We start from the raw sequence: 45544 nt of genomic DNA on the forward strand, positions 1-45544 counted from the left end.
GCATGATGAATTCGCTTCGCGAACCGGCTGCTCACCCCCGCAGGCGGGGAGAGGAAAGCGACTTCTGTACCGCTTGCGCACTGCCGCGATGTCACGGAATGGATCCCGGACATTCCTTTCTTGCTTCGCTCGAAAGAGAATTCCGGGATGACGAAGTGGGAAGGTTGAGCTCCCGCTTCAGGAGACGACGCGTAGGGATGCGCTCGCTTGCCCGAGCTTACGAAGCGGACATGCTTTGCTTTGGCCATTTAGGAAACCAGATCGGGCTAAACAGCCCCGCATCCATAGGGCGAGACTTACACGCCGCGTCATCCCGGAAGCGAGATGAACGAAGTGAGGCGATGCTGTCCGGGATTCATTCCGTGACAGTGCGGCAATGCTCGAGCGAAGCAGAAGACAGCGAAAGCGGGCATGCGTGATCCAGCGGCCATGAAAAACCCTTCGCAGCGGCAAGGGTGATGTTGTAAGCCGGGCGGGACGAAAAGACAGGCCGAACGACAATGAACATGCAACCCGAACCGATCGCCGACACGGAAGGCGGATATCATCCGCTGTTCAGGGATGCGCCGTCTTCGGTGGAGTTCAACAAGCTGCGCAAGCGCGTGTTGCGGCTGACCCGGCAGGCCATCGAGGATTTCGCAATGGTCAAGCCCGGCGAGCGCTGGCTGGTGGCGCTGTCTGGCGGCAAGGATTCCTACGGCCTGCTCGCCATCCTGCTCGACCTCAAATGGCGCGGGCTCTTGCCGGTCGATCTTTTGGCCTGCAATCTCGACCAGGGCCAGCCGAATTTTCCGAAGCACATATTGCCGGATTATCTCAACGCCAACGGCATCGCCCACCGCATCGAGTACCAGGACACCTATTCGATCGTGACCGACAAGCTGGCCGAAAACAGCACCTACTGCTCGCTGTGTTCAAGGCTGCGGCGCGGTCATCTCTATCGGATTGCCCGCGAGGAAGGGTGCTCGGCGCTGGTGCTGGGGCATCACCGCGAGGACATCCTCGAAACCTTCTTCATGAACCTGTTCCATGGCGGCCGCCTTGCCGCCATGCCGCCGAAACTGTTGAACGACGACGGAGACGTGATGGTGCTGCGGCCATTGTCCTACTGCGCCGAAAACGATCTGGAACGGTTTGCCTCGGGCATGCAGTTCCCGATCATCCCGTGCGACCTGTGCGGCAGCCAGGACGGGCTTCAGCGCAACATCATGAAGGCAATGCTCGACGACATCGAAAAGAAGATGCCGGGGCGCAAGGATACGATGATCCGGGCGCTGACCAATGTGCGCCCGTCGCATCTGCTCGACCGCAAGCTGTTCGACTTTGCCGGACTGGCGCTAAGCGCGGGTTCTGCCGGTTCGGAGTGAACCGGCAGGCCATTGCGGATCAGACGGGTTTATTGTGCGGCTGGAACAGCTTGCCGCGTTCCGCGATCAGAACGAACACCAGGCCGGCCAAGGCGACGCCGAAGAAACCGGCTCCGAGCGGTGTCGTCGTTCCATCGAAAGCCTGGCCAAGCAGCGCGCCGATCAACCCGCCGCCAGCTGTGCCCATGAAGCCAAGCACGGCGGAGGCGGTGCCGGCGACATGGCCGAGCGGTTCCATGGCCAGCGCGTTGAAGTTCGAGCCGATCAGGCCGAACTGGAACATGGCCAGCGCGAACAGCAGCAGGAACAGCGGGAACGGAATGGTTCCAAACAGCGACAGGACGAACCAGACAGCGCTTACCAGCATGAAGCCGATCAGGGCGCCATGCGAAAGCCTGCGCATGCCGAAGCGCCCCACCAGCCGGGAGTTGAGGTAGGACGCAAGCGACATGAAGGCTGCGACCGCGGCGAACGCGACGGGGAACAATGCGCCGAGCTCATAGATGCCGACATAGATCTGCTGGGCCGAGTTGATGAAGCCGAACAGCGCGCCGAAGATGAAGGTCGAGGCCAGCGTATAGCAGAGCGCCACGCGGTTGGTGAGCACGATGGCAAAGGCTTCGCCAATCGAACGGACGGTGAAGGGGCGCCGGTCGGCGGGGTTCAGCGTTTCCGGCAGGCGCAGCTTCATCCATAGCGACACGACGATTGCCGCCGCGGCCATGAAGACGAAGATCAGGTGCCATTCGCCGAACAGCATGATGACCTGTCCGGTGCCGGGCGCGATGATCGGCACGATCATGAACACCATCATGACCAGCGACATGACTTCGGCCATCTGCCGTCCGCCGAAGACGTCGCGGATGATGGAAACGGTGATGACGCGCGTGGCGGCCGAACCTATGCCGTGGACGAAGCGGAACAGAAGCAGGGCCTCGAAGGTTGGCGCAAAGGCACCGAGGGTGGCCGCGACTATATAGATGCCGAGGCCGGCCAGCATGGGAGCCTTGCGCCCGAAGCGGTCGGCGAGCGGGCCATAGGCGAGCTGGGCCACCGCAAAGCCCATCAGATAGGCCGAGATGACATATTGGCGATGGTTTTCGCTCTCGACGCCGAGGCTGGCGCCGATTTCCTGCAGGCCGGGCAGCATGATGTCGATGGCAAGCGCGTTGAGCGCCATAAGCATCGCCATCATGGCGATGAATTCCACCTTGCTCATGCCAAGCAAGCGGGGCGGTGCCGTATTCGCGGTAGCGTCCATTTCATTCACCCGTAAGAGAGCAACAAAGGCGCCGGGGTGGCCAGCGCCTTCAGAAGCAGTCCCGACAGGTGCCGGAACCGGAGAGGAAATTGGTGTCTAGGTCAGGCGGCGCCTTTGACCTTGATGCCCTTCTCGTCGAAGAAGGTCTGCAGTTCACCTGCCTGGAACATCTCGCGCACGATGTCGCATCCGCCGACGAACTCGCCCTTGACGTAAAGCTGGGGGATGGTCGGCCAGTTGGAATATTCCTTGATGCCCTGGCGCAGCTCACTGGAATCGAGAACGTTGATGCCCTTGTAGTCCACGCCCACATAGTCGAGGATCTGCACGACCTGGCCGGAGAAACCGCACTGCGGGAAGCCGGGGGTGCCCTTCATGAACAGCACGACGTCGGTGTTCTTGACTTCGCTGTCGATGTAATCGTTGATGCCGCTCATGGCCAATCCTTTCAGGCCTGTGGGAGCCAGGCCGCAAAACTTTGCTTCCAGATAACCCCGTGTGCGCCCGGAAACAAGACGTTTGGCGTCCCGATACCCAAATGGCGCATCAATTGGCCCGGTTTTGGGCCAAAGCCTTGATCAGTCGGGCGCGCTGGTTTGCAGCGCCAAGGCGTGCAGCACGCCGCCCATGTTGCCGCTGAGCGCATTGTAGACCATCTGGTGCTGCTGCACCCGGCTCTTGCCGCGAAAGCTCTCGGCCACGACTTCGGCGGCGTAATGGTCGCCGTCGCCGGCAAGGTCGCGGATCGTCACCTTGGCGTCTGGAATGCCTTCCTTGATCAGCCGTTCGATGTCGCGCGCGTCCATTGCCATGTCGTATTCCCCGTTCAGGTTCCCATGAAGTCCGGGAACCACGATTCGTGAGCGGTGGTCAGTTCATCAATGGATATGGCACGCGCCTCGCCAAGTTTCAATTCGCGCCCGCCCGTGGTGCCGATCCACGGTGCGAAGATGCCGAGCTTCTTCTGTTGTGCGCTGAGTTGTTCCCATTCCGCGCCCTGTGGGTCGATGGAAAGGGTAAGCAGGTAGCGGCCCTGATCCTCGCCGAAGAATACGGCAGCGGGGTCGGCTTCGGTGAGGCCGGGGATGGTGGCGCCGATGCCGGACGCCATCGCCATTTCGGCCAAGGCTACGGCGAGGCCGCCATCGGAGAGATCGTGGCAGGCGGTGACGATGCCCGACGCGATCAGCGAACGCACATGGTCGCCGACGCGCTTTTCATGCGCGAGATCGACCGGCGGCGCGCCGCCTTCAGCGCGGCCGTGGATGTTGCGCAGGAAGATCGACTGGCCGAGATGCGTGCCCCAGCTTGGCGGCGCGCCGACCAGCACGATCATCTGGTTTTTGGCGGCAAAGCCGATGCGGGCCATCTTCGACCAGTCGGCAAGCAGACCGACGCCGCCGATGGTGGGGGTAGGCAGGATGCCCTGGCCGTTGGTCTCGTTGTAGAGCGAGACGTTCCCGGACACGATCGGGAAGCCGAGCGCGCGGCAGGCCTCGCCGATGCCTTCGATGGCCTTGACGAACTGGCCCATGATTTCGGGGCGCTCGGGATTGCCGAAATTGAGGTTGTCGGTAGCGGCGAGGGGAAGCGCGCCGGTGGCGGTGAGGTTGCGCCAGCATTCGGCGACCGCCTGCTTGCCGCCCTCATAGGGATCGGCCTCGCAGTAGCGCGGCGTGACGTCGGAGGAGAAGGCGAGCGCCTTGCTGGCGTGACCTTCGACGCGCACGACGCCGGCGTCGCCGCCCGGCCGTTGCAGCGAGTTGCCCTGGATCATGGTGTCGTACTGTTCCCAGACCCAGCGCCGCGACGAAAGGTCCGGCCCGCCAAGCAGCTTGAGGAGCGCATCGGCAACATCGACCTTCGGCAGCGCGGCGGCGTCGAGCGGCGCAGGCTTCTTCGGCTCGACCCACGGGCGATCATATTCGGGCGCTTCGTCGCCGAGTTCCTTGATCGGCAGGTTGGCTACTTCTTCGCCCTGGTGCAGGACGCGGAAGCGCAAATCGTCGGTGGTTTTGCCGACGATGGCGAAGTCGAGGCCCCACTTGGTGAAGATCGCTTCGGCTTCCGCTTCCTTTTCGGGGCGAAGCACCATGAGCATGCGCTCCTGGCTCTCCGATAGCATCATCTCGTAGGCGGACATGCGCTCCTCGCGCACCGGCACCTTGTCGAGGTCGAGCTCGATGCCGAGATCGCCCTTCGCGCCCATCTCGACGGCGGAGCAGGTGAGGCCGGCTGCACCCATGTCCTGAATGGCGATGACAGCGCCTGACGCCATCAGTTCGAGGCAGGCTTCGAGCAGGCACTTTTCGGTAAAGGGATCGCCGACCTGCACGGTCGGGCGCTTCTCGTCGATCTTGTCGTCGAATTCGGCCGACGCCATGGTCGCGCCGCCGACGCCGTCGCGGCCTGTCTTGGCGCCGAGGTAGACGACGGGCAGGCCGACGCCCTTGGCCTGCGACAGGAAGATGCCATCGGTCCTGGCAAGGCCGGCGGCGAAGGCGTTGACGAGGATGTTGCCGTTGTAGCGGGCGTCGAAATTGACCTCGCCGCCGACGGTCGGAACGCCGAAGGAATTACCGTAGCCGCCGACGCCGGAGACGACGCCGGCCACCAGATGCTTGGTCTTGGCATGATCGGGGGCGCCGAAGCGCAGCGCGTTCATGGCGGCGACGGGCCGCGCGCCCATGGTGAAGACGTCGCGCAGGATGCCGCCGACGCCGGTTGCAGCACCCTGGTACGGTTCGATGTAGGAGGGGTGGTTGTGGCTCTCCATCTTGAAGACGACGCAGTCGCCGTCGCCGATATCGACCACGCCGGCATTCTCGCCCGGACCCTGGATGACCACGTCGCCCTTGGTGGGCAGGGTGCGCAACCACTTCTTCGAGGACTTGTACGAGCAGTGCTCGTTCCACATCGCCGAGAAGATGCCGAGCTCGGTGAAGGTAGGCTCGCGCCCGACGAGTTCGAGGATGCGCTGGTATTCATCCGGCTTCAGGCCATGCGAGGCAATGAGCTCTGGAGTGATCTGGCGGGTGTTGGAAATGGTCATCGATCTTTCCGTTTGATCCTAGCCCGTCCTAAAGCGGGAAACGCCACGGTCCGCAAGGACGGCGAGGAAGCACAGCACAAGAAAACGCACGGTCGCCGTTTCTGCACAGATCGTCAGGCTTTATCTGCAGCGCGCGGCCCATCTAGGCGCTTGCGCCGCAGTCGCTGCTGCCGCCCTGCCAGCGGGCAATGTCGGAGCTGATGCGGGCACCGAGCGGCTCGCTCATCAGCGGGCCGAAGACATCGACGCGGCTGGAACTGCCGGTTGCCTGCACGACCAGAAGCGGCTTGCCGCCATAGTGCTTGGCCGGAACCAGCAGGAAGCGGGGCGTGCCGCCGAAATTGTTCAGTTCATTGGCCATCTGGTAGGACTTGAAGGCCGGGTCCTTACTGGCGATCCAGCATTTGTGGGCGGCAATCGCGACCTGTTCCATGGCGCGCAGGGATGCGCTCTTGCCCGACGACGGCGCGCTGCTGCTTTTCGATCCCGACTGGCAGGATGCGAGCGCAAGCGCTGCAACCGCCAGAACTGCGGAACGGGTAATGAATGATACCTTGGTCATGCGCCCGTCCATCTCGTTTTGGGAGGAAGTTTTCGGACACGCGCCACGCCGTGCAGGGCGTGGCGGGTTGATCTGGTTTTACGCGGCAATCCCCAGCGCGCTTTCGAACAAGGCGCGGCCATCGCTGCCGCCGTGCGCGGCCTCGATGAGGTTTTCAGGATGCGGCATCAGGCCAAGGACATTGCCCTTGTCGCTGACGATGCCGGCAATATCGTTGATCGAGCCGTTCGGGTTGGTGCCCTCGGCATAGCGGAACACGACCTGGCCATTGCCTTCGATGCGGGCAAGCGTCTCTGCATCGGCGAAATAGTTGCCGTCATGGTGCGCGACGGGGCAGCGGATGATCTGCCCGGGCTGGTAGTTGCGGGTAAACGCGGTGTTGGCGTTGGCGACCTGAAGCTTGACCTCGCGGCAGACGAACTTCAGCGAGGTGTTGCGCATCAGCGCGCCGGGCAAAAGGCCGGATTCGACCAGGATCTGGAAACCGTTGCACACGCCGATGACCATGACGCCCTTGGCAGCCTTTTCCGCCACGGCCCTGAGCGCCGGCATGCGGGCAGCGATTGCGCCGCAACGCAGGTAGTCGCCGTAGGAGAAGCCGCCGGGAATGACGACGAGATCGACATCGGGGATTTCCGTGTCGGTTTCCCAGACGGTGACCGGTGCGTTGCCGGAAATCTTGGTCAGCGCCGCGATCATGTCGCGGTCACGGTTGAGGCCGGGGAGGAGGACGACGGCTGATTTCAAGTCAGGCAATCTCCACCGCGTAGTTCTCGATGACCGTGTTGGCGAGGAGCTTGTCGCACATCGCCTTCAGATCGGCTTCGGCCTTGGTCTTGTCGGTCGCGTTGAGTTCCAGGTCAAACACCTTGCCCTGACGCACGGAGCCGACGCCGCCAAAGCCGAGACCACCGAGCGCATGTTCGATGGCCTTGCCTTGCGGGTCGAGGACGCCGTTCTTGAGGGTTACGGTGACGCGGGCCTTGATCACGCTGGGCTCTCTCCGGTTGTCTATAGATCAGTGCGGCTTCGAGCCCTTGGGCGGCTCAGCGGAAGCGACGAGAACCGGTCCGGTGGGACGCGGCGGCTCGTTCTCGTTCATGATGCCGAGACGGCGCGCGACTTCCTGATAGGCTTCGACCAGCCCGCCCATGTCACGGCGGAAACGGTCCTTGTCGAGCTTGTCCTGCGTGGCGACGTCCCACAGGCGGCAGCTATCGGGCGAGATTTCGTCGGCGACGACGATGCGCATCATGTCGCCTTCATAGAGGCGGCCGCATTCCATCTTGAAATCGACGAGCTGGATGCCGACGCCGAGGAAGAGGCCGGACAGGAAGTCGTTGACGCGGATGGCGAGCGCCATGATGTCGTCGATTTCCTGCGGGCTCGCCCAACCGAAAGCGGTGATGTGCTCTTCCGAGACCATCGGGTCGTCGAGTGCATCGGCCTTGTAGTAGAATTCGATGATCGAGCGCGGCAGCACGGTGCCTTCTTCAAGCCCGAGGCGCTTGGCCAGCGAGCCTGCGGCGACGTTGCGCACGACAACTTCAAGCGGGATGATCTCGACTTCCTTGATCAACTGCTCGCGCATGTTCAGGCGGCGGATGAAATGGGTCGGGATACCCATGCGGTTCAGGTGGTTGAAGATGTGCTCGGAAATGCGGTTGTTGAGCACGCCCTTGCCATCGACGATCTCGTGCTTTTTCTTGTTGAAGGCGGTCGCATCGTCCTTGAAGAACTGAATCAAGGTGCCCGGCTCAGGTCCTTCATAGAGGATCTTGGCCTTGCCTTCGTAAATGCGGCGACGTGGCTTCATTTTCTTGTGTTTCTCTGGCTCGAGGGGCGGGCGGCTGCTACCAGTCCCTTTTTCGCCGCAAAAGCGGCAACCGTGGGGGCTTTATCGCGGTCTCTAGCGCAAACGGGTCTTTTCCTCAATGAGCAAATCCCGGCTTTCAAGAGTTTCAACGCCCACTTTGACGTTCGAAATGCCGCAGAGGCAGGCAATCTAGCATATTGACCGGGCGGCGGCCTTTTGGTTTGTGCTTTGGCACCACATATTCACCTTCACCGAATCGAAGATCGACCTTGGAGGCACTGGCATGACGAGCATGAAGGACCGGGAGGAAGGGTTCGAACGCAAGTTCGCTCTTGATGAAGAACAGAAGTTCCGTGCCGTTGCCCGGCGCAACAAGCTGCTCGGACTTTGGGCAGCCGAAAAGCTCGGCAAAAGCGGCGCGGATGCCGAGGCCTATGCCAAGGAAGTTATCGTTTCCGATATCGAGGAAGCTGGCGACCACGACGTGTTCCGCAAGATCCGCAAGGATTTCGACGCCGCCGGCATCGACCAGTCCGACCACCAGATTCGCCGCACCATGGACGAATTGATGGCGACGGCAGCCGAGCAGGTGAAGAACAGCTAGGGGCCGCACAGGCTTTTGCGCTGGACCAATAGACCGCCCGCTGAACACGGGCGGTTTTTCTTTGCCTTTCCATGCGTTTCCGGCTGAAACTGGATTCTGTCAATGAGGAAATCGCCATGACCCTGAAGGAACGCCTTGCGGCCGAAGAAACGCTGATTACCGCGTGGTCGGGCGTACCCGATGCGTTGACGGTGGAGATCTTGGCGCGGCAGGGGTTCGACGCTGTCACGCTCGACATGCAGCATGGTGGCCACCACGAAGACAGCGTGCTGCGCTGCATCGCGCCGATACAGGCGGCAGGCAAGCCGGTGATCGTGCGGGTGCCGGTCGGCCGTTTCGACATGGCGAGCCGTGCGCTGGATTTCGGCGCCGAAGCGGTAATCGCGCCAATGGTCAATTCGGCGGCCGATGCCAGGGCATTTGCCGCGGCGATGAAGTATCCGCCGGTAGGACAGCGCTCCTGGGGGCCGACCTTCGGCTTTCCGCGCTACGGCAAGGGTGACAATCAGGACTGGCTGCGCGAGAGCAACGGCCGCACGCTTTCCTTTGCCATGATCGAGACGCGCGCGGCGCTGGACGCGCTGGACGGCATATTGGAGACACCCGGCATCGATGCCATTTTCCTCGGACCCGGTGACTTTTCCATCGCCTGGACGAACGGCGCGACCGTCAATTCCACGCTTGAGGACATGATGGAAACGGTGGCTTCTGTGGCCAAGCGTGCGCGGGAAGCCGGCAAATATGCCGCGATCTATGTCACCGATACGAAGATCGCCGGGCGCTTCGTGGACATGGGCTATCGCCTGCTGGCGACCGGGCAGGAACAGCAACTGATCTCGATGGGCGCGTCCAGCCTGCTGGCCGACCTCAAGAAGTCCATCAGGTAAGAATCAAAGCCGCGTCATGAAGTGGGCGAAGGTCATCGACCCTTCCGGCCAAGGACCGTGGCCGGATTCGGCATTGATATGGCCGGATTCACCTGCGTCGATGAATAGCGAGCCCCACGCGCCTGCAATGTCTTCCGCGACATCGAAGGCGCAGTAAGGGTCGTTGCGGCTGGCAACCGTGATCGATGGAAACGGCAGCGGATCGCGCGGGTAGGGACCGAAGGTCATCAGGTGCTTCGGCCTGATCTTCGGATTGGCGACATCTGGTGCGGCAACGAAGAAGGCGCCGGCGACCGGCTTGGCGAATTTGGGGATCGCCTGGATGACGGTGGGCACGCCGAGCGAATGCGCCACGAGGATGACCGGGCGCTCTGCTTCGTTCACCGCCTTGGCAACGGCGTCGGTCCAGTTTTCGCGCACGGGCTTGGACCATTCCGCCTGCTCGACACGTCGCGCCGTGGAGAGCTTGGTTTCCCAGCGGCTTTGCCAGTGATCCGGCCCGGAATTGGTGTATCCTGGGACAATCAGAATATCTGCATCTTTAGCTTTCATGGCCCGCATGTAGCGATAGCATGAGTTGGCTGCAATGGTCTCAGTTTGGGCTTGAGAGTCGAAATAGTGAACACGATGTTCGATTTTTGCCGTCTTGTGTGAACGATTGACCTGTTCGATATAGAACCCGAGACAGAAACAGCCGTGCCGGGAGTTTGGTTTTGACGCTGACACGACGCACATTGATCGGCGCCGCAGGTGCCTTGCCGTTGGCAAGCTGGGCAAATGCCGGTCGAACGGAGACACCGATGAGTGAATTGCCATTTTCCGCGACGACGCCGGTGAGCATCGGCCGCGTCGGCTTGCGCGCCCGCGATGCGGAGGGCCTTGCCTCTTATTATCGTGACGTTGTCGGGCTGCAGGAATTGTCCCGCGATGGCGAGACGATCACTTTGGGCGCTGCCGGCAGGCCGCTTCTGGTGCTGGAATCCGACACGGCTGCGGAGCCTGACGATCCGCGTAGCGCCGGACTGTTCCACACCGCATTTCTTCTGCCGGAGAGGGCCGATCTCGGCCGCTGGATCAACCATGCGATTGCGCAGAAGATCAGGGTTGAGGGCGCTTCCGACCACATCGTCAGCGAGGCGCTTTATCTGACCGATCCGGAAGGCAACGGCATCGAAATTTACGCCGACCGGCCCAAGGATAGCTGGAAGTGGAACGGTTCGCAGGTTGCGATGGCGACCGACCGCATGGACGTGCAGGGCGTGGTTGGTTCGGTGCCGGAAGGTGATGCGGGCTGGCAGGGCGCGCCGGAAAACACGGTGGTTGGCCACGTGCACCTGCGCGTTGGCGACCCGAGCGAGGCAGAAGCCTGGTGGAACAGCGAATTCGGCTTCGATACCGTTGCGAAGTACGGCGCGCAGGCGGTGTTCCTGTCGTCGGGTGGCTACCATCACCACATCGGCGCCAACACCTGGCAGAGCGCGGGAGCCGGCAAGCGCGAAAAGGAGCGGACCGGCCTGGCCTGGGTCGAGATGCGGTCCTCGGAAGCAGCCGCATCGAGCAAGCAGGACCCCTGGGGCACGGAAATCCGCACCATTGCGGGCAAGCCGGCCTGATCCCAAAGGCAATCTGATGCAAAAAAGGGCCCGCACGGGCCCTTTTTCATGTCCAGCGATGTGGTGGATCAGGCTTCGCCGAACACGCGCCTGAAGATCGTGTCGACGTGCTTGGTGTGGTAGCCGAGGTCGAATTTCTCGCGGATCTCGGCTTCGGAAAGCGCTGCCGTCACTTCCTTGTCGCCGAGCAGTTCCTCGAGGAAATCCGCGCCCTGTTCCCACACCTTCATGGCGTTGCGCTGCACCAGCCGGTAGGAATCCTCGCGGCTGAGGCCGGCCTGGGTGAGAGCGAGCAACACGCGCTGCGAGTGCACGAGGCCGCGGAACTTGTTCATGTTCTTCAACATGTTGTCCGGATAGACCAGCAGCTTGTCGATGACGCCGGTGAGGCGGGCGAGCGCGAAGTCGAGCGTGACCGTCGCGTCGGGGCCGATCATGCGTTCGACCGAGGAGTGCGAGATGTCGCGCTCATGCCAGAGCGCCACGTTCTCCATCGCCGGCATGGCGTAGGAACGGACCATGCGGGCAAGGCCGGTGAGGTTTTCGGTCAGCACCGGGTTGCGCTTGTGCGGCATGGCCGAAGAACCCTTCTGGCCGGGCGAGAAGTACTCTTCCGCTTCCAGCACTTCGGTCCGCTGGAGGTGGCGGATTTCGATGGAAAGCCGCTCGATGGACGAGGCGATGACGCCAAGCGTGGCGAAGAACATGGCGTGGCGGTCGCGCGGAATGACCTGCGTCGAGACGGGCTCGGGCTTCAGGCCGAGCTTGGCCGCGACGTGTTCTTCGACGTAGGGCTCGATATTGGCGAAGGTGCCGATCGCGCCGGAGATGGCGCAAGTCGCGATGTCCTCGCGGGCATGGACGAGGCGCTCGCGGGCGCGGGTGAACTCGGCATAGGCCTCGGCCAGCTTGACGCCGAAGGTGGTCGGCTCGGCATGGATGCCGTGGCTGCGGCCGATAGTGACGGTGTCCTTGTGCTCGAAGGCGCGGCGCTTGAGAGCGGCCAGAAGCGCATCGATGCCGGCAAGCAGGATGTCGGAGGCGCGGGTGAGCTGGACGGCGAAGCAGGTGTCGAGCACGTCCGACGAGGTCATGCCCTGATGGATGAAGCGCGCGTCGGGGCCGACGAATTCGGCAAGATGGGTGAGGAAGGCGATGACGTCGTGCTTGGTGACGCGCTCGATCTCGTCGATGCGGGCGACGTCGAATTCCGCCGTGCCGCCCTTTTCCCATATGGTTTTCGCGGCTTCCTTTGGAATGACGCCGAGTTCGGCCAGCGCGTCGCACGCATGTGCCTCGATCTCGAACCAGATGCGGAAACGCGTCTCGGGCGACCAGATGGCGACCATTTCCGGCCGGGAGTAGCGAGGGATCATGCGCTTTTGTTCCAACGATTGGGAAGGTTGGCCGCGTCCTAACAGAGCGCGGCCAAATGCTCAACGCGTTACCCGCGCAAACCAGAGGCTGGTCAACAAGAGCGCGGCAAAACCGATGGGGAAATAAAGCCGGATGCCGATGACGGCAAACTGGTAGAGCGCGGCTGCGACGGTGAAGAACAGTTCGCGGAACCAGAAATAGGTGAACGCGGCGGAGTGGCGTTCGCCGAGCAGCCAGTAGAGCAGCGCGTGCAGGCCACTGGTGAAGGCGATGGTCGTGGTGAGCAGGCAGACGAACAGGGACGCGAAGGCGACTTCGCGGCCACGCCCAAGTGACAAGAGCCGCGCCAGGTAAAGCGCGACCGGAAATGCCAGCGCGCCGCCGGCGAGGAAGAGCAGCGAGATTTCGCGCACCTGGACCGGCGTTGCCCATTCAGCCAGCAAAAGGTTGATGAGCGCCGATGCGCCGGTGACCAGCCCCCACATCAATGCGCCGCCAAGCGCTACACTGAGCGACGGCAAAGCCCGCCGCGCGCGATGCGGGGTTGCGTGTTGGGCAATGCCGGAGTGACGCGAGGGCGAAGCAGCCGGCGGTGTCGGCCGGCCGCTCACGGTTTTCCGGTCACGGCGATCCAGCGGTAGTCCGGTCCCTCGAAGCCGACGCGGCGCACCGCGATCAAAACGGCATAGCGGGAAAGGCCGTCGGTGGAGAAGGTCTGCACCGCGCCGATGCTGTAGCCGTTCGGGCAGCCGCGGCTTTGCGGAACCGACTTGTCTTCATGGAGGAGTTGGGTCTTTCCGTCCGGCGCGCTGTCGACGCGCACAAGGCGGAAGCCGCTGATCTCGCCTTGGTCCTCGCAGCCGGGTGTTTCACCCATCGGCAGGATTTCCAGCCGGAATTCGAGCTGCGGGTCGATGGCGGGGAAGACAGGGCGCGGATTGACGACGATGCGCAAAGGGTCAGCGGAGAGTTCCGTGACCGGGTTGGAGCCGGCGGTGAAGCCGCGATTGGCGGCAAGCTCCGCCTGCTTGACGATTGGCTCGCCCTTCTGGCGGGCCTGATCCCTCGCCGTTTCAAGCGAGGCGGACTCGTCGTCGATGCGGACCCTTACCGGCGTACCCTTGATGAAGCTGTCGGTTGCGGTGTCGATGTAATAGCGGTTGGCGTAGGGAAAGCCGGAGCCATCCTGGACGCCATATTCCTCGAACGCAAAGACACTGCCGTCCTGGCTGAAGCCGAGGATTTCCAACTGCGCCACGTCGCCGGCATGTGCGTAGCCGAGAGGGACGAGCTGAAGGAGCGCGGCGGAGGCCAAAACAGAAAGTCGTCGCATCGTTTCTCCAATTCAGGTTCGCGGCAAAGAGCCGATTATCAATTGCGAGAGTCAGCGCGACGACCATACCGGAAAAAGATCGCCCTTAGCAGGTGTCGCGGCATGGATGCCCCGGGCGATGGCACGCGCCATGGTCGCGCCAGCGGCTGCGCCAAGGTCGATTGTCTGCTCTGGCGACAGTGAGATGCCGCTGCGCCCAGTCGCCAACGCGAACACAAGATCGCCGTCGAAAGGGGTGTGGCTTGGCCAGATGGCGCGGGTAAAGCCGTCATGCGCGGCGACGGCGAGGCGTTTGGCGGCGGCCTTGGTCAGCACCGCATCGGTGGCAATGACGGCAATGGTGGTGCTGGCGCCTTGCGGCTTTTCGTGGAATTTCAAGGCAATCTTGCGCGCGTCCTCCGGCATGGGGTGGGGATAGCCCAAGCCGCCGAACTCCTCGCCGATTTCGAAAGGCGACGCCCAGAAGTGGCGCGAGCGGCCGACCGTGACTGAGCCGAGAGCATTGACTGCAACTAGCGCGCCAACTGTGACGCCATTTTCCAGCAGAACCGAAGCGGAGCCGAGACCGCCCTTCATTCCCGTCACCAGCGCGCCTGTGCCTGCGCCATGCGAACCAAGGGCAAAGTCGGTCGCCGCGTTTTGGGCGGCTTCGTAGCCCAGTTCGCGATAGGGTGGGTAGCGGTCCCAATCCTTGTTGCCGCCGTTGGCGAGATCGAAAAGGATGGCTGCGGGGACGATGGGAACCACCTGACCCTGCACGACGAAACCGACACCTTTTTCGCGCAACGCGGCCTGAACGCCGGACGCGGCATCGAGGCCGAAGGCCGAGCCGCCCGATAAAACCACCGCGTTGACCGCCTCGACTGTGTTGTGCGGCTCAAGCAGGTCGGTTTCGCGCGTACCGGGCGCACCGCCCAGAACCTGCACGCTTGCCACGGTGGGTTCGTCGCAGACGATGGCGGTGACACCCGATTTCAACCCGGCATCGGCGGCATTGCCGACCTTCAGGCCGGCCACGTCGGTGATGAGGTTCTTGCGGCCGGTGCGAAACATCATTGATCCTCGACCGGTGCGAAACGCTGCCCGTCGAAACGCCAGGCTCGATAGGGGTTTTCGGTCAGGTCGCCTTTTTCATCGAAGCGGATCGTGCCGATTGCGGTGGCGAAGTCCTGCCCGGTCAGTGCGTCCGATAGCGGCTTGCCGGCAACAGAGGCTGCCTGCGCAACCTGCACGGCGGCGTAGGCGGGGAGCGCATAACCCTCCGGGATGATGCCGGCGGCGGTGAAAGCCTCCAGCACTTTTCTGTCCGCGACATCGGACCATTCCGGCAAGGCTATCATCAAGGTGCCGGTGGCGAACGGCACGGTGTCTTGCGCCACCCGCAAGGCTTCGCCGCCCGCGAAGACGATATCGGCGTCTAGTTGGCTCGCATCACGCGCCATGATGGCGATGTCTGCGCCATCGCCACCGGCAAAGGCGTGAGTTGCCCCGGCTTTCTTGAGCCGTCCGACAAGGGCGATCTGGTTGTCCATTTCGGGGCGGAAGGTGTCTACGAATACCGGCTTGAGCGCGGCTTGCTCGGCTGCGGCGCGGACCGTCTCGGCCATTTCGCGCCCGTAGATGGTGCCGTCATCGACGATGGCGAACAACTCGTCTTTCCACAGGCGGGTGAGGATAGAAGCCGCAGCATTGCGCTCGTCATCGCCGCGCGGTCCAAGCCGGAAAACCGGCCAGCCAGTCTTGGCGCGGCGGTCGGTCAGGCTTTCGGTGCGGACGCCGACGGTGATGACGGGGGTGCCTGCGTCTTTCAGGACAGGCAGTGCCGCTTCGATGGCCTCGGTGCAGAGAAAGCCAACGACCACCTGAACTTTGGCTTCTACGAATGTGCGAGCGGCGGCAGCGCCGCCTTCAGCCGTGCAGGCATCGTCAGCGACGGTGATTTGTGCGCCGTTGGCGCTGGCAGCGAGCGTGACGCCCGCTTCGATTTGCTTTCCAAGCAGTGCTGACGGGCCGGACAGCGGTGCGGCGACGCCGATGGACAGCGTCTCGGCATGGGCAATTCCGGCAAGCAAGACGCTGCCGGCAATCACCAATAAGCCTGCCGCTTTCCGCATTGGGTCCAAGAATCCTCCACTGCCGGCCAGGTGCCGGAACGCGCCAAGACCTAAAGGCTGGCGCTCTGGCGCGCAACACGGCAAGTTCATTCTTGTCTGTCAAGCACTTCGCTTGTGGCGCGATGTCATGGGCCATATATAGCGGTAGGTTTCAGGTGGTCGCGACTTTGGAAAATTGCCGGTGCTGAAGAAAAATGACATTGGGCCGCAGGCCTATCGCGATGCGATGGCGAAGTTTGCCGGCCACGTTCACGTGCTGACTACGGACGGGCCGGGTGGACTGCGCGGCGCGACCGTGACGGCGGCGTGTTCGGTATCCGATGCCCCGCCAATCGTGCTGGTGTGTCTCAACCGCGAGAATCCGAAGAACGAAGCCTTCATCGTCAACGGCAATTTCGCTCTGAACACGCTTGGCGCAAAGCACGAGGCGCTGGCGACCGCCATTTCCGGCCTGACGCGGCTTCCGCTGGAGGAGCGCTTCGCCTTCGGAACATGGGACAAGATTTCGACCGGGGCTCCGACGCTGGTTGACGCCGTTGCGGTGTTCGATTGCGAGTTGGTGGACACCAAGGACCTTGCCACGCACAGGGTGCTGTTTGGCAAGGTGACAGGTCTGCGCATAGGGGATAACCTCAAGCCGCTGATCTATCATGATCGCGGCTATACGCTTCTTTAGGCGCGCATGGCGCGCACGGAGACGAAATGAACGACCTTGCCCCGCGCGCCGCGCCGCGGACGATCGATGAAACGCTCGATCTTCTCAACAGCGCGGACTACGTCGCCGACCGTTCTCTGGCGACTGTTCTTTTCCTAAGCCTGCGCATGAAGCGTCCGCTGTTCCTCGAAGGCGAGGCCGGCGTCGGCAAGACAGAGATTGCCAAGGTGTTGGCGCAGGCGCTGGGGCGAAAGCTGATCCGGCTGCAGTGCTATGAGGGGCTGGATGTTTCGTCCGCCGTCTACGAATGGAACTATGCGGCGCAGATGATCGAGATCCGTATGGAGGAGGCGTCCGGCAAGGTCGAGCGCTCCGACATGGAGCGCAACGTCTTTTCGGAGAAATACCTGATCCGCAGGCCGGTTCTGGAAGCCTTGACCGGCAAGGCAGGCGCAGCGCCCGTGTTCCTGATCGACGAACTGGACCGGACGGACGAGGCGTTCGAGGCATTCCTGCTCGAAATCCTGTCCGATTTCCAGGTGACGGTGCCGGAGCTTGGCACGATCAGGGCGGAAGAGCCGCCGCTGGTCATCATCACCACAAACCGCACCCGCGAAATCCATGACGCGCTGAAGCGGCGCTGCCTCTATCACTGGGTCGATTACCCGAATGCCGAGCGCGAGCTTGAAATCGTGCGGCGCAAGGTGCCTGAAGCCAACAGCCGGCTTTCCGCCGAAGTCGTGTCGTTCGTGCAGAAATTGCGCGAGATCGAGCTGTTCAAGGCGCCGGGCGTGGCCGAGACGATCGATTGGGCGGGCGCGCTGACGGAACTCGACAAGGTTGCGCTCGATCCGGAGACGGTTTCCGACACGATCGGCGTGCTGTTGAAATACCAGGACGACATTGCCCGCATCGGACAGGGCGAGGGCCGGCGCATCCTCAACGAGGTGAAGGCCGAGCTTTCGGCGGCGGAGTAAGCGTCATGCCGATGCTTCAAAACGATATGAACGAGGCAGCGCCAGACGGGCGCATGGCGGACAACATCGTCTATTTCGCCCGTGCGCTGCGCAAGGCCGGTTTGCGGGTAGGGCCGGCTTCGGTCAAGGACGCCATTGAGGCGGTGCTGGCGGCAGGCATTGGCAGCCGCGACGACTTCTACTGGACGCTGCACGCGGTCCTGGTGACGCGGCGCGAGGATCACGAGACCTTTGACGAGGCTTTCCGCCTGTTCTGGAAATCGCGCGAGCTGATCGAGAAGATGCTGGCGATGTTTTCGCCGGTTGCACCGGACAAGCGCGAGAAGGCCAAGCCGCGGGCCGCTGAAAGCCGCGTGGCCGATGCGCTGTTCGAAGGCCACCGCAAGCACCAGCCGGTGCAGGATATGCCCGAGATCGAGGTCGATGCGCGCTTTACCGTATCCGGCAACGAGCTTTTGCGCGGCAAGGATTTCGCCCAGATGAACGCGTCGGAAATGGCCGATGCCAAGCGCGCCATTTCCGAACTGAGGCTGCCGTTCGACCTGGTGCGCACGCGCCGTTTCAAGCCGGATTCGTGCGGCGGCCGTATCGATCCGCGCGCCATGATGCGCATGGCGGCGCGCACCGGCGGGGAATTGGTGCTGCCGAAATTCCGGTCGCCGCGAGAGGTGCATCCGCCGCTGGTGGTGCTGGCGGATATTTCAGGCTCGATGAGCCAGTACACGCGCATTTTCCTGCATTTCCTGCATGCGTTGACCGAGAAACGCAGGCGCGTCCACGCTTTCGTATTCGGCACGCGGTTGACCAATTTGACGCGGCAGATGCGGCATCGCGATGCCGATGTCGCGCTGGCCGACTGCTCGGCGGCGGTGAAGGACTGGTCCGGCGGCACGCGCATTGGCGATGCGCTTGGCGATTTCAACCGGCTGTGGTCTCGGCGCGTGCTGGGGCAGGGCGCGGTGGTGTTGCTCATCACCGACGGGTTGGAGCGCGACGATGTCGCCGGCCTTTCGGCCGAGATGGAACGGCTGCACAAATCCTGTCGGCGGCTGATATGGTTGAACCCGTTGCTGCGCTTCGACGGTTTCGAGGCCAGGGCGCGCGGTGTGAGGGCGATGCTGCCGCATGTCGATGAGTTCCGCGCCGTGCACAATCTCGACGCGCTTGCCGATCTGTGCGCGTCGCTGGACCTGCGCTCGGCCGCTTCGGTCGACCCGCGCCGGTGGATGCGGAGCGAGGGCAAGCGCGCCGCGTAACGATCTGGGAGAAGGACGATGGAAGCCAGCGCCTATATCGATGAAGCCCGCGATCCGCTGATAATCGCGGAAGGCTGGGTTAAGGACGGGCGCGAGGTCGCGCTTGCCACCGTGGTGGAAACGTGGGGTTCTGCGCCGCGCCCGGTGGGCAGTCATCTGGTGATCGACGGCGAAGGCAATTTCCAGGGCTCGGTCTCCGGCGGCTGCGTCGAAGGCGCGGTGGTGACGGAGGCCATCGACGTGATCGGCACAGGCAAGGCAAGGATGCTGGAGTTCGGGGTTGCCGACGAGACGGCATGGCGGGTCGGCCTCTCGTGCGGGGGCAGGATCAGGGTTTATGTCGAGCGGCTGGGCTAGCCAAAATGCTTGGGGGCGGGCTGCAAATCGCGTGTCCTGAAGCGTTTTGAGGGGGTGCATTAGTGGACACCAAGATACTGGAGAAATTGAACGCTGAACGGCGCGCACGTCGCGCGGCCATCGTCGTGACCGATATGGGTGATGGCGGCGCGCGGCTGATCCGGCAGGGAGAAGCGGTGGAAGGCGATCTGGGCGAGGCGGTTGCGAAAGCGTTGCGCACCGGCAAGTCGGGGCTGGTGGAGATCGATGGGCGCACTCTGTTTCTCAATGCACATCTGCCCAATCCACGCCTTGTGGTGATAGGCGCTGTCCATATCAGCCAGGCGCTGGCGCCGATGGCGAAGATCGCCGGCTATCCGGTCGAGATCATTGATCCGCGCAGCGCGTTTGCGACGCCCGAACGCTTCCCCGAAATCGTTCTGCACGCCGAGTGGCCTGAGGACGTGCTGAAGCGCCAGCCGCTGGATGCCTATACGGCGCTGGCGGCGGTGACGCATGATCCCAAGGTGGACGACATGCCGTTGAAGGCGGCGCTCGATGCGGGCTGCTTCTATGTCGGCGCACTCGGCAGCAGGAAGACGCATGCCAAGCGGGTGGAGCGGCTGTTGGCGATGGGCGCGACAGCCGAGAAGATCGAGAGCATCCATTCGCCGATCGGCATCGATATCGGTGCGGCTAGCCCGGCCGAGATCGCGGTCGCGGTGCTGGCCGAAGTGGTTCGGGCCTACCGCTCGCGCGGTCTCGAGGCAAAAGGGGCGGCGGCATGAAGTTCGGGCCAGTTCCGCTCGATGAGGCCGAAGGCGCAATCCTCGCGCATTCGGGCATGGTTGGGGAAAAGCGCTTCAGGAAGGCGCGCGTGCTGACGGCAGAGGACGTTGCAGACATGCGCGCGGCCGGCATGAGCGAGGTGATCGTTGCCGTGCTGGACGACAGCGACATCGAGGAAAACGATGCCGCGACCCGGATTACCGAGGCGCTGCGTTTTACCGGTGCGGAGGCGAAGCCGGCAGCAACCGGGCGCGTCAATATTTTTGCCGAGAAGGACGGCTTGTTCGTGGTCGACAAGGCGTTGATCGACGCCGCCAATCGCATTGATCCGGATGTCACGATTGCAACGCTTGCCGAATATGCGCCTGTGATCGCCGGCCAGATGGTGGCGACGGTGAAGATCATTCCCTTCGCGGTTTCCGCTGCGATTATCGATGAGATCGTGCGGCTGGCGCAGGACCGAACAGCCTTTGCTGTTCATGCCTTCAAGCCGCAGACTGTCGGGATTGTTCAGACAACGCTGGCGACGCTCAAGGACAGCGTACTGGACAAGACGCTGAAGGTGACCGAGGCGCGGCTGGCGCGTTCCGGAAGCACCATTTCCGAGGAAAAGCGCACGCCCCACAATGCCGGCGCGGTGGCAAGGGCCATCGGCCAGTTGGCCGACATAAGCGATCTGGTGCTGGTGTTCGGAGCTTCCGCCATGAGCGATCCGGACGACGATGTCATCCCGGCCGCGATCCGCGCTTCCGGCGGCAAGGTGTTCCGTTCCGGCATGCCGGTCGATCCGGGCAATCTGTTTGTGCTGGGCGAGCGCAACGGCAAACCTGTTCTGGGTGCGCCGGGATGTGCGCGCAGCCCAAAGCCGAACGGTTTCGACTGGGTGCTGGACCGCATATTCTCCGGCATCGGCGTGACCAACAACGATATCGCCGGCATGGGCGTGGGTGGGCTTTTGATGGAAATTCCTTCACGGCCCGAGCCGCGCGAACCGGTTCCGATGCCACTGCATCCGCAGGTGCATGTGGTGCTTCTGGCGGCGGGCCGCTCCAGCCGCATGGGTGGTCCGAACAAGCTTATGGCGCTGTTCGACGACAAGCCGCTGGTTCGCCGAACGGCCGAGCGCGTCGTGGCGTCGAAGGCCTCCGGCGTGGTCGTGGTTACCGGCCACCAGAGCGAGCGCGTTCACGAAGCGCTGGCGGGGCTTGGGCTCGATACGGTGGACAACACGGATTTTGCCGAAGGCCTGTCGTCTTCGCTGAAGGCCGGAATTGCCAAGGTACCCGGAACGGCGGCTGGAGCTATGATCGTGCTCGGCGACATGCCGGGCGTTTCGTCCGCCGATATCGACCAGTTGATCGAAGCCTTCCGCAAGACACGTGGCAAGGCCGTGGTGCGCGCCTCTTATGGCGGCAAGCGTGGCAATCCGGTGATCCTGCCGCGCGCGTTGTTTCCTGCAGTGGCCCAGCTTGAGGGCGATACCGGCGCGCGCCATCTGGTGGAAGCGGGCGACGTTGAGGTCATCGATGTCGAGATCGGACCGGCAGCGGCAGTCGATGTCGATACGCCGGAGGCGCTCGAACAGGCCGGCGGCATTCTGCAAGGATGATGATGGCGTCCATCCGACCGATTTTGCTGGCCGTCTCTTGCGCTTTGTTTTTCACAATTCCTGTTTCGGCCCAGTCCCTTACGCTGAAGCCGTTCAAGGACGATCTTTTCGCCTATCCGACGCTACTTTCTTCGGAGCCGGGCGATGTTTACCGCGTCGTGGATTATCGCGAACTGCGTGACATCAACGAACGCGACCAGGTGCCGGAGCGCAGGGTGCGGGCGAACTACGTCTCGACCGGCGTGCGCAAGGTGCAAAAAGATCTGGCGCTGAATACGGATGCCGGCACGGTTCGCCACGTCGCCGTGGGTAGCACCGAGGGTGCGAGCGTCATCGTGCTTTATCTGCATGGGCAAGGTGGCAGCCGCAAGCAAGGCGTGGATGACTTCACCTTCGGCGGCAATTTCAACCGGCTGAAGAACCTTATGGCGGAGAATGGCGGCCTTTACCTGTCGCCGGATTTCTCGGATTTTGGCGAAAAGGGAGCTGCCGAGATTGCGGCGCTGATAGGGTACTATGGCCATCGCTCGCCCAATGCGCCCATCATTGTTGCCTGCGGCTCGATGGGTGGGGCGCTGTGCTGGAAGCTGGCGGAACGCAAGGACACCGGCGCGGAAATCGACGGGCTCGTTCTGCTTGGTTCGCTTTGGGACGAGGGGTTTTATGCAAGTCCTGCCTTCAAGCGGCGCGTGCCGGTGTTTTTCGGGCAAGGCAGCAAGGACCCCGTTTTCCCGGTCGAACAGCAGGAGGCTTTCTTCCGCTCCATCCTTGCCAAGTCGAAAGCCTATCCTGCGCGCTTCGTGCGGTTTGAAACGGGTACGCACGGAACGCCGATCCGCATGACGGATTGGAGGGAGACTCTCAACTGGATACTTTCCCAGTGAGAATTCGGCATGACATGCCGAGTTTTGAACGGGCGTGAATGTACGACAGGTCAGGGCGCTGTGTTGTAGTCGACGACCGTTTCCGGGTTGATCTCGCCATCGTAGGACGCATCGACGTCAAACTGCACCAGTGCAAATGTGCCGTTGCGGAAAAGCCATGTTCCCGATGACGACGCATCGCCGACACCTCGCCACTTGGCGTGCGAGGTGATGGTGTGGCTCGCCTCGTCGTAGCCGGAATTGACCAGCCGGTCGTCTGTGCGGAAGCCGATGACGTTGACCGCTTCCAGTTTGCCGTCGCTGTCGTTGTTCTCGTAGTGGATGTCCAATTCGGGCGAAGCGAACTGCAACTGCTTCACCCCGTCGATATCATTCGAGACATAATAGACGGCGTCTTCATTGTAGGCAGCCATCGAACAGAAGAAGCGGAATAGCCTCACTTCGCTTTCATTCGAATTTTCGTCGGGCTTGTAGCGGATGGCGTAGCTGTCAGGTTCGCCTATCGGATCGCCCCCCGGACGGGTCTGGTCGCATTGCTTGCCATAGCTGGCCGTAAACAGCGCCTTTGCCTGTTCGAGTGCGGCATCCTTCTGGGGTGGCAGCGGACCGTCGCCACAGCTTGCAGGAACGGCATTTTCCAAGGTTTCGTTGGTGGGCTTGAGCGCGCCCTTGTCGATGCGGATCGGCGTGAAGGGAGGTTCCTGCGCTGCCGCGTTGAGCTGCCTCAGCGTGTAGCAGCCGGCAAAGACCTTCTCGCTGCCATCCGTTCCGGTGGCGCGAATGGCCACGGGAACGCTGAAAAAGACGCTGCCTGCGGCACCTTCCTCGCTGACCGAACCGGTTGCAGCCTCGACGGAGACCGTGCCTTCGAAACCCTTTGTAAATGTTTCAAAGTCCTTGGCGGGCTTGGCATCGCCGAAATAGGCCCAGGCGCGGGCATATTCCTGGCGGTTGATGGCGTTGTAGAGCGATTGGACCAAAGCGGCGGGATCGGAGCGGTTGTCCAGGTAAGGCGCTTCCGCCGCCACAGCCGATACGGCAAGTGCCCCGGACAAGGCAAAAGCAAGCGTCGGGGCGAGGACGTCTTTCATCGGCGAATCTCCTGACGGCGACTTTCCGAATCTTATTGCCGAATGCGGCGCGCTCAAGACGGCTGACACGCTTGAAAATCCTGCGCGGAAGGCGCTATCTCCGCGCGCGGCGGTTCCCGAAGCTTTTGGAGAAATATCTTGGCGATTTCGATGTATGACGTGTCCGTGCCGGTGTTTGCCGCACGGTTGAAGGCGCTGTCCGGCGTGCTGGAAGCGGCCGAAAAGAATGCGGCGGAACGCAAGATCGATCCCAGCACCTTCCTGACCGCGCGCCTTGCGCCCGATATGTTCACGCTGGCGAGGCAGGTTCAGGTCGCTACGGACCACGCCAAGGGCGCGCCATCACGCCTCGCTGGCCGCGATGTTCCGAAATACGATGACAATGAGGCAAGCTTTGCCGAGTTGCAGACCCGCATCGCCAAGGTGGGCGAACACCTGTCGACCTTTTCGGCCGCCGACATCGAAGGCTCGGAAGACAGGGTTATCGAACTCAAGGTTGGTGGCCGCGAGCTTTCGATGAGCGGCAGCCAGTACCTGCTCAATTTTGCCATGCCGAATTTCTATTTCCACCTGACCACCGCCTACGGCATCTTGCGCCACAATGGCGTGCCGCTGGGCAAGATCATGTTCCTGGGTGGGCGCTAGGACCAATCGACACTCAGGTTTTGGGGCGTGGTATGAGCAAAAATCGACCAGTTCAAGGAGTGGAGCCGAAGGCGGTGTTATCCACCTTCGAGGCTTCGCGACGTGGAAATGGACGATTTTAGCCATATCCCTCCGGGACGCGGCGGATTTCGGCCCTGACTGCGTCGAAAATGCTCGACGGTGGTCGACACCGCCTTGCGCTTTTCTCCTTGTCAGGACCGAAATCCGGCTCGCGCCACGCCCGAAACCTGAATGTCGATTGGTCCTACCTCAGCGAAGCGCCATCTCGCGTGCGACGCGAGGGAAGTCGGCAGGCTTGATGCCGATATCGGCGCGGTCGGCGTTGCTCATCGAGTTGAGCAGCGCAAGCGCCGCGCGATAACGCGTCTGCTCCTGCGGGCGGGGACGGGCGAACAGTTCTGTATAGAACCCCATGATCAGGCTCCTGAGTTGTCCTCCCAAGGCTGCAATATAGGCGATTCATGACAATTGTGCAGTGCAGCATACGCATGGCTGCCATGTTGTGCTTCTTTTTTGCAAAAATCCCGGCTGGAGATGAAACCTAAAACGGGTCGGCTGCGTATAATTGGAGCCGGCTAGTGCCGGTTTTCCTCGCCATCTGGCGCATTCCGGGCTGCACGATAGTGTAGCCCGGCTTTTTGCCGGATTGTATTGCCGGCAGCTAAATTCCTTACGAACGCGGGCATTCATTCTTAACCCCGCAACCCTATGCTTTTCGCCGTCGAGGGACTGCTCGAACGGGGAGGCTGAAATCGGTACTGGCGCTAAGCGTGATTTCGCTTCGTTGCTCGACGATCTGTTCGTCGCTTCAGAAAGCGAGGAGGAGGTTGCGCCGAAGCCGTCGGTCGCCTTCGACTATCTCGCCGTTGTCGATGAACTGCACTCCGGCCGGATCAAGGTTTCAGAGGAGGCGCTGGCGGCGCAGTACCGCGAAAGCGGGCACGACCTTGCAGCCGAGTTTGCCGCCTTGCTGGACCAGGCTAGAATTGCGCTGGCGGGTGAAACACCGAACCAGCAGGAAAAACTACCGCCGATCGATCCTGAATCGATCGCTGCTGAACTGGGTCTTGGACAGGCCGGCGTGGACTACGGACAATTGCGCCGCAGCTTCGCCTTTGCCAACCACCCGGACCGGGTTCCATCCCATTTGCGCCAAAGGGCGATGATCCGCATGCAGGTTGCGAACATGCTCATCGACGAAGCCAAGCGCAAGGCGGCGGGTGGCCGACGCAAGTAGACAACTCGCGTTCTGCTGGACGGATTTGCCGGGGTTGGACGCTCCGCGCGATTTGCCTATGTTTACGGGCATCCAACGGCGCAACCGTGCCAGACTTTCCGATGGAGACCATTCATGAAGATGAGCCGCCTTGGCCGGACGGACTTGGCTGTGTCGAGAATCTGCCTGGGTTCGATGACCTGGGGCCAGCAGAATACGCAAGCCGAGGGCCATGCGCAGATGGATCTGGCCTTCGAGCGCGGGGTGAACTTCATCGATACCGCAGAGCTTTATCCGATACCGCCAAAGGCCGAGACGCAGGGCCGGACCGAGAAAACCATCGGCACATGGATGGCGGCCAAGGGCAACCGCGACAAGGTGGTGCTGGCCTCCAAGGTGGTGGGCCGGACGGCCAACGAGTGGTTTCGCGACGGGCGGCCATCGAGGCTGGTTCGCGCCGACATTTTCGATGCCGTGGAAAAATCGTTGGCCAGGCTGGGCACCGACTATATCGATCTTTACCAGATACATTGGCCGGACAGGGAGGTGCCGTGGGGATCGAACCCGACCCGCGTCGGCGTTCAATCTCAGGCCGGCAAGGCGGATCGCGGCACGCCGATTGCAGAAACGCTGGCGGTATTTGACGAACTGGTCAAACAGGGCAAGATCAGGCACTTCGGCCTGTCGAACGAGAGTTCGTGGGGTGTGATGAAGTTCCTTGCCGAGGCAGACAAGGGCATCGGCCCGCGCCCGATCTCGCTGCAGAACGCCTACAACTTCCTCAACCGGACATTCGAGGTCAACCTGGCCGAAGTGTGCGCTTTCGCAGAGGTGTCGCTGCTTGCCTATTCGCCGCTGGGGCAGGGCTATCTCACAGGCAAGTACGACCACGGCGCACGGCCGGCGGGGTCGCGCTCCCAGCTTTTCAATCGTGGGCAGCGCTATGAGACGCCGAATGCGGCGGCTGTCCAGCTCGAGTACAATGAACTGGCGCGCTCGTTTGGCTTGGAGCCGGCACTGTTTGCCAATGCCTATGTCTCGTCCCGGCCGTTCGTGGCGTCAAACATCATTGGTGCAACGGCAATCTGGCAACTGGAGATGGCGCTGTCCTCGGTCGATGTGACATGGACAGACGAGATGCAGAAGGCCGTCGATGCAATTCATCAGCGTGTCGGCAATCCGTGTCCTTGATGCTGTTGCGGCGCTGAACAGTGGGAGGGGAGAGACCATGGGATTTTCAGTCGATGCAGTGCGCGGCCGGTTTCCGGCGCTGACCCTTGCCGATAAGGGCAAAAGGCGGATTTACCTAGACAATCCAGCCGGAACGCAGGTGCCGCAAATGGTTGCGGACGCCGTGGCGCGCTGCCTGTTGACCACCAACGCAAATCTCGGCGGATATTTCGAGACGACGGTGGCGGCAGGGCAGGTGGTCGATGAGGCGCATCAGGCGATGGCCGATTTCCTTGGCGCTTCGACGCCGGAGGAGATCATCATCGGCGCCAACATGACGACGCTGACCTACCATATGTCGCGCACGCTCGGTCGCGATTTCAAGCCGGGCGACGAGATCGTGCTGACCCGCATGGACCACGAAGGCAATGTGTCGCCATGGCTGCAACTGGCCGAGGATCGCGGGCTGACGGTGCGCTTTGTGCCTTTCGACCAGCAAAGCTGGCAGGTCGAGGAGCAGGCGCTGGCTGCGGTGCTGAGCGACCGGACGCGGTTGGTGGCGCTGAACTACGCTTCGAACCTGACCGGCTCGATCAACAACGTGAAGGCGCTGACGCGGCTGGCGAAGCAGGCCGGCGCGCTGGTCTATGTCGATGCGGTGCAGTTTGCGCCGCACGGACTGGTCGATGTGCAGGATATCGGTTGCGACTTCCTCGCCTGCTCGGCCTACAAGTTCTTTGGTCCGCATCTCGGCGTGCTGTGGGGAAAGCGCGAGGTGATCGACGTGCTGACGCCCTACAAGTGCCGCTGTTCTTCCAACGGCCTGCCGGAGCGCTTCGAGACCGGGACGCCGCAGGTCGAACTGCTGGCCGGACTTTCGGCGGCGGTCGGCTATTTCGAGCAACTGGGTGCATCGGTGGGTGAGACGGGCTCGCGCCGAGCGAAGATCGCGGCTGCCTTCAAGGCCTCGATTGCTTACGAGAACCCTCTGGCTCAGAAACTCATCGACGGACTGTCGGATATTGCCGGCCTGACCGTCCAAGGCATCACCGATCCGGCACGGCTTAAGCATCGTGTACCGACGGTGTCGTTCACGGTGAACGGCATTTCGCCGGAGAGCATTGTGCGGCAGATGAACGCCGAGAACATCTTCCTGTGGTCAGGCCACAACTACGCTTGGGAAGTTGTGCACCAGCTTGGCATACCGGCGGACGATGGAGTGGTGCGCATCGGTATAGCTCACTACAACACGGCCGGCGAGATCGACGAGACGCTGGAAAGCGTCCACCGCACCATCGCCATGCTGCGCCAGCAGCGCTAGGCAGCGCCCTTCATCTTGCTGCCGAAGCCGGTCAGGAACGCGGTGAGGTTGTCGCCGAGCGCATCGCAAAGGTAACCGCCTTCCTGCACGATGACCGTTGGCAACCCGAGGCCGGCGATGGATTCGCCGATGCGGGCAAAGCCCGGCGTTGAGACGGAAAGGCCGCCGAAGGGGTCGCCTTCGAAGGCATCGAGGCCGAGCGCAACCACAAGCGCCTCGGGTGCAAAGGCGCGAATGCGCTGGAAGGCGGCTTCGAGCGTTTGCAGGAATACGGCGTCGCCTGATTTGCGCGGTAACGGCAGGTTGAGATTGTAGCCGAGGCCTGGACCGTCGCCGCGCTCGTCGGCGTAGCCCCAGAAGAACGGATAGAAGCGCACCGGATCAGCATGAAGCGAGACGGTGAGTACGTCCGGACGCGCGTAGAAGATGCCTTGGGTGCCGTTGCCATGGTGCAGGTCGACATCAAGGATGGCGACGCGGGCGGCGCTTTTGCGCAGCACTTGCGCGGCAATCGCCGAGTTGTTGAAAAAGCAGAAGCCGCCGGCGACATCGGCAAAGGCGTGGTGGCCGGGCGGACGGCAAAGCGCATAGGCGGCGGGCGCGCCGGACAGCACCGCCTCGGCGGTTTCGACAGCGCTCCAGGCGCTCCACAGCGCACTTTCCCACGTCCCGGCAGAGATTGGGCAGGCGGTGTCGGCCATGTGATAGCCGGCCTGGCCGACGGCGGAGGCGGGATAGGAGCCACCGCGCGCAATCGGGTGGATATTGGGAATGACTTCGGCGGACGCGCCTTCGATGCGCTGCCAACGCTCGAAAATGTGCTCGAGGAAATCGAGATATTCCGGCGTGTGGATTGCCGCCACGGGTCCGAGGCCGTGGTTGCGCGGGCGCTCGATGGAGCAGCCGGCTGCTTTGGCACCGGCAAGCAGGCGTTCGACGCGCTCCGGCTGCTCAGGATTGGGTTGCGGCGCGCCGCTGGAGAGGAAGGCCTTCGGGTCATGGCGCTTTTGCTCTGCAGCGTAGAAGGCTTTCATGCGTTTTCCTCGTCGTCTTTGCTGCCGGCAAATGCCAGGAGGGCGTCGTCCATGAAGTTGTAGACGTGGTCGTCGTCCCGCTCCATGCCGATGCGTTGGTAGAAGCGCTGCGCTGTGACGTTGGCGAGGTCTACCTGAAGCTCGATGTAGGCGCCGCCCTGACCGACAACTTCGCGCGCCAGATGGCGCAGCAGCCTTTTGCCGAGGTTCATACCGCGGAAGCGCTCGGCCACGAACAGGTCCTGTACATAGGCGCCGGGCTTGCCTCGCCATGTCGAATAGATCGGAAAATACAGGCACATACCGGCGAACTCTGAATCGATTTCCACGATCAGGGTCGAAAAGCGTGGCTGCGCGCCAAAGCCGTCGCGACGAATATCGTCAACGGTACTGGTAATCTTGTGCGGCTTGCCGATGGCATGGCCTATGCCGAGCAACGCGGCGTGGATGGCTTCGGCGTCCTCGATCCGGGCAGGGCGTATCGTGAAGCGCTCAGCCATTGACGGGCAGGTCGAGTTCGCGGGCGAGGACGGCAAGCGAGTCACCGAGGATGGCGACCATCTCGCCGATCTGCTCGGCGGTGATGATGAGCGGCGGCGCAAGGATGAAATTGTCAGCCTCGACGCCGTCGCCCCGGATACGGCGCGAATAGATGATCAGGCCACGCTCATAGGCGAGGTCGAGCAGCCGCTGGTTGGCGTTGAGCTTGTTGGGAAGCGGCGCGAAGGTGAGGGGATCGGCCACCATGTCGGCACCGATCAGCAGGCCCTTGCCGCGAATGCCGGCGATGAAGGGGAAACGCTGGGCGAGGCCGTGAAGTTCGGCAACCAGAAGATCGCCCATGGTGGCGGCGTTGGCCTCGCAGCCCAGCCGTTCCATTTCACCGAGCACGGCGACGCCTGCCGTGCAGGCAAGCGGATTGCCGGCATAGGTGTAGCCATGCTGGAAGCCGCCCATGTCGAGCACGGGCGTGACCACGCGCCGCGATGCAGCCATTGCGCCAAGCGGTGCATAGCCTGAGCCGATGCCCTTGGACATGGTGATGATATCGGGTCGGCAATCCCAATGGTCGCCGCCGAGATAGCGGCCGGTGCGGGCAGCGCCCGACATCACTTCGTCGTGGATGAGCAGGATGCCGTATTTGTCGCAAATCTCGCGGATGCGGGCAAAATAGCTGTCGGGCGGGACAAGTGCTGCGGTGGCGGCGCCGCCGATCGGTTCCATGATGAAGGCGACGACGCTTTCCGGCCCTTCGGCAAGGATTTTCTCCTCCAGCATGTCGGCGTAGCGGAGCCCGCGCTGCTCCATCGAAAGGTTGTCGCGGTCGCGATAGGCGGTCGGTGCCCGGATCGCAGGCATCGGCTGGATCTGCGGGGAAAAGGTTTCGGTCAGGGCTAGGTCGCCGGTGACGCCGAGCGCGCCCATCGTGCCGCCGTGATAGGATGGAAAGCGGCAGATCACCTTCCAGCGCTTCGGCTGGCCGGTCGCGACAGCCCATTGGCGTGCGAGTTTTATCGCAGACTCCACCGCTTCCGACCCGCCCGAGACAAAGAAGATGCGGTCGAGATCGCCCGGCATTTTCTCGGCAAGACGTCGCGCAAGGTCCTCCGCCGGTTCGTTTTCGAAATGCAGGCGATAGGCGAAGGTAGTCTTTTCCATCTGCCGCTGCATCGCTTCGATAACGGCGCGGTTGCCGTGGCCGATGTTGGAAACCATCGGGCCGCTTGAGCCGTCGATGAAGCGACGGCCATCCTGCGTCCAGAAGTAGATGCCCTCCGCACGGTCAACGAGCGGCCGGCGCAGCCGCGTCACGTAAAAGAGATTCGACGGCGCGCGCGCTGCTTTAGCTGAAGTGGAAGGTTTTGCTGCTTGCGACATGAAAAGACTCTACTTTCCGAGATAGCGATCAAGGACGTTTTGGGTGACACGCTCGACCATCGCGTCGCCTCTGAGCAGGCCTGCCACCCATTCGCAACTGCCGGCATGGAAGACTTCGCCTTTGCCTCGCGGGAAATTGACGATCATGCCGTTGCCGCGCTTGACCTTGTCCAGATTGGCATCGCTGGCATTGCCGAACAACGTCTCGGCGGTAAAGCGCCCGTCTTCGTCACCAAGGAATTGGTCTTCGGCGGCAATGTCGGCGCTTTCCTCGACCTGGCTTGCCATGCCGAGGGCAAGGATTTGCAGGCCGTCAGGTGCGCCGCTGGTGGCGGTGGGGTAGGGCAGGCCGCCACGAACTTCATGGTCGAGGCCGTCCACTTCATAGCCGAAGACATGGCTTCGCGCGCCAAGCACATCGCCATAGTAGATGCCGGTTCCGGCGAAGGCCCAGTGTTCCGGACGGTAGACGGGAAAGCCGCGCGCGCCGCGCGGCGCGCAACCGCCCCAACCTGCATAAATACCGCGCGTGGCGTTGAGGCCGAACGTCTCTGCACCCGGCCTGCCGATTTCAGGGGCTTCCCATGAATTGGTGGCGCGGGTGACATCCCCATTTTTGTAGATGGGGTCTTCGGCGCGGGCGCGGTATTTGTAGCAGACCTGACGCCGGCCCTGGTCTTCGAGGCGGGTCTGCCACATGAAGTTGCCCGCAAAGCGTGCGGCATGGCCGCCATGTTCGACATAACTGTCGACGGCGTCGCGCATTTCCCATGTCCAGTATTCGTCATGACCAACGAAGACGATGCAATCGTAGCCGTCGAGGATTTCAGGGTGGAAATGCAGGTCGTGCTGGCTGGCGAGATCGACTGCGTAGCCGGCGCGTTCGGCGAAGCGGAAAAAGTGGCTGTCGTAGCTTGCCCAGCCGGATGAGGTGTATTTCTTCGAATGGCCTGTCGCGTAGGCCCACTCCATATGCGGGTAGCGCGGTACGGTCCTGGGCGGCATCGCAACCTCAAGCGGCACACGCGGCGCATCCGGCGGCAAGGTGACGAAGCCACGGCACCACGGGCGCTGGGTCGAAACCATGCAGGCATATTGGTCGCGATTGGGGCCGGTGATGCCCTGATAGTGATTGGAGCCGCCCCACGTGTTGTAGGCAAGCCAAGTCCCGGTCGCGGCCACCTGCAAGATGCGGTGGGGCTTTTTGCCGGGGTTCGGAGCGACAATGAACAGATGCTGGCTTCGGATCGGTTGGCCGTCGCGGCCCTCGGCCATCAGCATTACGCGATAGGCGCCGGAGGGCCAATCGCTGCTGATCTTGAATTCGTAGCTGCTTTCCCAGCCGCAACCATCGACCGAGCATTGATCCGGCGTATCCTGCCAGCGCGCAGCAATCTTTCCGGCTTTGAAAACCGCTGCCTCGTCGCCGCCGTCGCGAACGATCTCAAGGTTGAATTGCGGCGCGGTCGAGCTGACGAAAAGTGCCACTGTCTCGCCGTTGCGATAGGAAAAGCGGTCGCTGTAGCACCAGATTTCGCCGCGGTCGCCGTCCATGCCCGGCCATTCGTAGGTATGGCCGCGCACGGCGATGCGGCGCTGTTCCGGCGTTAGTCCAAAATCCGGGAACTCGGTTGGCAGGGTGGTCATGGAAGCCTTTGCGGGAACTTGCAGCGGCATTTCAGCCACCGGATTGCTTGCCGTCAAATGGAAACCATCGGGCCAGAGATACCGGGGCGGAAGCGGTTTCTACCCAACGGGTTGGCCTTTGGGCCGAAACGCTTTATCCAGCATGTAGGCTACCATTCGCCGCCGGAGACGCCATGCTAAGAGTGCAGAAGGTCAAGGTCGACGACATCTACGTGCCGACAGCGCGCCGCAAGACGCTGCACCCTGAAACTGTCAGGCATCTTGCCGAGGATATTCTCGAAAACGGCATGAAAACGCCGATCCAGGTTCGCAACGACGGCAAGCGCTATGTGCTGGTCGAAGGCCTGCATCGGCTGGAAGCGGCAAAATGGCTCGGCGAAACCGAAATTGATGCCTATCTGGTGCAGGCAAAGCGGCACTAGTTTGAAGGGGCAGGGGCTGCGAATTGCGGCTTATTGCGCTGCCAAATTGCTTTGACGTGCAAACCTCAAAAGCCGGTGCTGTTTGATCGCACGCAACGACGGCGGGTGAAGGCGCGACCAATGTCGTCCCATCATGGACGGATTGCGGTGATGGTGCCGAAACTGGATAGCAAGATGAGCATGGATGAATTGATGCGGAGATGGCCGGCAACGGTTCATGTCGCCATCAACCATCGCCTGTTATGTGTGGGATGTCCCATCGGGCCGTTCCACACCATTGCCGATGCGGCCCGCGAACACGGGCTGGACGAGGCGATGCTGCGCCGTGAATTCGAGGCGGCGATTGCTTCGGAAGACAGGCATCGCGCGAAGCTGGCGAGCTAACTTTTCTCGGCGCGACCCTCGGCGAGCAAAAGGAGTCGATGCGGCTCGACCACGGTTACGCGCTGGCGTCCGCTTTTGACGAGGCCTCGTTCTTCCCATGCCGTGAGCAGGCGGCTGACGGTGTGCAGCGTCGTGCCGGTCATTTCCGCGATGTCCTGACGCGAGATCGGGAAGTCGATCAGCAAGCCGTCCTCGGTCTTTTTGCCGGTCTGGTTGGCGAGGCGAAGCACCGTGTTGGCGACGCGCTGCTCGACCTGTTCGGTCGACATTTCAACGAAGCGCGTCTGCGCATCGTTGAGGCGGGCGCCGACGGTGTTGTAAGTGCCGGTACCGAAGCTCGGAAACCGCGCGGCGAACTCCGACCAGAGCTGGCCCGGCCAGGCGAGAACGACACAATCGACAACTGCGATGGCGTTGGCCGGATAGGTCTTGCGACCGAGCGCCTGCGCAATGCCCATCAATTCGCCGGCGCTGATATAGCGCACGATGACCTGCTGGCCGTCGGGCGTGTGCTTGACGACGCGGGCATAGCCATCGAGCAGGAGAAAGAACGAATGCGCTTCCTCTTCCTGCTCGAAGATCGCATCGCCTTTGGGAATGCGCAGCGAGCGCGCCTGCTGCATGATGAGGTCGAGGTCGGTCGAGGCGATGCCCTGAAAAAGTGGCAGGCCGGAAATCAACGAGCGGTCGAGACGGCTCAAGCGGCTTCTCCTCATGATCTTCGGTCAGGGGAATACACCAATACGGTGGCCGCGCCTACCGCCCCGATGTCACACCGGGCGCGCTGGGCGAGTGGTTGAGGCTTGGTTTCGATGCAAGTTGCGGGACAGCAAAGAGGTTGCGCTGACCGTCGTCTAATGGCCGACAGTCAGCATGCGGAGAAATGGATCATGGCCCGGTCAAACAATGATGCGAAGCGCCAGTCGCTGATTGAGGAGGCGGCCCGCGCTGCCTTCAATCGCTGCCATCCGGGCGACAGTTTCGACGATATGAAGCGGCGCGCACCGTTTTCCAAGGAGGACCGCTATCTGCTTGCCGACTGGCTGGCCTTTGCCGAGGCGGACTTGAAGAACCGTGGGGCGGATGCGCGCTGAAATCAGGCGATCTTGGCCGGCAGCAATTTGCGGAACTTTGCAAGCAATGAATCGGGCTCGCGCACGAGGCGGATGCCGAGATTGTCGGGGGCCATGCCTGCGGCGCAACCGCCGCTTTTGCCGTCGCGGATGAAGTAGGACATGTAGCCGCGATGCTTGCCACCGACGATGCGCACGCCGCAATTGTCCGTGCTTTCGGCTTCCGCGGCGCCATCGGCGAGCCGTGTGCGCGTATAGCAGGTGGTCGTCCATTCCCAAACATTGCCGGCAATATCGGCGACGCCCTTTGCGTTGGTGCCGAAATGACCGCGCGTCTTGGGTTCGGGGTCCGGCTCGCTCTTGCTGGTTTCACTGCGATAGCGGGCGAGCCACCGTTCGGCGGGATTGCTGCTATTGGTGTCGAGGAGCAGAGCGTCATCGGCGTAGCGTTCGGCCGCGGCATAGGCCCATTCGGTGTCGGTGGGCAGTCGCCAGACAGCGCCGGTCCGCTTGGAGAGCCATGCGGCATAGGCGGTGGCGTCGCGATAGCTGACGCCGGTTGCCGGCATGTCGTCGCCGGCGGTTATGGCGTTGGCTTCGGGCGCCTCGCAGGTGCCATCGGCAACGCAACGTGCGTAGTCGGCGGCGCTGACCTGATACTTCATGATGGCAAAGCCGCGCCGGACCTTCGTCGTCTGCAAGGGGGCGTCGACGGGATAGTCGTTCTTCAGGAATTCGCCGGGCAGACGCAACTCGAACGAACCGGCTGCGATTGCCACCGTTTCCGGTTCGGCGGCCATTTGCGCCGGAGCCTTGCCGGTGATTTCAGCCATTTGGGGCGCAAAGACGCCTGCTGCGGCAAGCATCGTCGCCGCGAGTGCCATTGAAGCCTGAACCTTGAGTTTCATGACCAGCCCTCAGAAAAATGGCCCGCCGGAGTTCCGACGGGCCGCCCATTGGTACGAGTGTTTGGCCCGTTGGAGCGGCTTCGAGATTGAGGCCGCTCCGACTTGTCCCGCTCAGATCGCCCGGATCGGGCCAGGCGCTGAGACTTGCGCCATCAGGTCATCGTTCCACTCGCCTTCCACCATGATGTGCGCGGTGGCTCCGAGTTCCGCCGCCTCGATCAGGTTGTGGTTGACGTAGGCGTACACACCGGGCTGCAGGAAGGTGTAGAACGCAGCCCCGGCAGATCCGCCGCGGATGAACCACGTTTCAAGGTCCTTGGCAGGCGCGTTGCTGAACTTGCCCTGTTCCCAGACATGGTCGCCGTGGCCGCCGATGAGGTGCGGGCGGGTGTCACGATTGGCCTGAGAATGGACGATCAGAACCTTGTCGCCGACTTTGGCCTTGAGGGCGTTGTCGCCGGTCAGCGCGCCGACCTTGCCGTTGAACACGACGTGGGTCGGGATCAGCCCGCGCATGACGTTCAACGTCTCTTCGTAGCTTTCGCCGAGCGTCTCGTAGCTCTTGTACTTGCCGTTCTCGTCGCGCGGTACGTAGAAGTCGTTCTCGCCGATGTAGAACAGCTTGTCGTAGGTGAGCTGCTTGCCGTTGCCGTCCTTCAGGCCGTCACGCGGCAGCACCATGATGGTGCCGCTCATTCCGGACACGACGTGCCAGGGGATCATGCCATCCGGCGCGCAGTGGTAGACGAAGGTGCCCGTCCGCGTTGCCTTGAAGCGCAGCACGACCTGCTCGCCGGGATTGACGTGGGTAAGCGCACCGCCGCCCAGCGAACCGGTTGCCGCGTGGAAGTCGATATTGTGCGGCATCTCGTTGGTCTCGGGATTGACCAGCGTGAGTTCGACGTAGTCGCCCTCATGCACGATCATCATCGGCGCGGGGATCGAACCGTTGTAGGTCATGGCCCGCATGGTGGTGCCTTCGCGGTCGATCACGACCGGCTGCTCCTTGACCGTGAGTTGGAACTCGACGACCTTCGGTCCGCCCGTGGCGACCTGCTCATGCTCATGCACGAAGGGCGGGGCGACCAGATTCACCTTCTGGCGGGGCAGGCTCTTTATGTCTGCGGCCGGCACTTGCGCCAGCGCGGGGGTTGCGGCCATCGCGGCCATAAGGACGGCACCGGCCGTACCAGCGGCTGTGCCCAAGAGTGCTTCACGACGCGTCAACATGGCCAAATCTCCTTCAGGGACCATTCACGTTGTCTATGACCCGAATGTAGTTGCACTGCACAAATCCGTCTTTGCTGCACTGCAAACGAAATGGCGATGAAGAGGTCGGCGCTGCCAGTTCGGCTCGGCCGAAACGTGTATCGGCCCCGCATTGCGAGGCCGACCGTTGGTCTTGATAGTCGATGGATAGGGTCAGGCGGCCCTGCTGTGCAGACGCGGCGATTGAGCGATATAGGCATCGAAGGCGGCAGCAACGGAACGGATGACGAAGCGGTGGGCCTCGTCGACCCGCACCATGCCGTCTTTCACCGTCACGATGCCGTCGGCGGTCATTTCGGGTAGTGTGATTGCACCGTCGAGAACCTTGGCTGGGTCAAAACCGTGACTCGCGCAAATGGCTGGGATGTCCGCTTGGAAGTAGCACATCAGCCGCTCGATGATGTCCGCACGCAGCCGATCCTCGGCAGTCAGGCGATATCCCTTTGCGGTGGCAAGCCGTCCGGAAGATACATGGCGGGCATAGAGGCCAAGCGCGACCTCGTTTTGCACATAGCCATCGTTGAAGCGGCCAATCGATGACGCGCCGAAGCCGATCAGCGAATTGCAGTTGTCGGTGGTGTAGCCTTGGAAATTGCGTCGAAGCGTACGGTTTTGCCAAGCGCGCGCCAGTTCATCCCCGGGCAGGGCGAAATGATCGAGCCCTATCTGGATATAGCCGGCATCGACCAGTGTTGCGGCTATCGCTTCAGCCTGAACGACGCGGGCAGCGCTGTCCGGAAGGACGGTCTCATCGATCATTCTCTGGTGCTTCTTGAATGACGGCACATGTGCGTAGCCGAACACGGCAAGTCGGTCAGGACGCATGGCGGCCACGCGTTCGGCGGTTTCCACGCACGAGGAAACCGTCTGGTGCGGCAGGCCGTAGATTAGGTCGAAATTGATGCTTTCGACACCGGCCGCACGGAGCAGGTTCACGGCTTCCGCCGTCTGCTCTTCGCTCTGGATCCGGTTGATGGCGACCTGAACCTTGCGGTCGAGGCTCTGTACGCCGAGGCTTGCGCGTCGCACGCCAGATCCACCAAGGGCCGTGGCCATATCGGGCGTAAGGGTGCGCGGATCTATCTCGACCGCGATCGAAGTGGCGTCACTGAAAGCGAAATACCGCCGCAGCAGGTTCACCAATGTTGCGAATTCCTGCGGCTCGACGATGGTCGGCGTGCCTCCACCGAAGTGGACTTCGCCGATGTTGAGACCAGCCGGCGCGCGCTCAGCCACCAGCCTGATTTCCTCCTGCAATACGTCGAGATAAGCCAGGATGGGCTGGTCTTGCCGGGTGATCGTGGTGTGGCAACCGCAATACCAGCACATGGAACGGCAAAACGGGATGTGAAGGTAGAGAGAAGCGGGTTCGCTCGCCGGCAGTGCCGACAGCCAGTCGCTGTAAGCGCCGACGCCGACGCTGTCCGAAAAATGCGGCGCAGTCGGATAGCTCGTATAGCGCGGCAACCGCGCATCGGCATATTTGTGCAGGATCGAACCGGACAAGCTTCACCTCTTGGAACTGTGAGGCAATTGCTAGCGCCGACGCAGATCCATGTCTTTGAGCAGGATCAAGCCGTATTGCGCGTCAATATGAAGGTGGCCGCACCGCAAAGCGCCAAAGCCTGGATAGCAACGATCTTGATGTCGGTATCGACTGCGATCGACAAGACCAGCGTCAGCGCCATTGCGACGATGGCGGCGATCTTGCCTTTTCGGCTGATCGCGCGCCTTTCGCGCCAGTCGCGGATCGCCTTGCCGAAGGTGCGGTTCTGCAACAGCCAGTCGTGCATCACAGGTGAGGATTTGGCGAAGAAAAATGCCGCAAGGATGATGAACGGCGTTGTCGGCAAGAGCGGTAACACGACGCCAAGCCCGCCCAACGCCAGGCTGATGAAGCCAAGGGTCAGCCAGACGATGCGCATTGCATCTCTGCGGGATATGGCTGGGTTGGGTACATCCTGGCTCGTCTCATTGCGTCCCTTGATGCCACCGCGGCGCGAATAACGCCACAGGCGGACTTGATGTTTGATACGCCGCAAAGATTTTTCCCCGGCCGGAAGGCATGTGGACGTCGCAAACAGCAAACTGGAGCATGATCCGCATGGACCTGGCGGTGAGCGACAAGCATGGCCTGCACGAGGACGCCCTTGCGCTCGTGCTCGGCACGCTTTTGGTCGCGCTGGGAACAGTGATCTATGCCAAGGCGGTGCTTCTGGTCGGGGGCATGGCTGGGCTCGCACTGCTGATACAGTACACGACCGGCGTCGATTTCTGGCTTGGTTTCTCGCTCATCAACCTGCCATTCTACTATCTAGGCCTGAAGCGCATGGGGTGGCGATTTACGTTGCGCACATTTGCGGCCGTGACGCTGGTGTCTTTGTTTTCACGACTGACGGCGGACTGGATCGACTTCTCGCGGCTTGAACCAATCTATGCGGCGGTCATGGCCGGCACGCTGTGCGGCACCGGCCTTTTAATGCTGTTTCGCCATCGAACGGGTCTCGGCGGCGTCAATATCCTGGCGATGTTTCTTCAGGACAATTGGGGCGTTCGTGCCGGCTATTTCCAGCTTGCCGTCGATCTCTCAATTCTTGGCGCGGCCGTTTTCGTGCTAAGCCCGGATCGCATTGCGCTGTCGGTGGTGAGCGCGGTGATCCTCAATCTCATCATCGCCGTCAACCACCGTCCAGGTCGCTATCTCGGCATAAGCTGACACCGAATTCGCTCCGATGTTTGTCCGGGAGCAAGCCGGTTTTGCGCAAAACACTATAGAATTCCTTCCAGACGCAGGATTGCGGCAACCGCACCAGAGTTCTTGCCGGGTCGCTGCGTGATTACGCGACAGGAAGACCCGAGCGATGCTCAACACACTAAATTCCACGCACCACGGCAGCGCCTCCGGCAGCCTGGATCTCGTCCAGCGTCTGGCGGTCGCGCTGGACAAGGCGCATCTCGATTGCGGTTGCCGCACGCAACTGGACGAAGCGTTGGCCATTTTTGAAAAGCATGAGCGATTGCGCGACGCGCGCGCCTGCCTGGCCAATGCGAGGACGCAGCGCGAGAAGATCGAGGTTGCGCTGATATTCCTCAACGATCTGGACGACCTGACCGCCACGGAAGCCGACCGCAGCGTCTATTTCGACCTCGCCTTGCTGTTCGACAGCATCGCGGAGATGGCGCAGGAGGGGGCGGGCTCCATGCGGGCCCTCGTCGCCGCAACCGAAGAGGGGGCAATTGCCTACACCTCGGCAATTGCCGAAGCCGAAGCGGCCCAAGGTTCTGGCAAACCCAAATCGAAAAAGCGCCCGGCAGTGTGAGTTCCCGCGCCGGGGGAGTAGTACGACATGTTGTACAATCTGGCCTTGATGACCTGCCACCCGGCTACCTTGCCATGTTTGCTGCAAGGCGAGCCGGATGGCATTGACGCGGTCAGTGACCGCCGCAACCGCAGTCCGATGTATGCGGCCGGCCGATTTCAACGCGCCAAAGGTCCGGCCCCTGCTGCAGATATTCCCACGAATATTCGCCCGGATGGCGCATTTCGATCTGGGCGCGCAATGGACGCGGATCGTGATCGTTGACGATGACAAGCGAGGCGCCGTGGCCAAGCGCGCCCAGCATGTCGAAAATGCGTTGGTGACGTTCGAACGGAGCGATCGTTCTTACATCGATGAGGGGCGTGGCGCCCGTTTCCACAGTCGTCATTTTTGAGATGTCCCGTTGCCGCCGAAAAAAGCTGCCCGAGCGAGGCGGCAGGTTCGGCTCCGGCCGCGCAAAGCTATGCGGCCGGCGCCTTTTGATGATTGTCGAAACGCAAACAAACGCCGAAAGCCGGGCCTAAGCCAAAAAATTCCTGCTTTGGCCACCACTTAGCCGCGCAAGTGTCATTGGCTGGCCACGATTGCATTCCTATCTATGGCCCATGGGAAAAAGCAAAAAGAGAAGAGACGACCGATGAGCGAGGAAAAGAGCAGGCTGGACGAACTGTTGAACGATCCGATGGTGCAGCTCGTGATGCAGCGCGATCGCGTTAGCCCGAAGGGCGTACGCTGGATGCTGGAACGTGCCCGCGCCCGCACGGAAGACCCTTCGCTGCCGCCCGCATACATGGTGGCCCGCGAGTGCTGGGAACACGGCATCTGCAGTTAGGCTGCATTTCTCCCCGAAGTAGAACCAATTCGCCGCCGTCCGGGTAACCGGGCGGCGGTTTGGTTTTAGGGGCCGGAGCCGCGCTTCGGCCAAGAAGTGAACAGGTATGGTAAAAATTCGATTCAATCTTTCTTGGTAATTCATCCTTCATAACTGACCTGAATTCCCGGGGCGCTGCCGCTGGGGCTGTTTTGTTCCGCGTACAGGTCCTTGATGCGTTCCTCAGGCATTCTTGCATCGCTGCTTCTTTGCCTTGGCCTTGCCGGCTGCTCGTCGAGCGTGGGCATCGAAGACATGATGCCGAGACCCTCAGCGGACATCACAAGCTCGATCTCGCGCCCTGAAACCACCGTGCGTGCGGCGTCCGCCATGCGGCCCAAAGAAATGCTGCCGGCAATGTCTGCGCCCGGACCAGAGCCGGAAGTGGCTGTGCTGGCTGAACCTGAGCCGGTTCAGGACAGCGGTTTTGCCATGCCTGCGGTCGAGGTCGCGGCGCTCATACCGACGCAGCGGCCAAGCCGCGCCGAACGCGCCATAGATGACGGCGTTGTCCATCCGCACCGTTTCCGCGACGCCAAGCCGATCAATTTCGGCAGGGTCAAGCCGAAGCACTATGCAGTGCATGGCGTCGACGTCTCGCGCTGGCAGGGCGACATCGACTGGGCGAAGCTGCGCAGCCAGGGCGCCAATTTCGCGTTCATCAAGGCGACCGACGGCGGTGACCATCTCGACCCGATGTTCATGAAGAACTGGCGCGGGGCCGATGCCGCCGGCATCAAGCGCGGTGCCTACCATTTCTTCTACTGGTGCCGTGTCGCCAGCCAGCAGGCGGATTGGTTCATCCGCAATGTGCCGAAGGTGGAGGGCGCTCTGCCGCCGGTCATCGACGTGGAATGGAACGGCGAATCGAGCTGCAAGCGCCGGCCTTCGCCAGCCCAGGTGCGCGAGAAGATGCAGGTCTTCATGGACCGGCTGGAGCAGCACTATGGCCAGCGCCCGATCATCTACACGGCACCCGATTTCTACGCCGACAACCTGCGCGGGGCCTTCCCCAACCATCCGTTCTGGCTGCGCGCGGTGGCGCAGCACCCGTCCAAGGTCTATCCGGGCCGCAACTGGCTGTTCTGGCAGTATTCCGGCTCGGGCCTCTCGCAAGGCGTGAACGGCCGAATCGACCTCAACGTGTTCCAGGGCAGCGAAGCCGAATGGCGGCGCTGGGTTGGCGGCGCGCAATTGATGGCCGACGCGCGGTAGCGAGCTTCGCCCGCTTCCTAGTCGCCTATTTTTCTTATTCATCGGTTCGCAGTGTGGGCAGGCGGCATGCCTGCTGATCGCATTGCAGTACGCCAAAATATAGCTATTGCTATAATTTAAATACTGTGCTTCCCTTAATTGTCTTTGCTATTTGGGGAACATTCTGATGCGCCGTTGGCTGCCGTTCGATCGTAGTCGCCGAGGGTTTCTCGGCGCGGGCCTGCTGGCGGCTGGCGCCACGGCCATCAGCGCGAGGAGCGCTACGGGACAATCCGCCCATACGCATGACCATGGCGCGCCCGCGCCTTCGCCCTATTCCGCCGAGGGTTCGTCGGGCCACCACACCGGCCACGGTGCGATGATGACGGTGGGCGAGGTGGACAACGAGCGCAACGGCTTCGACCCGACCGCGATGCTGACCGACTGGGAAACGGGAACGGTGTCGACCTTGCCGGATGGGCGCAGGCTCAGGACCTTTACGGTGACGGCCGAAGACAAGGAGATCGAGATTGCGCCGGGCGTGATGTTTCCGGCCTGGACCTTCAACGGCCGCGTGCCGGGGCCGTCTTTGCGGGCCGTGGAGGGCGAGCGGCTGCAGATCATCTTTCGCAACAACGGCTCGCACCCGCATTCGATGCATTTCCACGGCATCCATGCCGCGCGCATGGACGGCGTGCCGGGAGCGGGGCTGATCGGGCCGGGTGAGGAGTTCGTCTACGAGTTCGACGCCAAGCCGTTCGGCTGCCATCTCTACCACTGCCACGCGCTGCCGCTGGCGCGCCACATGCACAAGGGCATGTATGGCCTGTTCGTCATCGACCCCGATCCGGAGCGCCATCCCGAAGCCGCCGACGTTGCCCGCTCGCGCCTGCTCGGCACGCCGGAAAACGCCGAATGGCAGGAAATGGCGATGGTGATGAATGCCTTCGACACCACCTTTGACGGCGAAAACGAGTTCTATGCCTGCAACACGATTGCCCATTGCTACGCCAAGAAGCCGATCCGCGTCATCCGCGACCGGCCGGTGCGCATCTATCTGGTCAACGTCACCGAGTTCGATCCGATCAATTCCTTCCACCTGCACGCCAACTTCTTCGATTATTTCGACCAGGGCACGACGCTGACGCCGACGCTGAAGACGGTGGACCTGATCATGCAGTGCCAGGCCCAGCGCGGCATCCTCGAATTCTCGTTCAAGGACCATGAGCCGGGCTCCTACATGTTCCACGCGCATCAATCCGAATTCACCGAGCTAGGCTGGATGGGCGCGTTCGATGTCGTCGAGGCAGTGTCATGAACGAGCGCATCGACATGCACGATCTCGAGCCCGGCACCCCTCACGCCACCGAACCCAGGCGACCGGCGCTTGCCTGGCTGGTGGTGCCTGTCGCCATCGCGGCGCTGGCGGTCTGGTGGCTGCTGTCGTCCAATCTTCTGGCCGGCTTCTCCAACGGCGCGCCGCCGGTCGAGAATCTGACCGTCGAACGCACCATCCTCGACCAGAGCGGCATAAGGCTGCTGGTGCGGGCAGGTGGGTCGGAGCCGATGCGCATCGCCCAGGTTCAGGTCGATGCCGGCTACTGGCTGTTCGAGCAGCAGCCGCCCGGACCGATCGCGCGCGGCGACACCGCCTGGATCAGCGTGCCGTACCCGTGGGTGGTCGGCGAAACCCATCATGTGGCTTTCGTCACCAATACGGGTGCCGCCTTCGACCACGAGATCGGCGTCGCGGTTCCGACGCCGGTATCGACCTCGGGCAGCCTTGCCTCGCAAGCCCTGCTCGGCGCGTTCGTCGGCATCGTGCCGGTTGCCATCGGCCTGATGTTTTATCCGGCGCTGCGCGGCGCAGGCCCGGCGACGATGAACTTCCTGCTGGCCATGACGGTCGGCCTGCTGGCCTTCCTGCTGGTGGACACGCTAGAAGATGCCTTCGAGTTCTCGGGTGCGTCGGCTGCGCTGTTCCAGGGGCAGGCGATGGTGATCCTGGCTGCGGCGGCAAGCTTCCTGCTGCTGATGGCGGTGGCCCGCAGCCACGGCCATCCTTCGGGGCTGGCGCTGGCGACCTATATTGCGCTCGGCATCGGCCTGCACAATCTGGGCGAGGGCCTTGCCATCGGCGCTTCCTTCGCGGCGGGCGCTGCGGGGCTTGGAACCTTCCTGGTGATGGGCTTTGCACTGCACAACATCACCGAGGGCATCGGCATTGCAGCACCTATCCTCAAGGTGAAGCCGCCGCTGTGGATCTTCCCGGCGCTGGCGCTTCTGGCCGGCGGACCGGCGGTGATCGGCATGTGGGTGGGCAGCCTCGCTTATGCGCCGCAATGGTCGGCGCTGGCGCTGGCCATCGGGGCAGGGGCCATCCTGCAGGTCATCGTGGAAGTGGGCGCGCTGTTGATGCGCATGGGCAATCGCGGCTCGGCGGCGCTGTTTTCGCCTGCGGTGCTGGCCGGGCTCGGCGTCGGCATCGCCTTCATGTACGGCACCGCCATGCTTGTGAAGCTGTGAGGAGCACATTTGTTCATCGCCACGCCCGGCTAAAGCCGTCTGGCCATTGTCAAAGAACGGACCTCATTGGAGAGGTCGGGAGGACGGGCGGCCGTTCGGTCGCTCGTTTTAGTAGTTTAGTGCGGCCTTGCGGCCGCCCGTCCGGTGGCTTCCCTCAACCAGTGCACCGGCCATGCCGCAGCTCCAGCCTCGATGGCCGACAACTGCGGGCAACACTGCGCCCGGTTCGAGGGCCGAACTTAGGGGTTCATCACCCAGCCGCCTACCGAAGACGACCAGCTCGGCACCGTCGCCCCTCCCTGATACCCGGTGCGCACCAGGTCTCCCGCAAGGGCGATGGGGCTGAGTATGGGGGAGGTTGCAGAGGGTGGGGATAAACGGGGCAAAAGATTCTTGCGGAGTTGAGTGGAATCAAAGAGATGGCCGGGTGCCGTCGGCAGATCGGTTCACACGTTTAGCCTGCCCGAGCGGCGCCCAACGATCCGGTTTCACGCTGGAGTGCAGGTCATGCCGTTGCGGCGTGCATTGTCGATGCAGTCCTGCTTGTTGGAGTAGCCTTGTGTTGCCGAACCGACGATCCTGCCATTCGCTGCGGTCCGCCGCCAGCGCCAGCCGTCGGTTGCCGAGTAGATTTCCCACGTATCGCCATTGCCGTCCTTGCAACTTGCCATTGTCGTTCTCCTGTTGAGAACCAAGGCGTAGGGCGAGTCGGGCAGGGGACTCTACGAACTGGGTGCAACTGTTGGATGGTGGATTGGGGTGGGATGGTTGTGAGGCCGGTACGGGGAATTTGGATTTCGACGGAGCGGGATTAGCATTTCGCCATGACCGGCTATGTCTACATGACCGCAAGCCAAATGCGCGGCACCATCTACATTGGAGTGACGAATGACCTCTCCAGGCGCATTCCCGAACACAAGGCGGGCGAGGGTTCACGCTTTACAGGTCGCTACGGCGTGCAGCGTCTCGTCTGGTACGAGGAGCATTTCGATATGCGCGATGCCATCCAGCGTGAGCGGCTAACGTTGATCCGCATCTTCGAGGAACTTCGTGGCCTGGGCT

The 45544-nt window shown here is 62.3% G+C and carries 52 protein-coding genes; 25 read left to right on the top strand and 27 right to left on the bottom strand.

The genetic code is table 11. The features are described from left to right. The first annotated feature begins 500 nt into the window (after positions 1–500). Complete coding sequence (ttcA, locus tag ACODTY_RS20185; protein WP_488995991.1) at positions 501–1367, top strand: tRNA 2-thiocytidine(32) synthetase TtcA; 867 nt, start codon at positions 501–503, stop codon at positions 1365–1367. A gap of 19 nt (positions 1368–1386) precedes the next feature. On the opposite strand, the gene ACODTY_RS20190 is transcribed toward ttcA, so the two are convergent. From ACODTY_RS20190 to purC, 8 genes are all read right to left on the bottom strand, one after another. After that, a complete protein-coding gene (locus ACODTY_RS20190) occupies positions 1387–2586 on the bottom strand; it encodes a multidrug effflux MFS transporter (protein ID WP_488996036.1) in 1200 nt (399 codons plus the stop codon). Between the two features lie 143 nt (positions 2587–2729). Beyond that, on the bottom strand, positions 2730–3065 hold the full coding sequence (gene grxD, locus ACODTY_RS20195) for a Grx4 family monothiol glutaredoxin (RefSeq protein ID WP_056236038.1): 336 nt from the start codon (positions 3063–3065) through the stop codon (positions 2730–2732). 141 nt (positions 3066–3206) lie between these two features. Next, a complete protein-coding gene (locus ACODTY_RS20200) occupies positions 3207–3440 on the bottom strand; it encodes a BolA/IbaG family iron-sulfur metabolism protein (protein ID WP_056236035.1) in 234 nt (77 codons plus the stop codon). A 14-nt stretch (positions 3441–3454) separates the two neighbouring features. Further along, the gene (gene purL, locus ACODTY_RS20205) at positions 3455–5680 is read right to left on the bottom strand and encodes a phosphoribosylformylglycinamidine synthase subunit PurL (protein ID WP_488995992.1); all 2226 of its coding nucleotides are present in this window, start codon (positions 5678–5680) and stop codon (positions 3455–3457) included. Positions 5681–5822: 142 nt separating this feature from the next. Next, entirely contained in the window at positions 5823–6242 is a 420-nt protein-coding gene (locus tag ACODTY_RS20210) for a hypothetical protein (protein ID WP_488995993.1), read from the bottom strand. A 78-nt stretch (positions 6243–6320) separates the two neighbouring features. Next, positions 6321–6989 (bottom strand): phosphoribosylformylglycinamidine synthase subunit PurQ, encoded by a 669-nt coding sequence (purQ, locus tag ACODTY_RS20215; protein ID WP_488995994.1) that lies wholly within the window; start codon positions 6987–6989, stop codon positions 6321–6323. A 1-nt stretch (position 6990) separates the two neighbouring features. Beyond that, positions 6991–7233, bottom strand: coding sequence for a phosphoribosylformylglycinamidine synthase subunit PurS (gene purS / locus ACODTY_RS20220; RefSeq protein WP_488995995.1), 243 nt, complete (start codon positions 7231–7233; stop codon positions 6991–6993). 27 nt (positions 7234–7260) lie between these two features. Next, positions 7261–8058: a phosphoribosylaminoimidazolesuccinocarboxamide synthase gene (gene purC, locus ACODTY_RS20225; protein WP_056236017.1), complete on the bottom strand. Its 798-nt coding sequence runs from the start codon at positions 8056–8058 to the stop codon at positions 7261–7263. A gap of 283 nt (positions 8059–8341) precedes the next feature. Here purC and ACODTY_RS20230 point away from each other — a divergent pair, with 283 nt between their 5' ends. Both ACODTY_RS20230 and ACODTY_RS20235 read left to right on the top strand, forming a co-directional pair. Then, the gene (locus ACODTY_RS20230) at positions 8342–8662 is read left to right on the top strand and encodes a DUF1476 domain-containing protein (protein ID WP_488995996.1); all 321 of its coding nucleotides are present in this window, start codon (positions 8342–8344) and stop codon (positions 8660–8662) included. Positions 8663–8778: 116 nt separating this feature from the next. Then, positions 8779–9549: an HpcH/HpaI aldolase family protein gene (locus tag ACODTY_RS20235; protein ID WP_488995997.1), complete on the top strand. Its 771-nt coding sequence runs from the start codon at positions 8779–8781 to the stop codon at positions 9547–9549. Positions 9550–9552: 3 nt separating this feature from the next. Here ACODTY_RS20235 and ACODTY_RS20240 read toward each other — a convergent pair whose 3' ends face one another. Further along, positions 9553–10101 carry an RBBP9/YdeN family alpha/beta hydrolase gene (locus tag ACODTY_RS20240; RefSeq protein ID WP_488995998.1) on the bottom strand — a complete coding sequence of 183 codons (549 nt, stop codon included), beginning with the start codon at positions 10099–10101 and terminating at the stop codon, positions 9553–9555. A 161-nt stretch (positions 10102–10262) separates the two neighbouring features. Between ACODTY_RS20240 and ACODTY_RS20245 the strand changes: the two genes are divergently transcribed. Then, positions 10263–11162, top strand: coding sequence for a VOC family protein (locus tag ACODTY_RS20245; protein ID WP_488995999.1), 900 nt, complete (start codon positions 10263–10265; stop codon positions 11160–11162). Between the two features lie 68 nt (positions 11163–11230). Here ACODTY_RS20245 and purB read toward each other — a convergent pair whose 3' ends face one another. From purB to ACODTY_RS20270, 5 genes are read right to left on the bottom strand one after another with little or no spacing between them, the layout of a single operon-like run. Further along, positions 11231–12538 carry an adenylosuccinate lyase gene (gene purB / locus ACODTY_RS20250; protein WP_488996000.1) on the bottom strand — a complete coding sequence of 436 codons (1308 nt, stop codon included), beginning with the start codon at positions 12536–12538 and terminating at the stop codon, positions 11231–11233. A gap of 60 nt (positions 12539–12598) precedes the next feature. Beyond that, the gene (locus ACODTY_RS20255) at positions 12599–13150 is read right to left on the bottom strand and encodes a hypothetical protein (protein ID WP_488996001.1); all 552 of its coding nucleotides are present in this window, start codon (positions 13148–13150) and stop codon (positions 12599–12601) included. Continuing rightward, positions 13147–13872, bottom strand: coding sequence for a DUF2259 domain-containing protein (locus ACODTY_RS20260; RefSeq protein WP_488996002.1), 726 nt, complete (start codon positions 13870–13872; stop codon positions 13147–13149). The genes ACODTY_RS20255 and ACODTY_RS20260 overlap by 4 nt, the downstream gene beginning before the upstream one ends. 51 nt (positions 13873–13923) lie before the next feature. Continuing rightward, entirely contained in the window at positions 13924–14925 is a 1002-nt protein-coding gene (locus ACODTY_RS20265) for a P1 family peptidase (RefSeq protein WP_488996037.1), read from the bottom strand. After that, positions 14925–15986: a branched-chain amino acid ABC transporter substrate-binding protein gene (locus ACODTY_RS20270; protein ID WP_488996003.1), complete on the bottom strand. Its 1062-nt coding sequence runs from the start codon at positions 15984–15986 to the stop codon at positions 14925–14927. The genes ACODTY_RS20265 and ACODTY_RS20270 overlap by 1 nt, the downstream gene beginning before the upstream one ends. Positions 15987–16167: 181 nt before the next feature. Between ACODTY_RS20270 and ACODTY_RS20275 the strand changes: the two genes are divergently transcribed. The 7 genes from ACODTY_RS20275 to ACODTY_RS20305 all read left to right on the top strand — a co-directional run bounded on the left by ACODTY_RS20275 (position 16168) and on the right by ACODTY_RS20305 (position 22492). Beyond that, positions 16168–16662, top strand: coding sequence for a flavin reductase (locus tag ACODTY_RS20275; RefSeq protein WP_488996004.1), 495 nt, complete (start codon positions 16168–16170; stop codon positions 16660–16662). A gap of 26 nt (positions 16663–16688) precedes the next feature. Beyond that, positions 16689–17618: an AAA family ATPase gene (locus ACODTY_RS20280; RefSeq protein WP_488996005.1), complete on the top strand. Its 930-nt coding sequence runs from the start codon at positions 16689–16691 to the stop codon at positions 17616–17618. A 5-nt stretch (positions 17619–17623) separates the two neighbouring features. After that, positions 17624–18874: a vWA domain-containing protein gene (locus ACODTY_RS20285; RefSeq protein ID WP_488996006.1), complete on the top strand. Its 1251-nt coding sequence runs from the start codon at positions 17624–17626 to the stop codon at positions 18872–18874. 18 nt (positions 18875–18892) lie between these two features. Further along, the gene (locus ACODTY_RS20290; protein ID WP_488996007.1) at positions 18893–19231 is read left to right on the top strand and encodes an XdhC family protein; all 339 of its coding nucleotides are present in this window, start codon (positions 18893–18895) and stop codon (positions 19229–19231) included. Positions 19232–19293: 62 nt separating this feature from the next. Continuing rightward, the gene (locus tag ACODTY_RS20295) at positions 19294–19998 is read left to right on the top strand and encodes an XdhC family protein (protein ID WP_488996008.1); all 705 of its coding nucleotides are present in this window, start codon (positions 19294–19296) and stop codon (positions 19996–19998) included. Next, entirely contained in the window at positions 19995–21608 is a 1614-nt protein-coding gene (locus ACODTY_RS20300; RefSeq protein WP_488996009.1) for an NTP transferase domain-containing protein, read from the top strand. The genes ACODTY_RS20295 and ACODTY_RS20300 overlap by 4 nt, the downstream gene beginning before the upstream one ends. Before the next feature lie 44 nt (positions 21609–21652). Next, the gene (locus ACODTY_RS20305) at positions 21653–22492 is read left to right on the top strand and encodes an alpha/beta hydrolase (RefSeq protein WP_488996010.1); all 840 of its coding nucleotides are present in this window, start codon (positions 21653–21655) and stop codon (positions 22490–22492) included. A gap of 50 nt (positions 22493–22542) precedes the next feature. Here ACODTY_RS20305 and ACODTY_RS20310 read toward each other — a convergent pair whose 3' ends face one another. Further along, on the bottom strand, positions 22543–23583 hold the full coding sequence (locus ACODTY_RS20310) for a DUF1176 domain-containing protein (protein ID WP_488996011.1): 1041 nt from the start codon (positions 23581–23583) through the stop codon (positions 22543–22545). 138 nt (positions 23584–23721) lie between these two features. On the opposite strand from ACODTY_RS20310, the gene ACODTY_RS20315 reads away from it, so the two are divergent. After that, positions 23722–24228 (top strand): DUF1993 domain-containing protein, encoded by a 507-nt coding sequence (locus ACODTY_RS20315; RefSeq protein WP_488996012.1) that lies wholly within the window; start codon positions 23722–23724, stop codon positions 24226–24228. Positions 24229–24498: 270 nt separating this feature from the next. Here the strand turns inward: ACODTY_RS20315 and ACODTY_RS20320 are convergent, their stop codons facing one another. Then, complete coding sequence (locus ACODTY_RS20320; protein WP_488996013.1) at positions 24499–24663, bottom strand: hypothetical protein; 165 nt, start codon at positions 24661–24663, stop codon at positions 24499–24501. Positions 24664–25033: 370 nt separating this feature from the next. Here ACODTY_RS20320 and ACODTY_RS20325 point away from each other — a divergent pair, with 370 nt between their 5' ends. The 3 genes from ACODTY_RS20325 (at position 25034) to ACODTY_RS20335 (ending at position 27956) form a co-directional block, all read left to right on the top strand. Beyond that, a complete protein-coding gene (locus ACODTY_RS20325) occupies positions 25034–25486 on the top strand; it encodes a hypothetical protein (RefSeq protein WP_488996014.1) in 453 nt (150 codons plus the stop codon). Between the two features lie 114 nt (positions 25487–25600). Beyond that, complete coding sequence (locus tag ACODTY_RS20330) at positions 25601–26656, top strand: aldo/keto reductase (protein WP_488996015.1); 1056 nt, start codon at positions 25601–25603, stop codon at positions 26654–26656. Between the two features lie 37 nt (positions 26657–26693). After that, positions 26694–27956, top strand: a complete 1263-nt coding sequence (locus tag ACODTY_RS20335; protein ID WP_488996038.1) for a cysteine desulfurase-like protein — start codon at positions 26694–26696, stop codon at positions 27954–27956. On the opposite strand, the gene ACODTY_RS20340 is transcribed toward ACODTY_RS20335, so the two are convergent. The 4 genes from ACODTY_RS20340 to ACODTY_RS20355 are packed head-to-tail and all read right to left on the bottom strand — an operon-like array spanning position 27953 to position 32515. Further along, entirely contained in the window at positions 27953–28990 is a 1038-nt protein-coding gene (locus ACODTY_RS20340) for a histone deacetylase family protein (RefSeq protein ID WP_488996016.1), read from the bottom strand. The genes ACODTY_RS20335 and ACODTY_RS20340 overlap by 4 nt on opposite strands. Further along, positions 28987–29490 (bottom strand): GNAT family N-acetyltransferase, encoded by a 504-nt coding sequence (locus ACODTY_RS20345; RefSeq protein ID WP_488996017.1) that lies wholly within the window; start codon positions 29488–29490, stop codon positions 28987–28989. The genes ACODTY_RS20340 and ACODTY_RS20345 overlap by 4 nt, the downstream gene beginning before the upstream one ends. Then, the gene (locus ACODTY_RS20350) at positions 29483–30868 is read right to left on the bottom strand and encodes an aminotransferase family protein (protein WP_488996018.1); all 1386 of its coding nucleotides are present in this window, start codon (positions 30866–30868) and stop codon (positions 29483–29485) included. The genes ACODTY_RS20345 and ACODTY_RS20350 overlap by 8 nt, the downstream gene beginning before the upstream one ends. A gap of 9 nt (positions 30869–30877) precedes the next feature. After that, on the bottom strand, positions 30878–32515 hold the full coding sequence (locus tag ACODTY_RS20355; RefSeq protein WP_488996019.1) for a N,N-dimethylformamidase beta subunit family domain-containing protein: 1638 nt from the start codon (positions 32513–32515) through the stop codon (positions 30878–30880). 173 nt (positions 32516–32688) lie between these two features. Between ACODTY_RS20355 and ACODTY_RS20360 the strand changes: the two genes are divergently transcribed. Further along, positions 32689–32937, top strand: a complete 249-nt coding sequence (locus ACODTY_RS20360) for a ParB N-terminal domain-containing protein (protein ID WP_488996020.1) — start codon at positions 32689–32691, stop codon at positions 32935–32937. Positions 32938–33057: 120 nt separating this feature from the next. Next, on the top strand, positions 33058–33321 hold the full coding sequence (locus ACODTY_RS20365; protein ID WP_488996021.1) for a DUF1858 domain-containing protein: 264 nt from the start codon (positions 33058–33060) through the stop codon (positions 33319–33321). Here ACODTY_RS20365 and ACODTY_RS20370 read toward each other — a convergent pair. Beyond that, positions 33318–34022 (bottom strand): Crp/Fnr family transcriptional regulator, encoded by a 705-nt coding sequence (locus tag ACODTY_RS20370; RefSeq protein WP_488996022.1) that lies wholly within the window; start codon positions 34020–34022, stop codon positions 33318–33320. The genes ACODTY_RS20365 and ACODTY_RS20370 overlap by 4 nt on opposite strands. A 189-nt stretch (positions 34023–34211) precedes the next feature. Here ACODTY_RS20370 and ACODTY_RS20375 point away from each other — a divergent pair, with 189 nt between their 5' ends. Beyond that, a complete protein-coding gene (locus ACODTY_RS20375) occupies positions 34212–34415 on the top strand; it encodes a hypothetical protein (protein ID WP_488996023.1) in 204 nt (67 codons plus the stop codon). Positions 34416–34417: 2 nt separating this feature from the next. Here the strand turns inward: ACODTY_RS20375 and ACODTY_RS20380 are convergent, their stop codons facing one another. The 4 genes from ACODTY_RS20380 to ACODTY_RS20395 all read right to left on the bottom strand — a co-directional run bounded on the left by ACODTY_RS20380 (position 34418) and on the right by ACODTY_RS20395 (position 38496). Beyond that, positions 34418–35302, bottom strand: a complete 885-nt coding sequence (locus tag ACODTY_RS20380) for an SUMF1/EgtB/PvdO family nonheme iron enzyme (protein ID WP_488996024.1) — start codon at positions 35300–35302, stop codon at positions 34418–34420. A gap of 111 nt (positions 35303–35413) precedes the next feature. Continuing rightward, positions 35414–36532 (bottom strand): copper-containing nitrite reductase, encoded by a 1119-nt coding sequence (nirK, locus tag ACODTY_RS20385; protein ID WP_488996025.1) that lies wholly within the window; start codon positions 36530–36532, stop codon positions 35414–35416. A gap of 192 nt (positions 36533–36724) precedes the next feature. Continuing rightward, positions 36725–38077, bottom strand: coding sequence for an oxygen-independent coproporphyrinogen III oxidase (gene hemN, locus ACODTY_RS20390; protein WP_488996026.1), 1353 nt, complete (start codon positions 38075–38077; stop codon positions 36725–36727). 65 nt (positions 38078–38142) lie between these two features. After that, positions 38143–38496: a YbaN family protein gene (locus ACODTY_RS20395; RefSeq protein ID WP_488996027.1), complete on the bottom strand. Its 354-nt coding sequence runs from the start codon at positions 38494–38496 to the stop codon at positions 38143–38145. Positions 38497–38675: 179 nt separating this feature from the next. On the opposite strand from ACODTY_RS20395, the gene ACODTY_RS20400 reads away from it, so the two are divergent. Further along, the gene (locus ACODTY_RS20400; RefSeq protein WP_488996039.1) at positions 38676–39287 is read left to right on the top strand and encodes a YitT family protein; all 612 of its coding nucleotides are present in this window, start codon (positions 38676–38678) and stop codon (positions 39285–39287) included. 145 nt (positions 39288–39432) lie between these two features. After that, positions 39433–39891, top strand: coding sequence for a hypothetical protein (locus ACODTY_RS20405; RefSeq protein WP_488996028.1), 459 nt, complete (start codon positions 39433–39435; stop codon positions 39889–39891). Positions 39892–40003: 112 nt separating this feature from the next. Here the strand turns inward: ACODTY_RS20405 and ACODTY_RS20410 are convergent, their stop codons facing one another. Continuing rightward, entirely contained in the window at positions 40004–40279 is a 276-nt protein-coding gene (locus ACODTY_RS20410) for a DUF2249 domain-containing protein (RefSeq protein WP_488996029.1), read from the bottom strand. A 249-nt stretch (positions 40280–40528) separates the two neighbouring features. Between ACODTY_RS20410 and ACODTY_RS20415 the strand changes: the two genes are divergently transcribed. The 4 genes from ACODTY_RS20415 to ACODTY_RS20430 all read left to right on the top strand — a co-directional run bounded on the left by ACODTY_RS20415 (position 40529) and on the right by ACODTY_RS20430 (position 44482). Beyond that, positions 40529–40723 carry a hypothetical protein gene (locus ACODTY_RS20415; protein ID WP_488996030.1) on the top strand — a complete coding sequence of 65 codons (195 nt, stop codon included), beginning with the start codon at positions 40529–40531 and terminating at the stop codon, positions 40721–40723. Between the two features lie 213 nt (positions 40724–40936). Continuing rightward, positions 40937–41977: a glycoside hydrolase family 25 protein gene (locus ACODTY_RS20420; RefSeq protein ID WP_488996031.1), complete on the top strand. Its 1041-nt coding sequence runs from the start codon at positions 40937–40939 to the stop codon at positions 41975–41977. 166 nt (positions 41978–42143) lie between these two features. Beyond that, positions 42144–43274 carry a multicopper oxidase domain-containing protein gene (locus tag ACODTY_RS20425; protein WP_488996032.1) on the top strand — a complete coding sequence of 377 codons (1131 nt, stop codon included), beginning with the start codon at positions 42144–42146 and terminating at the stop codon, positions 43272–43274. Next, the gene (locus ACODTY_RS20430; protein ID WP_488996033.1) at positions 43271–44482 is read left to right on the top strand and encodes a ZIP family metal transporter; all 1212 of its coding nucleotides are present in this window, start codon (positions 43271–43273) and stop codon (positions 44480–44482) included. The genes ACODTY_RS20425 and ACODTY_RS20430 overlap by 4 nt, the downstream gene beginning before the upstream one ends. 488 nt (positions 44483–44970) lie before the next feature. On the opposite strand, the gene ACODTY_RS20435 is transcribed toward ACODTY_RS20430, so the two are convergent. Continuing rightward, entirely contained in the window at positions 44971–45153 is a 183-nt protein-coding gene (locus ACODTY_RS20435) for a YegP family protein (RefSeq protein ID WP_488996034.1), read from the bottom strand. Between the two features lie 153 nt (positions 45154–45306). On the opposite strand from ACODTY_RS20435, the gene ACODTY_RS20440 reads away from it, so the two are divergent. Then, positions 45307–45544, top strand: a 238-nt coding sequence (locus ACODTY_RS20440) for a GIY-YIG nuclease family protein (protein ID WP_488996035.1), incomplete at its 3' end; no start/stop codon positions are given.

It is taken from the genome of Mesorhizobium sp. FG116 (assembly GCF_057809835.1).

Excerpts from the sequence above, each read along its gene's own strand:
- ttcA (WP_488995991.1), top strand. The coding sequence starts at position 501 with ATGAACATGCAACCCGAACCGATCGCCGACACGGAAGGCGGATATCAT.
- ACODTY_RS20190 (WP_488996036.1), bottom strand. The coding sequence starts at position 2,586 with ATGAGCAAGGTGGAATTCATCGCCATGATGGCGATGCTTATGGCGCTC.
- grxD (WP_056236038.1), bottom strand. The coding sequence starts at position 3,065 with ATGAGCGGCATCAACGATTACATCGACAGCGAAGTCAAGAACACCGAC.
- ACODTY_RS20200 (WP_056236035.1), bottom strand. The coding sequence starts at position 3,440 with ATGGCAATGGACGCGCGCGACATCGAACGGCTGATCAAGGAAGGCATT.
- purL (WP_488995992.1), bottom strand. The coding sequence starts at position 5,680 with ATGACCATTTCCAACACCCGCCAGATCACTCCAGAGCTCATTGCCTCG.
- ACODTY_RS20210 (WP_488995993.1), bottom strand. The coding sequence starts at position 6,242 with ATGACCAAGGTATCATTCATTACCCGTTCCGCAGTTCTGGCGGTTGCA.
- purC (WP_056236017.1), bottom strand. The coding sequence starts at position 8,058 with ATGAAGCCACGTCGCCGCATTTACGAAGGCAAGGCCAAGATCCTCTAT.
- ACODTY_RS20230 (WP_488995996.1), top strand. The coding sequence starts at position 8,342 with ATGACGAGCATGAAGGACCGGGAGGAAGGGTTCGAACGCAAGTTCGCT.
- ACODTY_RS20235 (WP_488995997.1), top strand. The coding sequence starts at position 8,779 with ATGACCCTGAAGGAACGCCTTGCGGCCGAAGAAACGCTGATTACCGCG.
- ACODTY_RS20240 (WP_488995998.1), bottom strand. The coding sequence starts at position 10,101 with ATGAAAGCTAAAGATGCAGATATTCTGATTGTCCCAGGATACACCAAT.
- purB (WP_488996000.1), bottom strand. The coding sequence starts at position 12,538 with ATGATCCCTCGCTACTCCCGGCCGGAAATGGTCGCCATCTGGTCGCCC.
- ACODTY_RS20260 (WP_488996002.1), bottom strand. The coding sequence starts at position 13,872 with ATGCGACGACTTTCTGTTTTGGCCTCCGCCGCGCTCCTTCAGCTCGTC.
- ACODTY_RS20265 (WP_488996037.1), bottom strand. The coding sequence starts at position 14,925 with ATGTTTCGCACCGGCCGCAAGAACCTCATCACCGACGTGGCCGGCCTG.
- ACODTY_RS20270 (WP_488996003.1), bottom strand. The coding sequence starts at position 15,986 with ATGCGGAAAGCGGCAGGCTTATTGGTGATTGCCGGCAGCGTCTTGCTT.
- ACODTY_RS20280 (WP_488996005.1), top strand. The coding sequence starts at position 16,689 with ATGAACGACCTTGCCCCGCGCGCCGCGCCGCGGACGATCGATGAAACG.
- ACODTY_RS20285 (WP_488996006.1), top strand. The coding sequence starts at position 17,624 with ATGCCGATGCTTCAAAACGATATGAACGAGGCAGCGCCAGACGGGCGC.
- ACODTY_RS20290 (WP_488996007.1), top strand. The coding sequence starts at position 18,893 with ATGGAAGCCAGCGCCTATATCGATGAAGCCCGCGATCCGCTGATAATC.
- ACODTY_RS20300 (WP_488996009.1), top strand. The coding sequence starts at position 19,995 with ATGAAGTTCGGGCCAGTTCCGCTCGATGAGGCCGAAGGCGCAATCCTC.
- ACODTY_RS20310 (WP_488996011.1), bottom strand. The coding sequence starts at position 23,583 with ATGAAAGACGTCCTCGCCCCGACGCTTGCTTTTGCCTTGTCCGGGGCA.
- ACODTY_RS20320 (WP_488996013.1), bottom strand. The coding sequence starts at position 24,663 with ATGGGGTTCTATACAGAACTGTTCGCCCGTCCCCGCCCGCAGGAGCAG.
- ACODTY_RS20330 (WP_488996015.1), top strand. The coding sequence starts at position 25,601 with ATGAAGATGAGCCGCCTTGGCCGGACGGACTTGGCTGTGTCGAGAATC.
- ACODTY_RS20335 (WP_488996038.1), top strand. The coding sequence starts at position 26,694 with ATGGGATTTTCAGTCGATGCAGTGCGCGGCCGGTTTCCGGCGCTGACC.
- ACODTY_RS20340 (WP_488996016.1), bottom strand. The coding sequence starts at position 28,990 with ATGAAAGCCTTCTACGCTGCAGAGCAAAAGCGCCATGACCCGAAGGCC.
- ACODTY_RS20345 (WP_488996017.1), bottom strand. The coding sequence starts at position 29,490 with ATGGCTGAGCGCTTCACGATACGCCCTGCCCGGATCGAGGACGCCGAA.
- ACODTY_RS20350 (WP_488996018.1), bottom strand. The coding sequence starts at position 30,868 with ATGTCGCAAGCAGCAAAACCTTCCACTTCAGCTAAAGCAGCGCGCGCG.
- ACODTY_RS20355 (WP_488996019.1), bottom strand. The coding sequence starts at position 32,515 with ATGACCACCCTGCCAACCGAGTTCCCGGATTTTGGACTAACGCCGGAA.
- ACODTY_RS20360 (WP_488996020.1), top strand. The coding sequence starts at position 32,689 with ATGCTAAGAGTGCAGAAGGTCAAGGTCGACGACATCTACGTGCCGACA.
- ACODTY_RS20365 (WP_488996021.1), top strand. The coding sequence starts at position 33,058 with ATGTCGTCCCATCATGGACGGATTGCGGTGATGGTGCCGAAACTGGAT.
- ACODTY_RS20375 (WP_488996023.1), top strand. The coding sequence starts at position 34,212 with ATGGCCCGGTCAAACAATGATGCGAAGCGCCAGTCGCTGATTGAGGAG.
- ACODTY_RS20380 (WP_488996024.1), bottom strand. The coding sequence starts at position 35,302 with ATGAAACTCAAGGTTCAGGCTTCAATGGCACTCGCGGCGACGATGCTT.
- nirK (WP_488996025.1), bottom strand. The coding sequence starts at position 36,532 with ATGTTGACGCGTCGTGAAGCACTCTTGGGCACAGCCGCTGGTACGGCC.
- ACODTY_RS20395 (WP_488996027.1), bottom strand. The coding sequence starts at position 38,496 with ATGCGCATCGTCTGGCTGACCCTTGGCTTCATCAGCCTGGCGTTGGGC.
- ACODTY_RS20400 (WP_488996039.1), top strand. The coding sequence starts at position 38,676 with ATGGACCTGGCGGTGAGCGACAAGCATGGCCTGCACGAGGACGCCCTT.
- ACODTY_RS20405 (WP_488996028.1), top strand. The coding sequence starts at position 39,433 with ATGCTCAACACACTAAATTCCACGCACCACGGCAGCGCCTCCGGCAGC.
- ACODTY_RS20410 (WP_488996029.1), bottom strand. The coding sequence starts at position 40,279 with ATGACGACTGTGGAAACGGGCGCCACGCCCCTCATCGATGTAAGAACG.
- ACODTY_RS20415 (WP_488996030.1), top strand. The coding sequence starts at position 40,529 with ATGAGCGAGGAAAAGAGCAGGCTGGACGAACTGTTGAACGATCCGATG.
- ACODTY_RS20420 (WP_488996031.1), top strand. The coding sequence starts at position 40,937 with ATGCGTTCCTCAGGCATTCTTGCATCGCTGCTTCTTTGCCTTGGCCTT.
- ACODTY_RS20425 (WP_488996032.1), top strand. The coding sequence starts at position 42,144 with ATGCGCCGTTGGCTGCCGTTCGATCGTAGTCGCCGAGGGTTTCTCGGC.
- ACODTY_RS20430 (WP_488996033.1), top strand. The coding sequence starts at position 43,271 with ATGAACGAGCGCATCGACATGCACGATCTCGAGCCCGGCACCCCTCAC.
- ACODTY_RS20435 (WP_488996034.1), bottom strand. The coding sequence starts at position 45,153 with ATGGCAAGTTGCAAGGACGGCAATGGCGATACGTGGGAAATCTACTCG.